This window comes from Streptomyces sp. NPDC025806, assembly GCF_055558275.1.
The window spans coordinates 29,487-85,587 of sequence record NZ_JBVHMU010000001.1 but is presented as its reverse complement, the minus strand read 5'-3'; the positions used below and the strand labels follow the sequence as shown (position 1 = coordinate 85,587).

The 56,101-nt window shown below is 71.6% G+C and carries 53 protein-coding genes (1 of these 53 running past the window's edge); 29 read left to right on the top strand and 24 right to left on the bottom strand.

The genetic code is table 11. The features are described 5' to 3' along the window. The 3 genes from ACZ4E1_RS00370 to ACZ4E1_RS00360 form a co-directional block, all read left to right on the top strand. Nucleotides 1–377, top strand: partial view of a DUF4097 family beta strand repeat-containing protein gene (locus ACZ4E1_RS00370; RefSeq protein WP_467534413.1) — the end only. Its footprint begins 406 nt before the window's first position; the window shows 377 of its 783 coding nt (coding positions 407–783); its start codon lies off the left edge, out of view; its stop codon occupies nt 375–377. A gap of 116 nt (nt 378–493) precedes the next feature. Next, a complete protein-coding gene (locus ACZ4E1_RS00365) occupies nt 494–1,852 on the top strand; it encodes a hypothetical protein (protein ID WP_467534411.1) in 1,359 nt (452 codons plus the stop codon). A gap of 92 nt (nt 1,853–1,944) precedes the next feature. After that, complete coding sequence (locus tag ACZ4E1_RS00360) at nt 1,945–2,457, top strand: DUF4383 domain-containing protein (RefSeq protein ID WP_467534409.1); 513 nt, start codon at nt 1,945–1,947, stop codon at nt 2,455–2,457. A 178-nt stretch (nt 2,458–2,635) separates the two neighbouring features. Here ACZ4E1_RS00360 and ACZ4E1_RS00355 read toward each other — a convergent pair whose 3' ends face one another. The 4 genes from ACZ4E1_RS00355 to ACZ4E1_RS00340 form a co-directional block, all read right to left on the bottom strand. Continuing rightward, nucleotides 2,636–2,854, bottom strand: a complete 219-nt coding sequence (locus ACZ4E1_RS00355) for an FmdB family zinc ribbon protein (RefSeq protein WP_467534407.1) — start codon at nt 2,852–2,854, stop codon at nt 2,636–2,638. A 497-nt stretch (nt 2,855–3,351) separates the two neighbouring features. After that, nucleotides 3,352–4,083 carry an HAD family hydrolase gene (locus ACZ4E1_RS00350; protein WP_467535371.1) on the bottom strand — a complete coding sequence of 244 codons (732 nt, stop codon included), beginning with the start codon at nt 4,081–4,083 and terminating at the stop codon, nt 3,352–3,354. Nucleotides 4,084–4,157: 74 nt separating this feature from the next. After that, nucleotides 4,158–6,638 (bottom strand): phosphoribosyltransferase, encoded by a 2,481-nt coding sequence (locus tag ACZ4E1_RS00345; protein ID WP_467534406.1) that lies wholly within the window; start codon nt 6,636–6,638, stop codon nt 4,158–4,160. After that, complete coding sequence (locus ACZ4E1_RS00340) at nt 6,635–7,810, bottom strand: HpcH/HpaI aldolase/citrate lyase family protein (protein WP_467534405.1); 1,176 nt, start codon at nt 7,808–7,810, stop codon at nt 6,635–6,637. Before ACZ4E1_RS00340 ends, ACZ4E1_RS00345 begins: the two co-directional genes overlap by 4 nt. A 253-nt stretch (nt 7,811–8,063) precedes the next feature. On the opposite strand from ACZ4E1_RS00340, the gene ACZ4E1_RS00335 reads away from it, so the two are divergent. Then, on the top strand, nt 8,064–8,915 hold the full coding sequence (locus tag ACZ4E1_RS00335) for a TerD family protein (protein WP_467534403.1): 852 nt from the start codon (nt 8,064–8,066) through the stop codon (nt 8,913–8,915). Nucleotides 8,916–8,930: 15 nt separating this feature from the next. Here the strand turns inward: ACZ4E1_RS00335 and ACZ4E1_RS00330 are convergent, their stop codons facing one another. From ACZ4E1_RS00330 to ACZ4E1_RS00305, 6 genes are all read right to left on the bottom strand, one after another. After that, on the bottom strand, nt 8,931–9,680 hold the full coding sequence (locus ACZ4E1_RS00330; protein ID WP_467534401.1) for a TerD family protein: 750 nt from the start codon (nt 9,678–9,680) through the stop codon (nt 8,931–8,933). A gap of 106 nt (nt 9,681–9,786) precedes the next feature. Then, nucleotides 9,787–10,926: a DUF475 domain-containing protein gene (locus tag ACZ4E1_RS00325; protein WP_399125962.1), complete on the bottom strand. Its 1,140-nt coding sequence runs from the start codon at nt 10,924–10,926 to the stop codon at nt 9,787–9,789. A 70-nt stretch (nt 10,927–10,996) separates the two neighbouring features. Further along, nucleotides 10,997–11,572 (bottom strand): TerD family protein, encoded by a 576-nt coding sequence (locus tag ACZ4E1_RS00320; protein WP_467534398.1) that lies wholly within the window; start codon nt 11,570–11,572, stop codon nt 10,997–10,999. Between the two features lie 100 nt (nt 11,573–11,672). Further along, entirely contained in the window at nt 11,673–12,248 is a 576-nt protein-coding gene (locus ACZ4E1_RS00315; RefSeq protein ID WP_188339142.1) for a TerD family protein, read from the bottom strand. Nucleotides 12,249–12,390: 142 nt separating this feature from the next. Then, complete coding sequence (locus ACZ4E1_RS00310) at nt 12,391–12,849, bottom strand: peroxiredoxin (protein WP_188339141.1); 459 nt, start codon at nt 12,847–12,849, stop codon at nt 12,391–12,393. A gap of 159 nt (nt 12,850–13,008) precedes the next feature. Beyond that, a complete protein-coding gene (locus ACZ4E1_RS00305) occupies nt 13,009–13,440 on the bottom strand; it encodes a DUF3052 domain-containing protein (RefSeq protein WP_188339140.1) in 432 nt (143 codons plus the stop codon). Nucleotides 13,441–13,793: 353 nt separating this feature from the next. Here ACZ4E1_RS00305 and aceE point away from each other — a divergent pair, with 353 nt between their 5' ends. Then, nucleotides 13,794–16,541 carry a pyruvate dehydrogenase (acetyl-transferring), homodimeric type gene (gene aceE, locus ACZ4E1_RS00300; RefSeq protein WP_467534396.1) on the top strand — a complete coding sequence of 916 codons (2,748 nt, stop codon included), beginning with the start codon at nt 13,794–13,796 and terminating at the stop codon, nt 16,539–16,541. Nucleotides 16,542–16,729: 188 nt separating this feature from the next. On the opposite strand, the gene ACZ4E1_RS00295 is transcribed toward aceE, so the two are convergent. Next, nucleotides 16,730–17,107, bottom strand: coding sequence for a peptidase inhibitor family I36 protein (locus ACZ4E1_RS00295; RefSeq protein ID WP_467534395.1), 378 nt, complete (start codon nt 17,105–17,107; stop codon nt 16,730–16,732). A gap of 144 nt (nt 17,108–17,251) precedes the next feature. Then, nucleotides 17,252–18,868, bottom strand: a complete 1,617-nt coding sequence (locus ACZ4E1_RS00290) for an MFS transporter (protein ID WP_467534394.1) — start codon at nt 18,866–18,868, stop codon at nt 17,252–17,254. A gap of 122 nt (nt 18,869–18,990) precedes the next feature. Between ACZ4E1_RS00290 and ACZ4E1_RS00285 the strand changes: the two genes are divergently transcribed. From ACZ4E1_RS00285 to ACZ4E1_RS00275, 3 genes are all read left to right on the top strand, one after another. Further along, nucleotides 18,991–19,620, top strand: a complete 630-nt coding sequence (locus ACZ4E1_RS00285) for a TetR/AcrR family transcriptional regulator (RefSeq protein WP_467534392.1) — start codon at nt 18,991–18,993, stop codon at nt 19,618–19,620. A gap of 130 nt (nt 19,621–19,750) precedes the next feature. Continuing rightward, nucleotides 19,751–20,938 (top strand): alpha/beta hydrolase, encoded by a 1,188-nt coding sequence (locus ACZ4E1_RS00280; protein ID WP_467534390.1) that lies wholly within the window; start codon nt 19,751–19,753, stop codon nt 20,936–20,938. 91 nt (nt 20,939–21,029) lie between these two features. Next, nucleotides 21,030–21,887, top strand: a complete 858-nt coding sequence (locus tag ACZ4E1_RS00275) for a DUF4429 domain-containing protein (protein ID WP_467535370.1) — start codon at nt 21,030–21,032, stop codon at nt 21,885–21,887. Between the two features lie 6 nt (nt 21,888–21,893). Here the strand turns inward: ACZ4E1_RS00275 and ACZ4E1_RS00270 are convergent, their stop codons facing one another. Beyond that, nucleotides 21,894–22,349, bottom strand: a complete 456-nt coding sequence (locus ACZ4E1_RS00270) for a MerR family transcriptional regulator (RefSeq protein ID WP_467534388.1) — start codon at nt 22,347–22,349, stop codon at nt 21,894–21,896. A 71-nt stretch (nt 22,350–22,420) separates the two neighbouring features. On the opposite strand from ACZ4E1_RS00270, the gene ACZ4E1_RS00265 reads away from it, so the two are divergent. Next, nucleotides 22,421–22,888: a GNAT family N-acetyltransferase gene (locus ACZ4E1_RS00265; RefSeq protein ID WP_467534386.1), complete on the top strand. Its 468-nt coding sequence runs from the start codon at nt 22,421–22,423 to the stop codon at nt 22,886–22,888. A gap of 4 nt (nt 22,889–22,892) precedes the next feature. Further along, nucleotides 22,893–23,708: a serine hydrolase domain-containing protein gene (locus ACZ4E1_RS00260; protein ID WP_467534384.1), complete on the top strand. Its 816-nt coding sequence runs from the start codon at nt 22,893–22,895 to the stop codon at nt 23,706–23,708. A 1-nt stretch (nt 23,709) separates the two neighbouring features. Here ACZ4E1_RS00260 and ACZ4E1_RS00255 read toward each other — a convergent pair whose 3' ends face one another. After that, nucleotides 23,710–24,366: a pirin family protein gene (locus ACZ4E1_RS00255; protein ID WP_467534382.1), complete on the bottom strand. Its 657-nt coding sequence runs from the start codon at nt 24,364–24,366 to the stop codon at nt 23,710–23,712. A gap of 92 nt (nt 24,367–24,458) precedes the next feature. Here ACZ4E1_RS00255 and ACZ4E1_RS00250 point away from each other — a divergent pair, with 92 nt between their 5' ends. From ACZ4E1_RS00250 to ACZ4E1_RS00230, 5 genes are all read left to right on the top strand, one after another. Next, nucleotides 24,459–25,691: a PucR family transcriptional regulator gene (locus ACZ4E1_RS00250; RefSeq protein ID WP_467534381.1), complete on the top strand. Its 1,233-nt coding sequence runs from the start codon at nt 24,459–24,461 to the stop codon at nt 25,689–25,691. A gap of 99 nt (nt 25,692–25,790) precedes the next feature. Then, nucleotides 25,791–26,705 (top strand): ACP S-malonyltransferase, encoded by a 915-nt coding sequence (locus ACZ4E1_RS00245; protein ID WP_467534379.1) that lies wholly within the window; start codon nt 25,791–25,793, stop codon nt 26,703–26,705. Nucleotides 26,706–26,723: 18 nt separating this feature from the next. Further along, nucleotides 26,724–27,755 carry a beta-ketoacyl-ACP synthase 3 gene (locus ACZ4E1_RS00240; RefSeq protein WP_467534377.1) on the top strand — a complete coding sequence of 344 codons (1,032 nt, stop codon included), beginning with the start codon at nt 26,724–26,726 and terminating at the stop codon, nt 27,753–27,755. Nucleotides 27,756–27,829: 74 nt separating this feature from the next. Then, nucleotides 27,830–28,078: an acyl carrier protein gene (locus tag ACZ4E1_RS00235; RefSeq protein ID WP_467534375.1), complete on the top strand. Its 249-nt coding sequence runs from the start codon at nt 27,830–27,832 to the stop codon at nt 28,076–28,078. Between the two features lie 89 nt (nt 28,079–28,167). Beyond that, nucleotides 28,168–29,439: a beta-ketoacyl-[acyl-carrier-protein] synthase family protein gene (locus ACZ4E1_RS00230; protein ID WP_467534373.1), complete on the top strand. Its 1,272-nt coding sequence runs from the start codon at nt 28,168–28,170 to the stop codon at nt 29,437–29,439. Nucleotides 29,440–29,521: 82 nt separating this feature from the next. Here the strand turns inward: ACZ4E1_RS00230 and ACZ4E1_RS00225 are convergent, their stop codons facing one another. Further along, nucleotides 29,522–30,016, bottom strand: coding sequence for a DUF3145 domain-containing protein (locus ACZ4E1_RS00225; RefSeq protein ID WP_467534372.1), 495 nt, complete (start codon nt 30,014–30,016; stop codon nt 29,522–29,524). A gap of 299 nt (nt 30,017–30,315) precedes the next feature. Here ACZ4E1_RS00225 and ACZ4E1_RS00220 point away from each other — a divergent pair, with 299 nt between their 5' ends. Together ACZ4E1_RS00220 and ACZ4E1_RS00215 are read left to right on the top strand one after the other, a co-directional pair. Then, nucleotides 30,316–31,224 carry an SGNH/GDSL hydrolase family protein gene (locus ACZ4E1_RS00220; protein ID WP_467534370.1) on the top strand — a complete coding sequence of 303 codons (909 nt, stop codon included), beginning with the start codon at nt 30,316–30,318 and terminating at the stop codon, nt 31,222–31,224. 30 nt (nt 31,225–31,254) lie between these two features. Further along, nucleotides 31,255–32,268 (top strand): aldose epimerase family protein, encoded by a 1,014-nt coding sequence (locus ACZ4E1_RS00215; protein WP_467534369.1) that lies wholly within the window; start codon nt 31,255–31,257, stop codon nt 32,266–32,268. A 9-nt stretch (nt 32,269–32,277) separates the two neighbouring features. Here ACZ4E1_RS00215 and ACZ4E1_RS00210 read toward each other — a convergent pair whose 3' ends face one another. The 4 genes from ACZ4E1_RS00210 to ACZ4E1_RS00195 all read right to left on the bottom strand — a co-directional run bounded on the left by ACZ4E1_RS00210 (nt 32,278) and on the right by ACZ4E1_RS00195 (nt 35,080). Then, the gene (locus tag ACZ4E1_RS00210) at nt 32,278–32,607 is read right to left on the bottom strand and encodes a YrdB family protein (protein WP_467534367.1); all 330 of its coding nucleotides are present in this window, start codon (nt 32,605–32,607) and stop codon (nt 32,278–32,280) included. After that, on the bottom strand, nt 32,604–33,446 hold the full coding sequence (locus tag ACZ4E1_RS00205) for an EI24 domain-containing protein (RefSeq protein ID WP_467534366.1): 843 nt from the start codon (nt 33,444–33,446) through the stop codon (nt 32,604–32,606). The genes ACZ4E1_RS00210 and ACZ4E1_RS00205 overlap by 4 nt, the downstream gene beginning before the upstream one ends. Nucleotides 33,447–33,496: 50 nt before the next feature. Continuing rightward, complete coding sequence (locus ACZ4E1_RS00200) at nt 33,497–33,919, bottom strand: organic hydroperoxide resistance protein (RefSeq protein ID WP_188339122.1); 423 nt, start codon at nt 33,917–33,919, stop codon at nt 33,497–33,499. A gap of 135 nt (nt 33,920–34,054) precedes the next feature. Then, nucleotides 34,055–35,080 carry an NADP-dependent oxidoreductase gene (locus tag ACZ4E1_RS00195; RefSeq protein ID WP_467534363.1) on the bottom strand — a complete coding sequence of 342 codons (1,026 nt, stop codon included), beginning with the start codon at nt 35,078–35,080 and terminating at the stop codon, nt 34,055–34,057. Nucleotides 35,081–35,199: 119 nt separating this feature from the next. Here ACZ4E1_RS00195 and ACZ4E1_RS00190 point away from each other — a divergent pair, with 119 nt between their 5' ends. Then, on the top strand, nt 35,200–35,637 hold the full coding sequence (locus tag ACZ4E1_RS00190) for a MarR family winged helix-turn-helix transcriptional regulator (RefSeq protein ID WP_467534361.1): 438 nt from the start codon (nt 35,200–35,202) through the stop codon (nt 35,635–35,637). 160 nt (nt 35,638–35,797) lie between these two features. Here ACZ4E1_RS00190 and ACZ4E1_RS00185 read toward each other — a convergent pair whose 3' ends face one another. After that, nucleotides 35,798–36,457, bottom strand: coding sequence for an SCO2400 family protein (locus ACZ4E1_RS00185; RefSeq protein WP_467534360.1), 660 nt, complete (start codon nt 36,455–36,457; stop codon nt 35,798–35,800). Nucleotides 36,458–36,646: 189 nt separating this feature from the next. Here ACZ4E1_RS00185 and ACZ4E1_RS00180 point away from each other — a divergent pair, with 189 nt between their 5' ends. The 7 genes from ACZ4E1_RS00180 to ACZ4E1_RS00150 all read left to right on the top strand — a co-directional run bounded on the left by ACZ4E1_RS00180 (nt 36,647) and on the right by ACZ4E1_RS00150 (nt 45,109). After that, complete coding sequence (locus ACZ4E1_RS00180) at nt 36,647–37,804, top strand: mandelate racemase/muconate lactonizing enzyme family protein (RefSeq protein ID WP_467534358.1); 1,158 nt, start codon at nt 36,647–36,649, stop codon at nt 37,802–37,804. After that, on the top strand, nt 37,801–38,805 hold the full coding sequence (locus ACZ4E1_RS00175; RefSeq protein WP_467534357.1) for a zinc-dependent alcohol dehydrogenase: 1,005 nt from the start codon (nt 37,801–37,803) through the stop codon (nt 38,803–38,805). Before ACZ4E1_RS00180 ends, ACZ4E1_RS00175 begins: the two co-directional genes overlap by 4 nt. Before the next feature lie 127 nt (nt 38,806–38,932). Beyond that, the gene (locus ACZ4E1_RS00170) at nt 38,933–39,889 is read left to right on the top strand and encodes a hypothetical protein (protein ID WP_467534355.1); all 957 of its coding nucleotides are present in this window, start codon (nt 38,933–38,935) and stop codon (nt 39,887–39,889) included. A 60-nt stretch (nt 39,890–39,949) separates the two neighbouring features. Then, the gene (gene chvE / locus ACZ4E1_RS00165) at nt 39,950–41,056 is read left to right on the top strand and encodes a multiple monosaccharide ABC transporter substrate-binding protein (RefSeq protein WP_467534353.1); all 1,107 of its coding nucleotides are present in this window, start codon (nt 39,950–39,952) and stop codon (nt 41,054–41,056) included. Nucleotides 41,057–41,110: 54 nt separating this feature from the next. Continuing rightward, nucleotides 41,111–42,661 (top strand): multiple monosaccharide ABC transporter ATP-binding protein, encoded by a 1,551-nt coding sequence (mmsA, locus tag ACZ4E1_RS00160; RefSeq protein ID WP_467534352.1) that lies wholly within the window; start codon nt 41,111–41,113, stop codon nt 42,659–42,661. Further along, nucleotides 42,658–43,890 carry a multiple monosaccharide ABC transporter permease gene (gene mmsB / locus ACZ4E1_RS00155; RefSeq protein ID WP_467534350.1) on the top strand — a complete coding sequence of 411 codons (1,233 nt, stop codon included), beginning with the start codon at nt 42,658–42,660 and terminating at the stop codon, nt 43,888–43,890. Before mmsA ends, mmsB begins: the two co-directional genes overlap by 4 nt. Before the next feature lie 64 nt (nt 43,891–43,954). Next, entirely contained in the window at nt 43,955–45,109 is a 1,155-nt protein-coding gene (locus ACZ4E1_RS00150) for an aldose epimerase family protein (RefSeq protein WP_467534349.1), read from the top strand. 67 nt (nt 45,110–45,176) lie between these two features. On the opposite strand, the gene ACZ4E1_RS00145 is transcribed toward ACZ4E1_RS00150, so the two are convergent. The 4 genes from ACZ4E1_RS00145 to ACZ4E1_RS00130 form a co-directional block, all read right to left on the bottom strand. Further along, the gene (locus ACZ4E1_RS00145) at nt 45,177–46,022 is read right to left on the bottom strand and encodes an SMP-30/gluconolactonase/LRE family protein (RefSeq protein ID WP_467534348.1); all 846 of its coding nucleotides are present in this window, start codon (nt 46,020–46,022) and stop codon (nt 45,177–45,179) included. Next, nucleotides 46,019–46,792 carry an IclR family transcriptional regulator gene (locus ACZ4E1_RS00140; protein WP_467534347.1) on the bottom strand — a complete coding sequence of 258 codons (774 nt, stop codon included), beginning with the start codon at nt 46,790–46,792 and terminating at the stop codon, nt 46,019–46,021. Before ACZ4E1_RS00140 ends, ACZ4E1_RS00145 begins: the two co-directional genes overlap by 4 nt. Before the next feature lie 114 nt (nt 46,793–46,906). Beyond that, a complete protein-coding gene (locus tag ACZ4E1_RS00135) occupies nt 46,907–48,148 on the bottom strand; it encodes a PucR-like N-terminal domain-containing protein (protein ID WP_467534346.1) in 1,242 nt (413 codons plus the stop codon). Between the two features lie 3 nt (nt 48,149–48,151). Further along, complete coding sequence (locus ACZ4E1_RS00130) at nt 48,152–48,304, bottom strand: DUF2613 family protein (RefSeq protein ID WP_188339108.1); 153 nt, start codon at nt 48,302–48,304, stop codon at nt 48,152–48,154. A 182-nt stretch (nt 48,305–48,486) separates the two neighbouring features. On the opposite strand from ACZ4E1_RS00130, the gene pgfA reads away from it, so the two are divergent. The 4 genes from pgfA to ACZ4E1_RS00110 all read left to right on the top strand — a co-directional run bounded on the left by pgfA (nt 48,487) and on the right by ACZ4E1_RS00110 (nt 55,807). Continuing rightward, nucleotides 48,487–49,545 carry a cell envelope lipid trafficking protein PgfA gene (gene pgfA / locus ACZ4E1_RS00125; protein WP_467534345.1) on the top strand — a complete coding sequence of 353 codons (1,059 nt, stop codon included), beginning with the start codon at nt 48,487–48,489 and terminating at the stop codon, nt 49,543–49,545. A gap of 285 nt (nt 49,546–49,830) precedes the next feature. After that, entirely contained in the window at nt 49,831–50,985 is a 1,155-nt protein-coding gene (locus tag ACZ4E1_RS00120) for a glycosyltransferase family 4 protein (RefSeq protein WP_467534344.1), read from the top strand. After that, complete coding sequence (locus ACZ4E1_RS00115) at nt 50,982–51,719, top strand: class I SAM-dependent methyltransferase (protein ID WP_467534343.1); 738 nt, start codon at nt 50,982–50,984, stop codon at nt 51,717–51,719. Before ACZ4E1_RS00120 ends, ACZ4E1_RS00115 begins: the two co-directional genes overlap by 4 nt. Then, nucleotides 51,716–55,807, top strand: a complete 4,092-nt coding sequence (locus tag ACZ4E1_RS00110) for an alpha-(1->3)-arabinofuranosyltransferase domain-containing protein (RefSeq protein ID WP_467534342.1) — start codon at nt 51,716–51,718, stop codon at nt 55,805–55,807. Before ACZ4E1_RS00115 ends, ACZ4E1_RS00110 begins: the two co-directional genes overlap by 4 nt. Nucleotides 55,808–56,101 lie beyond the last annotated feature (294 nt).

The following is a 56,101-nucleotide window of genomic DNA, read 5'->3' as shown; positions in this document are numbered from 1 at the left end:
GCGCCACCGGCTTCCGGCACGGCCTCGACATCACCGCGCAGGACGGCTCGGTCCGGATCGCGGACAGCGCCGGGCCGCTGCGGGTGCGCACCGACGACGGCTCCGTGAAGGCCACCGGCGTCGACGCCCGCCAGGTGTCCGTGCGCACCCAGGACGGCTCGGCGGACCTGGACCTGCGCACCGTGCCCGACCGGGTCGACGCCGTCAGCGACGACGGATCGGTCGATCTGGCGCTGCCCGGATCGGCCGCCTACCAGGTGAGCTCGCACGCGGACGACGGCTCGGTCCGGGTGTCCGTGCCGCGCGACGCCGACAGCGCGCACCGGGTCACGGTCCGCACCAAGGACGGAAAAGTCACGCTCCGAACCGCGAACTAACCGGGCCGTGTGTTCGTCATTAACCGGTGGGAGAATGAACACCGGTCAAGGCTGGCGACGGGCACGGGAGAGGTCAGAGGTTGGTGACGACGGCGACGACGAAGCGTCCCCGAGGGGTGCGTGGCCTTGTCGTCCGGCGCCCCGTCCCCGCGTCCCCCTGGCGGGACCTCCTCACCCTGACCCTGCTGCCGGTGCCCCTGCTGGCCGCCGCCGTCACCGCGTCGTTCCACGCGGGCGGCACGCGCCGCTGGTTCGGCGGCCGTTCGGAGAGCCAGCGGGCCGAGGCGCAGGCCGCCAAGGACGCGGCCGCCGCGGCGTTCTACGAGCTGGACACCGCCCAGCGCGACCTGCGGATCTCCATCGAGACCATCACGGCGGTCGACGACTCCCCCGCCGCCCGCCGCGCCGTCGCCGACTTCCAGCAGCTCGGCGCCCGCATCGACGAGGCCAGCGGGCGGTACATCACCGCGGTCGACGCGCATGACCTGGACCGGGACGACCTGGAGGCCTCCGTCGCCGCCCGGGCCCGGGGCGAACTGGCGCGGGCGAAGGACGACTTGGTCCAGGTCAAGCGGGACCTCGACCGGTTCGCGCAGGGGCTCGGCCCGCTGCTCGGCAAGGCCGAGACCCAACTGGCCCGGCTCGCGCCCGCCGTGGAGCGCGCCCGCCAGGCCCTGCTCGCGGCGACGAACGCGCTGGACGCGGTCCGGCAGGCCGGGCTCAAGGCCGACGACCTCGCGGCCCGGCTCGCCGCCCTCGGCCCCGAGCTGACGAAGCTCAACCAGGGGGCGGGACAGCACGGCGTGCCCGAGACCCTGGAGCGGGCCGAGCGGGTCGCCCGGGACGCCGAGGCGGTGCGCGCGGAGGCGCAGCGGCTGCCCGAGAAGGCCGCCGAGATCGACCGCAGGCTCGTCTCGCTGCGCACCCGGGCGCAGGCCCTGACCACCCGGGCCGGGCAGGTCGAGCCGATCCTGAGCGAGCTGCGGCGCCGGTTCGCCGCCGCGTGCTGGCAGGACCTCCAGCGCGTCCCGGAGCTCGCCGCGGAGAACGTGAAGCAGGCCGAGACCAAGCTCGCCGAGGCCCGCACGGCCCGCGACGAGCAGCGCTGGCCGGACGCCACGTCCCGGCTCTCCACGGTCCGCGCCCTGCTCAACACGACGGACGAGTCGGTGTCCGCCGCCTCCGACCGGCTGCGGCGGCTGAACGCGGTGGCGAAGGACCCGCAGCAGGAGATCGACCGCACCCGGTTCGCGATCCGGGACGCGCAGCGCCTCGCGATGGCGGGCCGCGCCACGCCCGATCCGCGGCACGCCCGCCCGCTGGACGACTCCGTGGCCCGGCTCGACCGGGCCGTCGCCGGCCTGGAGGGCCGCCACCCCGACTACTGGCACTTCCTGACCGAGACGGAGGCGGTGCGGCAGACCGTCGCCCGCGTCGTCGCCCAGATCCGGGACGACCGCGGCGGGGCCGCCTGACCTGCGCGTCCCCTCGGCCGCCGACGATGTTGGCACTCGCCGTGCGGCGGGCGGATCCTTGGAGTACGTACGCGCGAGGAGGCGAGGCGATCATGGCGGCCACGCAAGTACTCCACCCACGATCCCGGCGGCGCGTCAGGCTGGACGAGCACCTGCCCGTCGATCACCGGCTCAGCCAGGTCTACCGTGCCGGGGCGGGGCTCATGGGTCTCGTCCTGCTGGCCTTCGGCATCCTCGGCCTCATCGACAAGATCGGCTTCTTCGACACGGGCGGTGACACCGTCGCCGGGCTGAACACGAACGGTGCGCTCAGCGTGCTGTCCATCTGTGTCGGCCTGCTGCTGTTCGTCGGCATGGTCGTGGGCGGCAACTTCGCGTCGACCCTGAACATGACGCTGGGCGTCCTGTTCATCCTCAGCGGCTTCGTGAACCTGGCCCTGCTCGACACCGGTGCGAACTTCCTGGCGTTCAAGATGCAGAACGTGCTGTTCAGCTTTGTCGTCGGGCTGCTGCTGATGTTCTTCGGCATGTACGGGCGGGTCAGCGGGGGCCTGCCGCACGACAACCCGTACTGGCAGGCCCGCCATCGGCGCGACGAGCTCTAGGGCGTGTGTCGAAAGTCCCGTCGTCCGCCCGAAGGGCGGGCCCCGCGGTGTCCGGTGCGTGCGATCGCAAGGCGCCGGAGCGTCCTCATAGCGGAGCTATCAGGTCGTTTCGGCAACGCCGCGAGCGTGCGCACCGGACACCGCGGGGCAGGCGGGACTTTCGACACACGCCCTAGGCCTAGCCGCAGCAGCCGCCTCCGCAGCAACCGCCGCCTCCGGATGCGGGCGCGGGGGCTGCGGCGCGGCCGGCGCCGCCGGTCATCGCGACGGTCGACAGGAGCTTGACCGTGTCCGAGTGGCCCGCGGGGCAGCTCGCCGGAGCGGACGACTCAGCCATCGGCCGAGCCATCTCGAACAGCTCCCCACACTCCCGGCACCGGTATTCATAACGAGGCATGCGGACAGCCTACGGCGTTGGGGGGTGCGCTCCTGGTGCCGTCACGTGGGACGGCGCCCCGGCCGCGCGTGCGGTCGGCCGCCTGGGGCGACGCGGGTGGGCAGGGCGGCACCGGCACCCGGGCGCCGGGTACGCACTCGGTCAGCCTCCGCCACAACGCCGTTGGGGCCGACCGCCGTCGCCGACCACCGCGCCGTCGTGCCTGATCGCGCAGTTCCCCGCGCCCCTGAAGGGCACACTCCGTACGCCCCAGGGCCGGGGTTGGTCGCGCCCCGCGACGGAGTCGCTGACGGGTACAGGCCCGCGCCCCCTCGCGGGGCACACCTGCCCCGGCTTGATCGCCCCGCGGCGGAACCGCCGACCCACCCCATCCCGCACCCCGGTGCCGGGCCGACGCCCCCGGAGGGGGCGGGTGGGTGGGAGCGGGGCTCGGGCAACGGGCCGCGCCCGGCGCCGAGTACGGCGATTACGGGGCCGCACCCCGTGCCGGGGTGGGGTCAGAGGGCGTTCAGGAACGCGCGGAGGATCGTCTCGCCCGCCAGGACGCCGCGGTCCGGGAGGGCCGTCACGCCGGGGCCCGTCCAGCCCAGGTCGGCCAGTTCGCCGTGGCCGGGGCGCCAGCCCAGGTCCACCGCGCCGAGCAGATCCGCGTCCAGCAGCGAGTCACCGGCGCCGAGCACCCGACCGGCGCCGACCCGCCGGGCGACCTCCCGTACGGCCGCGCCCTTGGTGAGCGGCTTCGGCACGGCGTACACCTTGCGGCCCTGCAGGGACACGGACCAGCCCAGCTCGTCCGCCCACGCCCCGAGTTCCTTGACCCAGCCCTCGGGCAGCCGCGCCCGGTCCACGACCAGGTACGCGAACAGGTCCTCAGCGACCCGCTCCTTCAGCAGCCACTCCGGATCCGCGGCGGCGACCATCCGCTCCCGCACCTCGCCGAGCGGCGCGCACTCGTCCGCCAGCCGCTCCCCCACGGCCGCCCGCCAGTCCGGGTCGGACACCCCGTCGACCAGCAGATGCCCGCCGTTCGCCGTGATCGCGTACTTCGGTACGGGTCCCGGCAGCCGGATCCGCCCGTACTGCTCCCGCGTCCGCGTCGTCGTCGGGACGAACACGGACCGCCGGCCCAGCTCGACGAGCAGTTGGGCGGCGTCCTCCGTGACGTAGGACAGGGGCTTGCTCTCGTAGACCTCGACGCAGAGCAGGCGCGGGGCCCGTGCGTCGGGCATCGTGAGCCCGAGGGCCCCGGCCGAGTAGATCAACGTACGGTCGAGGTCGCTCGCGACGACAGACACACCCGTGCTCACTTGGCTGCCACCGCCTTGCCGTCCGCGCCCGTCGCCCCGCGCGTGAACCGCGGGTGGATCAACCCGACGCAGCTGTACGGCAGTTCGTCCACGATCTCGACGGGGACGCCGCGCTGCTCCGCGAGGAGGCGGACGTGGTCGAGGTCCGCTCCGGCGTCCGCGCGGGCCAGGATCTTCCACGGCACGCGGCGCAGCAGCACCCGGGTCGTCTCGCCGACGCCGGGCTTGACCAGGTTCACGTCGTGGATGCCGTACTCCTCGCTGATCCGCTCGACGGCGGCCCAGCCCTCCCAGGTGGGCTCCCGGTCGGCCCCGAGGAGCTCCTTGACGGCCACGTCCACCGCGTCCGCAACCTCGTCGAAGCGTCCGGCGACCGTGTCCAGGAAGGCCCCGGAGACATCCGCGTCCGCCAGCTCGCGGTAGAACTTCGCGCCGTGGAAGTCGTCCGGTCCGACGAGGTCCGCGCGCAGCACCGTGCGCGATATCAGCCCGGAGACCGTCGAGTTGAGGCAGGCGGAGGGGATGAGGAAGTCCTCGCGGGTGCCGTAGGTGCGCACGCAGGAGCCGGGGTCGGCGAGCACCGCGATCTCCGGGTCGAAGCCGGCCGCGCCGCCGGACGCCTCGAACTCCCGTATCGCGGCGGCGAGTTCGCGGGTGATGGCGCCCTTGCCGGTCCAGCCGTCGACGAACACGATGTCGCGCGGGTCGTGGTGGGCGGCGAGCCAGCGCAGCGCGTTGGCGTCGATGCCGCGGCCGCGGACGATGGAGACGGCGTAGTGCGGCAGGTCGAGGTCGTGGCGGTGCGCGGCCCAGCGGCGCATGAGCACGCCGACCGGCGTGCCGGCGCGGGCCAGCGAGACGAGGACGGGGCGGCGGCCCGAGCGCTCGGCGAGCACGGTCTCGGTGACGACGCCGACGGCCCGCGCGATCCGCTCGGCGGAGGTGTCGAGCGCGGCGTGGAACAGCTCCTGGTACTGCTCGCTGGGCTGGTACTCGACCGGCAGCGACTCCGCGTAGTGCGCGCCGCCGCTCTGGATGGCCTCCTCGCGCTCCTCGGTGGGCGCCTCCAGGGTCACGTCCGAGAGGTCCTGGAGCAGCCAGCCGACCTCGTCCGGGGCGTACGAGGAGAAGTCGGGGCCGCGCAGCGGCTCGGGCAGGGGCATGGCGGGCCTTTCGGGCGCGTCCGCGCGGGCGGGCACGTAGGAGGGGATGACGACGACCACGACGCGGGCGACGTGCTCGGCGACCCGGTCGAGGAGGCCTCCGGGCGCGCTCAGCTCGGGGGTGTCACCGGCCGAGTCGAGGCAGACGACGGCGGTGTCGAAGCCGCCGCCCGCCACGTTGTACGCGAAGCGGTCGCCGGGGCCGTCGGCCGGGGCGTCGTGCGCGGGGAAGACGAGGCGGGTGCGGATCGCGTAGCCGCGGTCGTCGACGGCGAGGACGGGCGAGCGGGTGGTGGTGGAGTACGCGAGGTCGGCGCCGGTGTCCTCCAGGGCGGTGGCCAGGCGCAGCGGGGCGTACATCAGCTCCTCGTTGCCGAGGACGAGGGTGCGGCCCTCGATGTGCGGGGCGATGCGCGCGGCCATGGCGGGCAGCGCGGCCTCCAGGGCGGTGCGGTGGGCGGGCGTGAAGCCGTGCCGGCCGCCGTCGGGCACACCGGCCGGCCAGCCGAGCCCGGTGACGCGGACGATCTCGCCGCGCTCGGGCCGGGCCGGGGGCGGAGCGGCGCCCTCGTGCTCCTCTACGAGCGCCCGGCCCTTCTCCAGCACTCCGTCGGGCAGGGTGACCGTGCCGCGCGCGGCGACGACGAGGTCGACGCGGGCGCCGATCTCGGCGGCGAACGTGTCGAGGCGGCCCTGGTCGCCGGGCGAGCGCATGTCGACGAGCGCGACGATGACGTAGTGGTCGCGGGCGTGCAGCTCGTGGAGGGCGCGGATCGTGTTCAGCACCGTGTTGCCCGTGGAGAACTCGTCGTCGACGAGGACGAGCGGTCCGTCGCCGGCGAGGAGGGCGGGGTCCTCGGGGAGCAGCAGGTGCGAGGTGGCGTGGGAGTGGGACTCCTCGAAGCCGCCGGCGCGGGCGACGCCCTCGACGGGGCGGCGCGTGGAGTGCAGGTAGGGGGCCAGCTCGATGCCGTCGGCGACGGCGTGGCCGAGGCCGGTCGCGGTCTCCGCGTAGCCGAGCACGACGGCGCGGGCCGCCTGGGCGTCGCCGAGCAGCTCACGGACCCGTACGCCGAGGTCGTGGCCGCAGGCCCGGACCACGGAGGGGCGCTGCGGGACATGCTTCCCCAGCACGTTCGACACGAGCAGATGGGCTCGCTTGGGGTTGCGGCGCAGCGCGAGGCCGAGCAGCTCCGTCAGTCGCCGCTCGCCGTTCAGCTCGACGCCGAGCCGCTCGGCGACCCAGGTACCCGTCCACACCACGTCGTTCTCGTTCCTTCCGTCGTTCTTCCCGGCGTGCTTCGTACGGCTCATGCGGGCAGGCCCGCCGCGAGGAGTTCGACGAAGCCGACGTCCTCGCGGGCCACGCCGAAGGCCTCGGCGCGCTGGAGCGTGCGCTCGGCCCAGGCGCGGTGCGGCTTCACCTCGTTCATCTTGTTCGTGTACGCGGAGCGCATGACGCCGCCGCCGTCGCGCTCGGGGCGCAGGATGTCGCAGGCGTCGCTGTACTCCTCGTGGCTGACCACGGACAGCGCGTGCACGGGCAGGACGTGCGAGGGGTGGATGCAGGTCTTGCCCTGCAGCCCGTTGGCCCGGTCGAGCTCGATCTCGCGCAGCAGGCCGTCCATGTCGTGCTGGATGAGGGCCTGGCGCAGCTCGTCGGCGCGGACCTCCAGGAAGGGGCTGCGGCGCAGCTGCGGCTTGAACATGCGCTCCTGGTGGCGGAAGTACTCCCAGACGGGTCCGGTCACGGTGAAGCCGGTGCCGTCGGAGCGGCCGAGCCGGTTGACCACGTCGCCGATGACGGAGGCCACGATCTGGACGTCGTACGCGGTCATGTCCGGCGGCCGGCGCAGTCCGTACGCGGAGCAGAAGTCGGTGACGCCGAGGCGCAGGGCGAGGACGCGGTCGCGGTACTTGTCGACGGTGCGGGAGATCCCGGCGAGCGTCTCGGTGCGGGTCTCCAGGTGCAGCAGCTCGGGGGACTCCAGGACCGGCATGGCGAAGAGCCGACGGCCGGTGGCCGCCTCGGCGCCGGTCAGGGCCTCCAGGAAGGGGACGCCGCGCTCCTCGGTGAACTTCGGCAGCACGAATCCGGACAGCAGCGCGACGGACGGGCCGAGCCGGTCGGCGAGCGTGGTGATCTGCTCGGGCGTGCGGACCCTGATGAAGAGCAGCGGGGGTTCGGCGGCGCCGTCCGTGACGCGGGTGTGCAGGTCGGCGAACTGGCGGACCAGGTTGTCCTCGGCGCCGGCGACCTCGGCGTCGTCGATCGAGTCCTCCAGGCACAGCACCATGGACACGACCCCGCGCCCGGCCTGCTTGAGCACGTCGTCGGCGAGGCGGGGGCGGGTGGCCGGGCTGTAGAGCGTGGCGCCGAGCGCCGCCGCGAGCAGCCGGGGCGAGGATTGCGCCGAGAAGGCGCGCGGCTCCTCGTGGAACAGCCGGTCCCGCACCTCAGGGGCTATGTGCCCGAAATGACGCATGTGAGTCCCCCGATGATTTCCCGTTGGTGTGATGACTGATGGCAGACATGGAATGCACGGACGGCGCCGAGCGGACAAGAGGTGGCCGGTAATAGTACGTACAAACGTGTGTCAAGGGTTCCCGTGTGCCATGAAATTCAGGTAACCCACGCATGTCGTACACGTCCTTCCGGACAGTGTGTGCAGGGTCGTGCGCAGGCGATGACGGGGCCCCGCATTGTCCGGGCCGGGGCCGGGAGGGCAGGATGACCGCATGACGCACGCGATGCTCAAGGGGGCGAACATCCCGCTCGACGCCACGGCGGTGCGCGCCGTGCTCCGGTGGTCCCCGGGGCAGGACGTGCCGCCGGTGGACGCGTCGGCGCTGCTGCTCGGCCAGGACGGCCGGGTCCGCTCCGACGACGACTTCGTCTTCTACAACCAGCCGCGCCACCCTTCGGGGAAGGTCTGGCGGCTGGGCCAGAAGCGGACCTCCGACGGGATGACGGACACGATCCAGGCTGATCTGGCGGGGATACCCCCGGAGATCTCCCGGGTCCTGCTCACCGCGTCCCCGGACGACGGTGTCAGCTTCGACCAGGTGCCGGGCCTGCGGATGAGCGTGTACGACGCGGGGGCCGGCGAGGGCGCCGAGCCGCTCGCGTACTTCGACATCAGGCCGGAGACGGGCGCCGAGACCGCGCTGATCTGCGCGGAGCTGTACCGGCGGGACGGCGGCTGGCGGCTGCGCGCGGTGGGTGAGGGCTACTCCAGCGGTCTGGTCGGGCTCGCCACCGACTTCGGCATCCTGGTCGACGAGGCCACGGCTCCCGAGCCGGAGCCCGCCCCGCCGGCCTCGGCCACCCCGGTCACCGCCCCGGTGGCGCCGTCGTCCGCCGAGTCCGCGGTCACGGCGCAGGTCCCGCACCAGCCGCCGCCCTCCCCGGCTTTCCCGGTGCCCCCGCAGCAGCCTCCGGGCTACGGGTATCCGCCGGCCCCGGCGACGCAGCCGGCGCCGCCCTCGCAGCCCGCGTACGGCTATCCGCAGCCGGTGGCGGCCTCCGCCGGGGCGCCGGACCCGGCGTTCCGCATGCCGCCGCAGGGCCCCCAGTTCATCGGCCGGTGACCCGGGGCGGGCGCCTCAGGGACGCTCGCCCACCTTGGGCTTGTAGCCCCGGCCCCACTGCAGGCCCCAGCCGTACAGCCGGTCGAGCTCGGACTGGAAGCCGTACACGAACTTCACCTCGCGCCGTACGACGAGGTCGCCCTTGACGTTCTCGATCGAGACGACCGCGCAGGAGCGGGCCTGCGGGGCCCGCTCGTCGAGGCTGATCTCGATGCGCGGCCCGTTGCTCGGGAACAGCGTGACGATGGCGTGGGTACGGTCGAACGCCGGCGTCTGGTCGTAGATGTAGACGAACACCAGCAGGCGTTTGATGGCGTCGCGGTGGTCGAGATTGACGTAGATCGTCTCGCCCGACGCCGAGCCGAACCGGTCGTCGCCGCTGAGTTTCACGTACGGCGGCGCGTTCAGGTCTCCGAAGAAGCCGCCCAGCGGCTGTACGACGCCCTTGTCGCCGTCCTTCAGTTCGTACAGGCAGCCGAGGTCCAGGTCGACGTTGACCATCGACTGGGTGTGCGCCTGGACGACGTCCGGCTTGAACATGCGGGACGGGTGGCGCAGCACGCTGTTCTTCTCGGGCCGGCCGATGTCCGAGGTGCGCATCCGCCAGGAGAGGTTCACGCGCAGGTTGCCGGTCGCGGCGCCCTGCTTGGACAGGGAGACCGCGGGGTGCCGCTTGGTCAGCTCGATCGCGTTGGTCGCCGCGCTGCCCGAGTCGAAGTCGAACTGCGCCGAGCGCCCGCTCCACAACCGGTCCCAGAAGGACATCTCCGCCCCCAGTTTCAGTGGTCCTCCACATGCCGACGGGGCGGCCGCGGAGGACTCGTCCTCGTACGGCCGCCCCGTCCAGAGCGTTCCAGAAATGACCCCCGGGTCAAACCCCGGACGTCACCTCGGCTTTGTCCGGGCTGCCGCCCTCCTCGGCCGCGAGGCGCTTGTTGCGCCGCACGGACGAGAAGAAGGACCAGGCGATCAGGACGACGCCGACGAGGCCGGTGATGACCTCGTTGATCTCGTACTGGATGGTGACGAGCAGGATCACGGCGAGGGCGCCGATCGCGTAGTGCGCGCCGTGCTCCAGGTAGACGTAGTCGTCGAGGGTGCCCTGGCGGACCAGGTAGACCGTGAGCGACCGGACGTACATGGCGCCGATGCCGAGGCCGAGGGCCATCAGCACGATGTCGTTGGTGATGGCGAAGGCGCCGATGACACCGTCGAAGGAGAACGACGCGTCGAGGACCTCGAGGTAGAGGAACATGAAGAACGCGGCCTGTCCGGCCAGCAGCACGGCCGACTTGGGCTTGCCCTCGCGTGCGGCGCGCTCCTCCTCCTCGTGCTCGCGCTCCTCCTCTTCCTCGAGGCGGTTCTCGAAGTAGCCGGAGAGGCCGCCGACGATCAGGTACGTGATGAGGCCGCCGACGCCGGCGAGGAGCACCGTCGCCTGCTTGTCGACGTGGACGCCGCCGTGCTGGTGCGCGTTGAGCGCGACGGTGAGGGAGGCGACGAGCAGGACGATCAGGGCGATGCAGACCGACAGCATGTCGACCTTGCCGAGCTTGGCCAGCGGCCGCTCGATCCAGCGCAGCCACTGGATGTCGCGCTCCTCGAAGATGAAGTCGAGGAAGATCATCAGCAGGAACATGCCACCGAACGAGGCGATCGACGGGTGCGCGTCCGTGACCAGCTGCTGGTAGCGCTCCTTGTCGTCGAAGGCCAGCTGGACCGCGTCGATCGGGCCCAGCTTGGCGCTGATCGCGACGATCACGACGGGGAACACCAGCCGCATGCCGAAGACCGCGATGAGCACACCGACCGTGAGGAAGATCTTCTGCCAGAAGGCGTTCATCTTCTTCAGGACACCGGCGTTGACCACCGCGTTGTCGAAGGACAGAGAGATCTCGAGGACCGCGAGAATCGCGACGACCCCGAACGCCGTCCATCCGTCGTAGAACACCGCCGCGATCAAACCGAGCACGGTGATCGCGAACGACCAGCCGAAGGTTTTCAGAACCACTGACTACCCCATCGTGTGTACGGGTTTCCCCGTGCTGGTTGTACGGGGCTCCCCCGCTCCGCGCACGGCTTTACGAAACATTGACTCCGAAGTCTAGAGCGATGCCCCGCAGCCCGGACGCGTACCCCTGACCGACCGCACGGAACTTCCACTCGCCGCCATAGCGATAGACCTCGCCGAAGATCATCGCCGTCTCCGTGGAAGCGTCCTCGGAAAGGTCGTAGCGCGCCAGTTCCTGACCGTCCGCCTGATTCACCACGCGGATGAACGCATTGCTGACCTGGCCGAAGGTCTGGCCCCTGTTGTCCGCGTCGTGAATGGACACCGGAAAAACGATCTTGTCGCAGCCGGCCGGGACCCGGGAAAGGTCGATGATGATCGACTCGTCGTCGCCCTCGCCCTCACCGGTCAGATTGTCACCGGTGTGCTCGACCGAGCCGTCGGGGCTGGTGAGCTGGTTGTAGAAGATGAACCACTCGTCGCCCATGACGCGGCCGCCGCTGCACATCAGCGCACTGGCGTCCAGGTCGAAGTCGGCTCCCGTGGTGGAACGCGCGTCCCAGCCGAGGCCCACCAGGACCTGGGCCAGATTCGGTGCGGCCTTGGAGAGGGAGACATTGCCCCCCTTGGCGAGCGTGACGCCCATGATCGTGGTCCTCCCCGATGTGGAACGGTGCTGTGGTCGAGCGCGTCCGGCGCCGCACTGCTGGAGTGCGGCGCCGGACGGTGTCTGGTTGGTGGTCCGCTCAGACGTTGACGCCGAAGTCCTGCGCGATACCGCGCAGACCCGAGGCATACCCCTGGCCGACGGCGCGGAACTTCCACTCCGCCCCGTTGCGGTACAGCTCGCCGAAGACCATGGCGGTCTCCGTCGAGGCGTCCTCGGAGAGGTCGTAGCGGGCGATCTCGGCGCCGCCCGTCTGGTTCACGACGCGGATGAACGCGTTGCGCACCTGTCCGAAGGACTGCTGGCGGTTCTCGGCGTCGTAGATCGAGACCGGGAACACGATCTTGTCCACGTCGGCGGGCACGGCCGCGAGGTTGACCTTGACCTGCTCGTCGTCGCCCTCGCCCTCACCGGTCAGGTTGTCACCGGTGTGCTCGACCGAGCCGTCCGCGCTCTTCAGGTTGTTGAAGAACACGAAGTCCTGGTCGTTGCGTACCTTGCCCTCGGCGTTCGTCAGAATGGCGCTGGCGTCGAGGTCGAAGTCCGTACCCGTCGTGGTACGGACGTCCCAACCGAGGCCCACGACGACCGCTGTGAGGCCCGGAGCCTCCTTGCTCAGCGATACGTTGCCGCCCTTGCTGAGGCTGACTCCCACGAGTCCTCCCTGTGGTCTGAGGGGCGGGGAGCCCCCGTAGTACGTCTGGCATCGGATCAACGTCTGGATCCTAGTGAGGGGTTCCCGTACCCCGCGAGAGTTCCCGCAGGGTGTCGCCCCCTCGACCGCGCTCGGGTGCGGCTCAGAGCGCGTCGATCGCCCGGACGTACTCGTTCAGGTCACGGGCGTCGGGCAGCGCGTTGACGACGGTCCACTGGACGACGCCCTCCTTGTCGATGATGAAGGTGCCGCGCACCGCGCAGCCCTTCTCCTCGTCGAAGACGCCGTAGGCGCGGGAGGCCTCGCCGTGCGGCCAGAAGTCGCTGAGCAGCGGGTACTCCAGGCCCTCCTGCTCGGCGAAGACCCGCAGGGAGAACGGGGAGTCGTTGGAGACGGCGAGCAGCTGCACGTCGTCGTTGACGAACTTGGGCAGCTCGTCGCGCAGGGCGCAGAGCTCGCCGGTGCAGACCCCGGTGAAGGCGAACGGGTAGAAGAGCAGCACCACGTTCTTCTCGCCCCGGAAGTCCGAGAGCTTCACGGTCTCGCCGTGCTGGTTCTTGAGCTCGAAGTCCGGAGCCTTGGTGCCGACGGCGATCGCCATGGTGAAGCTTCCTCTCGGTGGGGCTGTTCGGGTGGGTTCAGCGTAGTTGGCGTGGGGTTCGGTGCGTGGCGCGGGCTCCGGGAACGGGTGAGGCCCCCGGGGGCGCGGCGGTGCGCGCCCCCGGGGGCCTTCTCTTCTGGTCCCGTTCTCCGGGACGGTTCAGCGCTTCTTGGCGGCCGCCTTCGGCGTGGCCAGCCGGCTGCCGGTCCAGTCCTTGCCGGCGCTGACGCTCTTGGCGGCGGTGAGGCCGGCGGTGGTGGCGGCCTCCCCGATCTCGCTGGGCTCGACGTAGCCGTCACGGCCCGTCTTCGGCGTCAGGAGCAGGATGGAGCCGCCCTCCTCCATGTACGCGATGGCATCCACCAGCGCATCGGTAAGGTCCCCGTCGTCCTCACGGAACCAGAGCACCACGGCGTCAGCCACGTCGTCGTAGTCCTCGTCGACGAGCTCGGAGCCGATGACTTCCTCGATGCTCTCGCGGAGCTCCTGATCGACGTCGTCGTCGTAGCCGATCTCCTGGACCACCTGGTCGGGCTGGAAACCGAGCCTTTCGGCAAGGTTCTTCTCCGCGTGGTCCGCGGTCGCGCTCACGGATTGCCTCCTGATCATGTTTACGAAAGTTCTTTGGTTGTCCGGGTGTCCCCAGAGCCTCGCGCACGCGCGAAGCGTTGGCCGTAGTCCACACGTGCGCGACGGATCGCGCAAGTACCCGGCCGCCGAGACCGCCTAAACGGTGACGTTCCGGGCGGTCTCACCCCAACCTCAGTCAAGGATCCCCGCCGGTTCGTGATCTATGCCACACCAGCTTGAGCGTATCGTCGTGATTTGTTCGCGGCACCGCGAATACCTCGCGGTAGAGATGACGATTCGGTTTCCAAGGTCCACGATGGACTCGGCGCAAACCGACAGTGGAACAGTGGCATCACCGACAGTGAGGGAACAGCGTGGCTTCCGGATCCGATCGCAACCCGATCATCATTGGCGGTCTTCCCAGCCAGGTCCCGGACTTCGATCCAGAAGAGACCCAGGAGTGGCTCGACTCCCTGGACGCCGCGGTCGACGAACGCGGCCGGGAGCGGGCGCGGTACCTGATGCTCCGGCTGATCGAGCGGGCCCGCGAGAAGCGCGTGGCCGTGCCCGAGATGCGCAGCACGGACTACATCAACACGATCGCGACCAAGGACGAGCCCTACTTCCCCGGCAACGAGGAGATCGAGCGCAAGGTCCTCAACGCGACGCGGTGGAACGCCGCGGTGATGGTGTCCCGCGCGCAGCGCCCGGGGGTGGGCGTCGGCGGCCACATCGCCACCTTCGCGTCCTCGGCCTCCCTGTACGACGTGGGCTTCAACCACTTCTTCCGCGGCAAGGACGAGGGCGACGGCGGCGACCAGGTCTTCTTCCAGGGGCACGCCTCGCCCGGCATCTACGCCCGCGCCTACCTCCTGGACCGGCTCACCGAGGACCAGCTCGACGGCTTCCGCCAGGAGCACTCGAAGGCGCCCAACGGCCTTTCCTCGTACCCGCACCCGCGCCTGATGCCGGACTTCTGGGAGTTCCCGACCGTCTCGATGGGCCTCGGCCCGCTCGGCGCGATCTTCCAGGCCCGGATGAACCGTTACATGGAGGCGCGCGGCATCGCCGACACCTCCAAGTCCCACGTGTGGGCCTTCCTCGGCGACGGCGAGATGGACGAGCCGGAGTCGCTCGGCCAGTTGTCCATCGCGGCCCGCGAGGGGCTCGACAACCTGACCTTCGTCGTCAACTGCAACCTGCAGCGTCTCGACGGCCCGGTGCGCGGCAACGGCAAGATCATCCAGGAGCTGGAGTCGCAGTTCCGCGGCGCCGGATGGAACGTCATCAAGCTGGTCTGGGACCGCAGTTGGGACCCGCTGCTGGCGCAGGACCGCGACGGCACGCTGGTCAACCGGCTCAACACGACGCCGGACGGCCAGTTCCAGACGTACGCCACCGAGACCGGCGCGTACATCCGCGAGCACTTCTTCGGTGACGACCACCGGCTGCGCGCCATGGTCCAGAACATGAGCGACAAGGAGATCCTGCACCTGGGGCGCGGCGGTCACGACCACCGGAAGATCTTCGCCGCGATGACGGCCGCGAAGGAGCACAAGGGGCAGCCGACGGTCATCCTGGCGCAGACCGTCAAGGGCTGGACGCTCGGCCCGAACTTCGAGGGCCGCAACGCGACGCACCAGATGAAGAAGCTCACGGTCGACGACCTGAAGGGCTTCCGCGACCGGCTGCACCTGCCGATCACCGACAAGCAGCTGGAGGACGGCCTGCCGCCGTACTACCACCCGGGCCGCAAGTCGGAGGAGATCCAGTACATGCACGACCGCCGGCAGTCGCTCGGCGGGTACGTGCCGACGCGTGTCGTGCGGGCGAAGCCGCTCCAGCTGCCGGACGACAAGACGTACGCGAACGTGAAGAAGGGCTCGGGCCAGCAGTCCATCGCGACGACCATGGCCTTCGTCCGGCTCCTCAAGGACCTGATGCGGGACAAGGAGATCGGCAAGCGGTTCGTACTGATCGCGCCCGACGAGTACCGCACGTTCGGCATGGACGCGTTCTTCCCGAGCGCGAAGATCTACAACCCGCTCGGGCAGCAGTACGAGTCCGTGGACCGCGAACTGCTGCTCGCGTACAAGGAGTCGCCGACCGGGCAGATGCTGCACGACGGCATCTCGGAGGCGGGCTGCACGGCCTCGCTGATCGCGGCGGGCTCGGCCTACGCGACGCACGGCGAGCCGCTGATCCCGGTCTACGTCTTCTACTCGATGTTCGGCTTCCAGCGCACCGGCGACCAGTTCTGGCAGATGGCCGACCAGCTGTCCCGCGGCTTCGTGCTCGGCGCGACGGCCGGCCGCACCACGCTGACCGGTGAGGGCCTCCAGCACGCGGACGGCCACTCCCAGCTGCTCGCCTCGACCAACCCGGCGTGCGTCGCCTACGACCCGGCGTACGGGTACGAGATCGCGCACATCGTCCAGGACGGTCTGCGCCGCATGTACGGGCCGACGGCCGACGGGAAGCCGGGCGAGGACGTCTTCTACTACCTCACCGTCTACAACGAGCCGATCCAGCAGCCCGCCGAGCCGGACGACGTGGACGTCGAGGGCATCCTCAAGGGCATCCACCGGATCAGCGTCGGCTCCGCCGGCACGATCCCGGCGCAGATCATGGCGTCCGGTGTCGGCGTGCCGTGGGCCCTGGAGGCGCAGCGGATCCTCGCCGAGGAGTGGAACGTGCGGGCCGACGTCTGGTCCGCGACCTCCTGGAACGAGCTGCGGCGCGAGGCCGTCGAGGTGGAGCGGCACAACCTGCTGCACCCGGAGGAGGAGCAGCGCGTCCCGTACGTCACCCAGAAGCTGTCCGGGGCGCAGGGGCCGTTCGTCGCGGTCTCGGACTGGATGCGGTCGGTGCCGGACCAGATCTCGCGCTGGGTGCCGGGCACGTACCAGTCCCTGGGTGCGGACGGGTTCGGGTTCGCCGACACCCGGGGGGCGGCGCGGCGGTACTTCCACATCGACGCGCAGTCCGTCGTCGTGGCGGTGCTCACGGAGCTGGCGCGGGACGGGAAGGTCGACCGGTCTGTTCTGAAGCAGGCGATCGACCGGTATCAGCTGCTGGACGTGGCGGCGGCCGATCCCGGTTCGGCGGGCGGCGACGCGTAGTCCGTTGCCGGGGGCGGGTGCGTGGGGGCTGGTCGCGCGGTTCCCCGCGCCCCTGGAGGTGCGGACTTCGTCCGCTACCTCCATAGGGGCGGTGCCTCATCGAGGAAATGCCGCCCGAAGGGCGTGCATTTCAGGGGCGCGGGGAACTGCGCGACCAGCCCCCACCGGCCGTCAGGTGACCACGAACCTCAGTTCTCCCAGATTTTGAAAGCCCGTACTCGGTACGGGCTTTCGGGCTCGTACGTGCCGGTGCCGGGGTAGGTCTGGAACTCGCCCGTCTCGGCGCACTCGGCGGACTGGTACGTGGTCACGGGGCGCCCCGTGCGGTTGGCGACGGAGGCCGCGCTGACGCCCGCCGGCAGCGCGGTGCAGCTCTCGATGTCGGTGCCGGACAGTTCGTAGACGTGCCGGGCGCCCTTGAAGTCCTGCTTCGCCCAGAGGCAGAGCTCGCCCTTGGCGCAGGCGCCGAGCGTGGGCGGGGCCGCCGCCGTGGCGAGGCGGGGTGTGAGGGCTGTCGCGGCGAGGGCGAGGGCCGAGACGGTCAGCGCGGTCGTGGATGTACGCATGGGTGAACCCCCGTGGTGTGTCGATCGGTTGCCGGGCCGACTCTGGCGGCCTTGATCGACTTCGGGGAAGGGGCCGGCCCGGTGCGTCACCCGGATAAGCGAAAGCCCCCAGGGAGAACCCTGGGGGCTTGACGCGGGGCGCGGTCAGATGTGGGCCGCGCCGGCGCCCGCCTCGGCGTTCTCGCCGCGCTTGGTGAGCAGGGCGACCAGCACCGCGAAGGCGGCGACCGCGGCGGCCACCAGGCAGGCCAGGCCCATCCCGGACATGAACGTGTCGTGCGCGACCTGGGTGATCTGCGCGGCGACCGGCGCCGGGGTGCCCGGCGGGACCGGGGCGACGCCGACCTGGACCGCCTCGGCGACCTGGTCGAGCTGGGCGGGCGCGAGCTCGGGGAGCTTGGCCGCCGCCCAGTTGCCCGGGAGATCGGTGTCGACCTTGGAGGCCATGACGGCGCCGAGGACGGCCGTGCCGAGGCTGCCGCCGATCTGCATCGCGGCCTGCTGGAGTCCGCCGGCGACGCCGGACAGTTCCATCGGCGCGTTGCCCACGATGACCTCGGTGGCGCCGACCATGACCGGGGCGAGGCCGAGGCCGAGCAGGGCGAACCAGACGGACATGACACCGCTGCCGGTGCCCGGCTCCAGCGTCGACATGCCGTACATGGCGATCGCGGTGAGCGCCATGCCGCCGGCGAGCGGGATGCGCGGGCCGGCCTTGGTGATGAGGGCGCCGGCCAGCGGGGAGCCGACGATCATCATGCCGGTGAGCGGCAGCAGGTGCAGGCCGCTGTCGATCGGGCTCATCCCGTGCACGTTCTGGAGGTAGAACGTCACGAAGAACAGGCCGCCCATGAAGGCGATGGCCATGAGGACCATCAGGACCACACCGGCGGACAGGGCCACCGAGCGGAACAGGCCGAGCGGGATGAGCGGCTCGGAGACGAAGTTCTCCCACACCGCGAACAGCAGGAAGCACAGCGCGGAACCGGCGATGAACGCCCAGGTCAGACCGTCGCCCCAGCCCCAGGTCGGGGCCTTGATGAGGGCCCAGACGAGGCAGAACATCGCGCCGGAGAGCAGCAGGATGCCGAGGATGTCGAAGGAGCGCGGCGCGTTCTGCGCGCGGTGGTCGAGCAGGATGAACAGGCCGAGGACGAGGGCGATGGCGCCGACCGGCACGTTGATGAAGAACACCGACTGCCAGCTGACGTGCTCGACGAGCGCACCGCCGAGGACCGGGCCGCCCGCGGTGGAGGCGCCGATGACCATGCCCCAGACGCCGATCGCCATGTTCAGCTTCTCGGCCGGGAACGTGGCGCGCAGCAGGCCGAGCGCGGCGGGCATGAGGAGCGCGCCGAACAGGCCCTGGAAGACGCGGAACGTGATGACGAACGCGATGCTGTCGGACAGCCCGATGGCGCCGGACGCGGCGGCGAAGCCGACCACGCCGATGAGGAAGGTCTGCCGGTGGCCGAAGCGGTCGCCGAGCTTGCCCGCGGTGATCAGGGTGACCGCGAGGGCGAGGAAGTAGCCGTTGGTGATCCACTGGACATCGGCGAAGCTCGCGTCGAGCTTGTCCTTGATGACCGGGTTGGCGATGGCGACGATGGTGCCGTCGAGGGCGACCATCATGACGCCGATCGCGACGGCGAACAGCGTCAGCCAGGGATGCCCCCGCAGCCCCCTGGCCGGTGCGGGGTCCGGCGCCGCGGCGGGTTCCGGTATCCGGTCCGCCTTGTCGATGGTGATCCGACTAGTCATGCCGGACACGCTAGTGACAGCCTCTGACAGTTGACAAAGCATTTCACAAGTCGGTAACTGTCAGCTCGCTCACACTATGCTGAACTGCGAGAACAGCCGGAGAGACGACCAGGGCGGCCGGATTGAACCTGCGTGAACGCAAGAAGGCGCGCACCCGGGACGCACTGCTGCGCGCCGCCCTTGAGCTGTACACGACCCAGGGGTACGAGCGGACGACCGTCGACGAGATCGCCGAGGCCTGCGAGGTCTCCCAGCGCACCTTCTTCCGCTACTTCGCGAACAAGGAGGAGGCCGCCTTCGCCGTCCAGGAGATGGTGGAGTCGCGCTACGTCGCCGCCCTGCGCGAACGACCCGCGCAGGAGGGCCCCTTGGAGGCCCTGCGCGGCACGGTCCTCGGCACCTGGGACGACCTGAACCGCTCGATCGCGGAGGTCATCCCGGTCGAACTGCACATGCGCGCCTACCGGATGATCGAGTCGACGCCCGCCCTGCTCGCCGCGCATCTGCGCCGCTCCGTCGAGCTGGAGGAGGAGGTGGCGCGGGTGATCGCCGAGCGCGAGGGCCTCGACGTCGACGCCGATCCCCGGCCGCGCGTGGCGGTGGCCGCGTTCAGCGGCGTGATGCGGCTCACCGGGCGACTGTGGGGCGCCGGCGAGGACATGAGCGTGGAGGCGATCAGGGCGCTCACCGAGTCCTGTCTCGACCAGCTGGGTCCCGCCCTCGGCGCGCGATGGCGCGGTGACGACGCGTGACACGGACCGCCTACGCAGGGTGAGGCCCTGACAGCAACTACGCCCGGTTTTACCCAAATACACCCCCGGAAACGTGATCTGCCTCACCCGCTGCACGGAGTGCGACCCGCTTCTCCTAGGGTGTCCCGCAGTGACTTCCTTCGACTCCTCCCCCCAACTCAACGTCTGGCGCGCACTGCTCGCTCTGGCCGTCGTGTTCATCATGCTGGCGACCACCGGCTGGACGGCGGTGCGTCACCACCGGGGAGCCGACTCCCCGCTGCGGACCGCGCTCTCCTCCTGGGAACACGGCCGGCTGAACGGACACGCCCTGCCCGCGCCCGACGGCTCCCCCACCCTCCTCGCGCACTTCTTCGCCGCGCTCACCCCCCACCAGCGCGGCCTGCTCGCCGACCGCTATCCCCTCGCGGTCGGCAACATGAACGGCGCGCCCGTCTCCCTGCGCTACCGCGCCAACCGGATCGCGCTCGACAAGGCGCGCGAGGTCGAACGCGGCCGCATCCACGACAACCGCCTGTCCGCGGTCGGTCACGCCGACGCCAAGGAGCGCATGAAGCGCTTCGCGCTGCTGTCCCGGCCCGACCGCAAGATCCTCGCCTTCGACCCCATGGGCAACGGCCGGGTCGCCGAGGTCTTCGGCGACCTCGACACGGCCCGCCGGGTCTCCGTCGTCGTGCCCGGCGTCGACACGACGGTGCTGACGTTCCAGCGCACCGCCCGCAAGTACTCCGCCCCCGTCGGCATGGCCCGCTCGCTGTACGCGGCCGAGCACAAGGCCGATCCCGCGGCCCGGACCGCGGTCATCGCCTGGGCCGACTACACGGCCCCGGCCGGGCTCGGTGTCGACGCCGCGACCTCGATGCGGGCGGACGACGGGGCGGTGCGGCTCAACGCGATGCTGCGCGGGCTGCCCGGGAGCGCGCCGGTCGCCCTGTACTGCCACAGCTACGGCTCCGTCGTCTGCGGGGTCGCCGCGCGCGACCTGCCCTCGCGGGTCAGCGACATCGCGGTGGCCGGCAGCCCCGGGATGCGGGCCGCGCACGCCTCGGGGCTCGGCACCAAGGCCCGCGTCTGGGCCACCCGCGACAAGGACGACTGGATCGCGGACGTCCCGAACATGGAGTTCGGCGGCCTCGGCCACGGCGCCGACCCCGTCGCGTCCGGCTTCGGCGCGCGGGTCTTCGCGGCCGGTGACGCCCAGGGGCACACCGGTTACTTCGTGCCCGGCACGGAGAGCCTGCGGAACTTCGCCGAGATCGGGACTGGCGCGTACCGATCGGTGAGCTGTGCCGACGGGAATCAGGGCTGCCGGAAGTGATTTTCCGGTGCCGGCACCTTCCGACGCGCGTAGAGAGCGGTGGAACAGTGGTCCGACGCGACAGGCGACGGAGGGACGCGTGCCGCATACGATGAGCCGCATGGGTGACGTACTGGCCGGATTTCATGCCGCCTGGGAGTTCGCGTCCGACTCCGTGCTCATCCGCTTCGAACGGGGGATCCGCACGCCGAGGCTGCTCCAGGCACTCGGCGAGCGCCGTATCCCGCTGGAAGCGATCACGGGGGTGACGCTGACGCCGGGCAAGCGCGGCACCGTCGTGCTGCAGGCGGTGCCACGACCGGGTGCCGACCCGCTGATGGACGCGGCGGCCGGGCAGCTCAAGGAGGGGTGCGACCCCTATCGCCTCGTGCTGCCCGCGGAGCGGGAGACGCTCGCCGAGTACTACGCGGACGAGCTGCGGGCGCGGCTCCTCGACGACGGGTCGGCCGCAGCCGACTTCCTGGTCGACCCGCCGAAGGCGCCGCTCCACTTCAAGGCGTACGACGGCAAGGCCACCTTCGACGGTGCGGCGGTGTCGTTCCGCTGGTTCTGGACGGGCGCGTCCTCCGCGAAGTGGAAGGCCGGCGACAAGACCTTCCCGGTCAGCGAGCTGAGCGGGGTCGAGTGGCGCTCCCCCGAGCTGTTCGAGGGGCATCTGCGGCTCGTGCCGCGGGACGCGGGGATCGACGAGCGGCCCGGGCAGGCCGACCAGGACCCGGCCGCGGTCGTCTTCGGGCTCGGGTACGGGCCGGTGCACGAGTCGCTGCCGTTCGCCGCGTCCGTGCTGGCCGCCGTCCGCTCGGCGAGCCCGTCCGGGGCGCCGCCCGCCCGGCGCGACCCGGCGGACATCGCCGACCGGATCCGTCATCTGGGCGAGCTGCACCAGGCGGGCCTTGTCACCGACGCCGAGTTCTCCTCGAAGAAGGCGGAGCTCCTCGCGGAGCTGTGAGCGGCGTCAGGCCTTCTGGTCCCTCCCGTACAGGTCGATCTTGAAGTCGAGGACGTCGAGGGTGTCCCGGAGCTCGGCGATCCGGTTCAGCACGTCCCGGCGGGTCGACTCCAGCAGCTCCCGGCGCTCGTCGAAGGTGTGCTCGCCGAGCCGCACGAGCTCCGCGTACCGGACCATGCGGGCCACCGGCATCCCCGTGAGCCGCAGCTTGCCGACGAAGGCGAGCCAGTCCAGGTCACGGTTGCTGTAGCGGCGCTGTCCGGTGTGCGAGCGGTCGACGTCGGGCAGCAGTCCGATCCGCTCGTACCAGCGCAGGGTGTGCGCGGTCAGTCCCGTACAGGCGACGACCTCGCTGATGGTGTAGCGGTCCTGGCCGTCGGGCCGCGGGTGCCCCTCCGGCGCCGAGGCGCAGACGTCGACCTTGGTCTGGGTGGATACGGGCGTGGTCTCCATCACCGTCATGGCCCCACGCTAGAACCTTCGAGCGCACTCCAGGCAAGCATCCGGGAACACACGCCGATACCGTGCCGGTCATGTCTCTCGTCCGCCGTGCCGTCCCCGAGGACGCCGAAGAACTCGTCCGGCTCCGCAAGGTCATGCTCGACGCCATGAGCCCGAGCCACGACGTGGACTGGCAGCCGGCCGCCGTCGCCACCCTGCGCCGTCAACTCGCCTCCACCGAAGGGGAACTGGCGGCGTTCGTCGTGGACGCCCCGGACGGCTCCGGGACGCTCGCCGCCTGCGCGGCGGGCAGCGTGCACCAGGGCCTGGGCGGCCCCGGGAACCCCGCGGGCCTCTCCGGTCACGTCTTCAACGTCTGCACGGATCCCGGGCACCGCCGCCGCGGCTACTCCCGTCACTGCCTGGAGGCGCTGCTCGGCTGGTACCGGGAGCGTGGCGTGCCCCGGATCGACCTGTTCGCGACCGCGTCCGGCGAGCCGCTGTACGCCTCCCTGGGCTTCGAGCGGACCCCCGCTCCTGCCATGCGGCTCACGCTTTAGGCTCGTGGGCATGCAGAGCCTCGCCTTGATCGAGAACTGGCCGGTGCCCACCGCCGCCGCGGCCGTCGTACGTGCCGACGGAACCGTCCTGGGCAGCCACGGGCCGACGGAGCACCGGTTTCCGCTGGCCTCGGTGACCAAGCCGCTCGCCGCCTACGCCGCCCTCGTCGCGTACGAGGAGGGGGCCGTGGAGCTGGACGAGCCGGCCGGGCCCGAGGGGGCGACCGTGCGGCATCTGCTCGCGCACACCAGCGGGCTCGCCTTCGACGAGCACCGGGTGACCTCGGCGCCGGGCACCCGGCGGCTGTACTCGAACGCCGGGTTCGAGGTGCTCGGGGACCACATCGCGAAGGCGACCGAGATCCCGTTCGCGGACTATCTGCGGCAGGCCGTGTTCGAGCCGCTGGGGATGAACGACAGCTCGCTGGAGGGGTCGCCCGCCAAGGACGGCGTCTCGACCGTGGCCGACCTCGTGCGCTTCGCCGCCGAGGTGCAGGCGCCGCGCCTGCTCGACCCGCGCACCGTCGCCGAGGCGATGACCGTCCAGTACCCGGGCACGAAGGGTGTCCTGCCGGGGTACGGGCACCAGAACCCCAACGACTGGGGGCTCGGGTTCGAGATCCGGGACCACAAGTCGCCGCACTGGACGGGCGGTTCGTCCTCGCCGCGCACCTTCGGCCACTTCGGCCAGTCCGGCACGTTCCTGTGGGTCGACCCGGTGGCGGGCGCGGCGTGCGTCGCCCTGACGGACCGCGCGTTCGGCCCGTGGGCGGCCGAGGTGTGGCCCCCCTTCACGGACGCGGTGCTCGCCGAGCTCTGACCTAGGTCATCTCCCAGACCAGCAGTTGCGCCGGTGTCGTCGCCAGTGCCTCCGGGCCGTTCTCGTCGGTGAGGCGCGCGGCGTCGCCCGGGGCCAACTCCGCGTCCCCGAGCATCACTTCGCCGTCCACCACGTGGACGTAGACGTACGGGGCCGCGGGCAGCCGGGTCCGCTCGCCCGCGGCCAGGCGGCGCACGTGCAGCAGCGCGCCCGCCTCCGGCACGTCGTACGGGGTGGAGTCGGCGATGCCGCGCACCACCTCGTAGCGGGGCTCGCCGCCGGGGTCGCGGGGCGCCAGCCACATCTGGAGGAAGGTGAGCGGCGCGCTGGTCGAGTCGTTGCGCTCGACGTGCCGGACGCCGCCGCCGGAGCTGAGGTGCTGCACGTCGCCGGGCCGCACGACCGTCTCGTGGCCCGCCGAGTCGCGGTGGGTGAGCTCGCCGCGCACCACCCAGGTGACGATCTCGGTGTGGCTGTGCGGGTGCTCGGAGAAGCCGGCGCCGGGTCCGAGCCGCTCCTCGTTGCAGGCCAGGATCGCGCCGAAGCGCAGGTTGTCCGGGTCGTAGTGCGGGCCGAAGGAGAACGCGTGGCGGGACTCGATTCCGGCCTCGGGCTCGCCTCCCGGATAGCGCTCGCCCGCCCTGCGTATGTCTCTCACGCCTCCACGGTAGCCCGGCGCCCGCGCCCCGTACCGAAGTCCGGCAGGACCCTCCACGCCGCCGGGCCGCCCTGATAAGGCAGTCTTGTCCCGTGCCCCAATCGGAATCAGCGCAGCCCTCATCGAACGAACCGGCGGACCGTCACCCGGAAGCCCCTGCGGCGCCTCACTCGCACGAGGCGACCCTGAAGCGTCTGGAGAGGTCGTCCGGAGCGCTCGCCGCGCAGGCGATCACGCGCATGGACGAGATGCTGCCCTGGTACCGGGCCATGCCGCCGGAGAACCGGTCGTGGATCGGTCTGGTCGCCCAGGCCGGCATCGCCGCGTTCACCGAGTGGTTCCGGCACCCGGACGCCCCGCAGGCCATCTCGACCGACGTGTTCGGCACGGCGCCGCGCGAGCTGACCCGGGCGATCACCCTGCGCCAGACCGTGGAGATGGTGCGCACCACCATCGAGGTCATGGAGTCGGCCATCGACGAGGTGGCCGCGCCGGGCGACGAGAGCGTGCTGCGCGAGGCGCTGCTCGTCTACGCGCGCGAGATCGCGTTCGCGACCGCCCAGGTGTACGCGCAGGCGGCGGAGGCCCGGGGCGCGTGGGACGCGCGCCTGGAGTCCCTCGTGGTGAACGCGGTGCTGTCCGGCGAGGCCGACGAGGGCGCCGTCAGCCGCGCCGCGGCGCTCGGCTGGAACTCCCCCGAGCACGTGTGCGTCATCCTCGGCACCGCCCCCGACGGGGACAGCGAGCTGACCGTGGAGGCGATCCGGCGGGCCTCTCGGCACGCGAAGCTGCAGGTCCTGACCGGGGTGCTCGGTGACCGCCTCGTCGTCATCGCGGGCGGCAGCGACAATCCGCTGGCCGTGGCCAAGTCGCTGATCGGCCCGTTCGCGGCCGGCGCGGTGGTCGCCGGGCCCGTGGTGCCCGACCTGCTGGCGGCCACCCGGTCCGCGCAGGCCGCGGCCGCCGGCCTCAAGGCGTGCGGGGCCTGGCAGGACGCGCCGAGGCCGGTCCTCGCGGACGATCTGCTGCCGGAGCGCGCGATCGCCGGAGACCCGGCGGCCCGCGAGCAACTGGTGGAGGAGATCTACAGACCGCTGGAGGAGGCCGGCTCTGCGCTCCTGGAGACGCTCAGCGTCTATCTGGAACAGGCGAGCAGTCTGGAGGGCGCGGCGCGGATGCTGTTCGTGCACCCCAACACCGTTCGCTACCGGCTCCGACGTGTGACCGACGTCACCGGATGGTCGCCTTCTGACGTCCGCTCGGCGTTCACCCTGCGCATCGCGCTGATTCTCGGACGGCTCGCCGACGCCGAACCGCAGTCGTAGTCAGGCATTGCCGTTTGTCGGGGGTCTACAATTCCCCCTTCGGTTCTTCGTCCCTGTCCCCACGGGCGGCCCGACCCGTCCCCAAGAGAGAGTGTGAGAGTGCTCGTACTCGTCGCTCCCGGCCAAGGCGCTCAGACGCCCGGCTTCCTGACTCCCTGGCTCGACCTCCCCGGCGCGGCCGACCGCGTCGCGGCCTGGTCCGACGCCATCGGACTCGACCTCGCCCACTACGGCACGCAGGCCGACGCGGACGCGATCCGCGACACGGCCGTCGCCCAGCCGCTGCTCGTCGCGGCCGGAATCCTCTCGGCGTCCGCGCTCGGTGACATCACCCCGGGCGCCGTCGCCGGTCACAGCGTCGGTGAGTTCACCGCCGCCGCGTTCGCCGGTGTCCTCGACGACACGGCCGCGCTGCAGCTCGTGCGCTCGCGCGGTCTGGCGATGGCCGAGGCCGCCGCGATCACCGAGACGGGCATGTCGGCGCTGCTCGGCGGCGACCCCGAGGTGACCGTCCCGCATCTGGAGAAGCTGGGCCTGACCGCGGCGAACGTGAACGGCGCGGGCCAGATCGTGGCCGCCGGCACGCTGGAGCAGCTGGCCGCGCTCGCCGAGGACAAGCCCGAGGGTGTGCGCCGCGTGGTGCCGCTGAAGGTGGCCGGCGCGTTCCACACCGAGCACATGGCTCCGGCCGTGGCGACGCTGGAGGAGGCCGCCAAGGCGCTGGCCCCGGCCGACCCCGCGGTCACGTACGTGTCGAACAAGGACGGCAAGGCCGTCGCGACCGGCGCCGAGGTCGTGTCCCGGCTCGTCGGCCAGGTCGCGAACCCGGTCCGCTGGGACCTGTGCATGGAGACGTTCCAGGAGCTCGGCGTCACGGCGCTGATCGAGGTGTGCCCCGGCGGCACGCTCACCGGCATCGCCAAGCGCGCCCTGCCCGGCGTGCAGACCCTCGCCCTGAAGACCCCCGACGACCTCGACGCGGCCCGCGCCCTGATCGCCGACGTCACGGCCTGAGAAGGAGATCCGAGCAGCATGGCGAAGATCAAGCCCAGCAAGGGCGCTCCGTACGCGCGGATCCTCGGCGTCGGCGGCTACCGCCCGACGCGGGTCGTGCCCAACGAGGTGATCCTCGAGAAGATCGACTCGTCCGACGAGTGGATCCGTTCGCGCTCCGGCATCTCCACGCGCCACTGGGCGAACGACGAAGAGACCGTCTCGATGATGTCCGTCGAGGCGTCCGGCAAGGCCATCGCCGACGCGGGCATCCGGCCCGAGCAGATCGGCGCCGTGGTCGTGTCGACGGTCTCGCACTTCGCGCAGACCCCGGCCATCGCGACGGAGATCGCGGACAAGCTGGGCACGCAGAAGGCCGCCGCGTTCGACATCTCCGCGGGCTGTGCCGGTTTCGGCTACGGCCTGACCCTGGCCAAGGGCATGATCGTCGAGGGCTCGGCGGAGTACGTCCTCGTCATCGGCGTGGAGCGGCTCTCCGACCTGACCGACCTGGAGGACCGTGCGACGGCCTTCCTGTTCGGTGACGGCGCCGGCGCCGTGATCGTCGGCCCCGCCGAGGAGCCCGCGATCGGCCCGACCGTGTGGGGCTCCGAGGGCGACAAGGCCGCCACGATCAAGCAGACGATGCCGTGGGACAAGTTCCGCGTCGGCGATGTCGCGCAGCTGCCCCTCGACGCGTCGGGCAACGTCAAGTTCCCTGCGATCACGCAGGAGGGCCAGGCGGTCTTCCGCTGGGCCGTGTTCGAGATGGCGAAGGTCGCCCAGCAGGCGCTGGACGCGGCCGGAATCACCCCGGACGACCTGGATGTCTTCATTCCTCACCAGGCCAACGAGCGGATCATCGACTCGATGGTGAAGACTCTCAAGCTGCCGGAGCACGTCACGGTCGCCCGCGACGTGCGCACCACCGGCAACACCTCGGCCGCCTCGATCCCGCTCGCTATGGAGCGGCTCCTGGCGACCGGCGAGGCGAAGAGCGGCGACACCGCGCTCGTCATCGGCTTCGGGGCGGGTCTCGTGTACGCCGCCACGGTCGTTACCCTCCCCTAGGTGTCCCGTACCGGATCATCAGGTCCGGACGGCACACCGCCCCACCTCTGGATACACACCGAAGGAGCGCCATCATGGCCGCCACTCAGGAAGAGATCGTCGCGGGTCTCGCCGAGATCGTGAACGAGATCGCCGGCATCCCCACCGAGGACGTCCAGCTGGACAAGTCCTTCACCGACGACCTGGACGTCGACTCGCTGTCCATGGTCGAGGTCGTCGTCGCCGCCGAAGAGCGCTTCGACGTCAAGATCCCGGACGACGACGTCAAGAACCTCAAGACCGTCGGCGACGCCACGCAGTACATCCTCGACCACCAGGCCTGAGCCACCAGCTCAAGACCCTGAGGTCGGTCGCTCCGCCACCCGGCGGTGGCGCCGCTGAATCCCTCGTATCCGTTGGAGAAAGAATTCCTGTGAGCTCGACCAATCGCACCGTGGTCGTCACCGGTATCGGCGCAACCACACCGCTGGGTGGCGACGCGACGTCCACCTGGGAGGGCCTGGTCGCCGGACGTTCCGGCGTCAAGCCCCTCGAACAGGAGTGGGCCGCCGAGCAGGCGGTCCGTATCGCGGCTCCGGTCGCCGTGGACCCGAGCGAGGTCATTCCTCGCCCGCAGGCCCGCAAGCTGGATCGTTCCGCCCAGTTCGCTCTGATCGCCGCCAAGGAGGCGTGGGCCGACGCCGGCTTCACCGCCAAGGCCGGCGAGGACGAGAGTGTGGACCCCGACCGTCTGGGCGCCGTCATCGCGTCCGGCATCGGCGGCGTGACCACGCTCCTCGACCAGTACGACGTGCTGAAGGAGAAGGGCGTCCGCCGCGTCTCCCCGCACACCGTTCCGATGCTGATGCCCAACGGCCCGTCGGCCAACGTGGGCCTGGCCGTGAACGCCCGCGCGGGTGTCCACACGCCGGTCTCCGCCTGCGCCTCGGGCGCCGAGGCCATCGGCTACGGCATCGAGATGATCCGCACCGGCCGCGCCGACGTCGTCGTCTGCGGTGGCACGGAGGCGGCCATCCACCCGCTCCCCATCGCCGCGTTCGGCAACATGATGGCGATGTCGAAGAACAACGACGACCCGCAGGGTGCCTCGCGCCCCTACGACACCGCCCGGGACGGCTTCGTCCTCGGTGAGGGTGCCGGCGTCATCGTCCTGGAGTCCGCCGAGCACGCCGCCGCGCGGGGCGCCCGCGTCTACGCGGAGGCGGTCGGCCAGGGCATCTCCGCCGACAGCCACGACATCGTGCAGCCGGAGCCGGAGGGCCGCGGCATCGCGCAGGCCCTGCAGAACCTGCTGGACAACTCCGACCTGGACCCGGCCGAGATCGTGCACGTGAACGCGCACGCGACCTCGACGCCGGCCGGTGACGTGGCCGAGCTGAAGGCGCTGCGCAAGGTCTTCGGCGACGACACGGACCACTTCGCGGTCTCCGCGACGAAGTCGATGACCGGGCACCTGCTCGGTGGCGCCGGCGGCATCGAGTCCGTCGCGTCGATCCTCGCCCTGTACCACCGGGTGGCTCCGCCGACGATCAACGTGGAGAACCTGGACCCCGAGGCCGAGGCCGCCGCGGACATCGTCCGCGGGGAGGCGCGCAAGCTGCCGGTCGAGGGCCGGATCGCCGCGCTGAACGACTCGTTCGGCTTCGGCGGACACAACGTGGTGCTGGCCTTCAGGTCCGTCTGATCCGCCTGACCTGCCGTTCAGCTGTGCAGAGGGCCCGCCGGGAATCGATCCCGGCGGGCCCTCTTCGCGTCTGTACGACCGCCTACACGACCTGGTGGAGCCATCTCACCGGGGCGCCCTCGCCCGCGTAGCGGAAGGTTTCCAGTTCGTCGTCCCAGGGCTTGCCGAGGAGGCGGGCGACCTCGGACTCCAGGTCGGTCTCGCCGCGCTGGGAGCGGGTCAGGGCGGCGCGCAGACGGTCCTCCGGGATCAGGATGTCGCCGTGCACCCCGGTGACCGCGTGGAAGATGCCGAGCTCGGGCGTGGCGCTGTAGCGCTCGCCCTCGGCCGCCGCGCAGGGCTCGGCCGTGACCTCGAAGCGCAGCAGTTGCCAGCCGCGCAGCGCGGAGGCCAGTTGGGCGGCGGTGCCGGCCTCGCCCCGCCAGGAGAACTCGGATCTCCAGGTGCCGGGCGCCGCGGGCTGTCTGATCCAGTCGAGACTGACGCGCGCACCGAGCACGCCCGCGACCGCCCACTCGACATGCGGGCACAGCGCGCGTGGCGCGGAGTGCACGTAGAGAACTCCACGTGTCGTCACCGGGACCTCCCGTGTCGACCGGATCGAAAAGACTCCGACAAAAAGGGGCAAATTTAACGTGTTGTAATTTAGCGGAACCGGTACAGCGAGATCTCACCAGGTCGACCGGGGATCCCGGGGCGAGGCTATCGCGGAGCGGTGCAAGGAGTGTGTCGTACTGTCGGTCCCGGGACACACAAACTCCGACCTTTCACCCGGCGGGGCGCAACCCAGGCCCCGCGTACGGCGTCAGACGGGGCGGCAGGGTGTGCGGACGGCGGACGAAGCTTGACGACGGCGATTGACGGAGAGGACCACGGATGCGGACGCGGAGTCACCGGGCGGTGGCCGGTGTGGTGGCGGGCGTCCTCGGTCTCTCGGCGTTGACGGCCTGTTCGGGCACGACCGACACCTCGCAGGGCGCGCGCGGCACCCGCTCCTCGCCGTCCCCCTCCCCCACTCCGGACTGGGACACGAGCCCGGAGTCGGTCGCCGCGGTGGGCGATTCGATCACGCGCGGCTTCGACGCGTGCAGCGTGCTCTCGGACTGCCCCGAGGTGTCGTGGGCGACGGGTTCGGACGCGCAGGTGCGCAGTCTGGCCGTACGGCTCCTGGGCACGAGCCGGGCGCAGACGCACAGTTGGAACTACGCGCGGACCGGCGCCCGGATGGAGGACCTGCCGGCGCAGATGGCGCGGGCCGGGGCCCGCACGCCGGAGCTGGTGACGGTGATGGCGGGGTCCAACGACGCGTGCCGGCCGACCGCCACGTCGATGACGCCGGTCAGCACGTTCCGGGACGACTTCGAGAAGTCGCTGCGGCGGCTGCGCGAGGCGGCGCCGAAGGCGCAGGTCTACGTGATGAGCGTGCCGGACCTGAAGCGGCTGTGGTCCGAGGGGCGGGCCAGCGACCTGGGCAAGCAGGTGTGGAAGCTCGGGATCTGTTCGTCGATGCTGGCCGACCCGGACGCCCTGGACGCGGTCGCGGGGGCCCGGCGGGACCGGGTGCAGGAGCGCGTGATCGCGTACAACAAGGTGCTCGAGGACGTGTGCGCGCGGGACGAGCGGTGCCGGTACGACGGCGGCGCGGTCTTCGACTACCGGTTCGGGCAGCGGCAGTTGAGCCACTGGGACTGGTTCCATCCGAGCCGGGACGGACAGGCGCGGCTCGCGGCGCTCGCGTATCGCGGGGTGACGGCGAAGGAGCCGGTGCGGGAACCCGAGGCGTGAGGGCGCGGGGCCCGGCGTAGGGTCCCGATCATGCGCAGCGAACTTTTCGGCACACTTTCCGACACCGATGAACTTCTCTCGTCCGATGTCCATCGCTGGACGCTCGAACGGGACGGGGTGCGGGTGCGCGTCCTGACGTACGGCGGGATCGTGCAATCGGTGGAGGTGCCCGACCGGGCGGGTGTGCCGGCCGACGTGGTGCTCGGGTTCCCGGACCTGGACGGGTATCTGACGCACACGGGGCCGTACTTCGGGGCGCTGGTCGGCCGGTACGCGAACCGGATCGCCGGGGCTCGCTTCACACTCGACGGGCACACGTACCCGCTCGCGCGGAACAACGGGCCCAACTCCCTGCACGGCGGCGAGCGCGGCTTCGACCGGCACGTGTGGGCGGCGGAGCAGGCCGGTCCGTACGCGGTGCGGCTGAGTCGGGTGTCACCGGACGGCGAGGAGGGCTTCCCGGGGCGCTTGAAGGTCTCGGCGACGTACGCGCTGGAGCCGGGCGGGGCGTTGAGCATCGCGTACGAGGCGGTCACCGACGCGCCGACGGTGGTGAACCTGACCAACCACACGTACTGGAACCTGGGCGGCACGGACGAGAAGGCGGGGAGCGCGGCCGGGCACGCGGTGCGGATCGACGGCGGGCGGGTGACCGTGGCGGACGGCGATCTCGTGCCGACCGGTGAGCTGCTCGACGTCACCGGGACCCGCTTCGACTTCCGCGCGGCGCGGGCGGCCGGGCCCGGGTACGACCACAACTACGTGCTGGACAAGGGCGTCACGGCCGAAGCGGTGGAGGTCGCCGGGCTGCACGACCCGGTGTCGGGGCGGACGCTGAGCGTCGCGACGACGGAGCCGGGGCTGCAGCTCTACACGGCCGATCACTTCGACGCGGCCCTGCCGTTCGCACCCGGTGCCGGGATCGCGCTGGAGACCCAGCACTTCCCCGACTCGCCCAACCGGCCGGAGTTCCCGTCGACGGTGCTGCGCCCCGGCGAGGTGTTCCGGTCGCGGACGGTCTACGCGTTCGGCACCGACGCCTGATCTTCTTCTCTACTGGTCCCAGGTGGCGGCCAGGGCCTTGCTCAGGGCGCAGACGGCGGCGAACAGGGCCGCCCAGACGTAGGCGCCGGACAGGGCGAGGGCGGCGACTCCGGCCCCGAACCAGGCCAGTTCGAAGGCGACGCGGGCGCCGCCGCGGGTCTTCCAGCGGGCCTTCGGGGAGCCGAGGAGGGACCAGGTGGTGATCATCACCGCCAGGCCGAGGAGGCCGTAGAGCCAGGCCAGGGGGGACGCGACGTCCCGGGTGAAGCCGTAGGCGCCGACGGCGCCGAGGGAGATCAGTTCTATGGCGAAGAGGACGGCGAGGTTCGCGGTCTTCATCGCGGGGTGCCGCCGTCGGTGGTGTACGGGTTCGCCGCCGGGTGCGGGTGCTGGTGCGGGTTCGTCGCGGCGGGGCGCACTCCCGGCGTCGCGCTCTCGTCGGGCGGGGATTCGAGATCCCGGACCATCAGGGTCGCTCCGGCCACCGCTCCCGGCATCAGGAAGACCGCCACGAACGGGACCAGGAAGGCCACCGCCAGCGGCGTGCCGAAGCCCCAGACCAGGGACTTGCGGGAGCGCAACAGGGCGAGGCGGTCGCGGAGTTGGACCTCGCGGCGCTGGAGGGCCACCGCCGTCAGTTCCTCCGTCAGGAAGAAGCCCGTGACGAAGAAGCCGATGACGGGGACGACCGTCTGGCCGACGAAGGGCAGGAAGCCGCAGGCGAAGAGGAGGACGCCCCACAGGCCCGCGCGGAGCAGGACCCGGAGGCTGTCGCGCGCCGAGATCCACAGCTCACGCCAGAGCGGCAGGCCGGACTCGGGGGCGTGGCCGCCCTCGGCGAGGTCGACCTGCTCGGACAGGGACTCGTAGAAGGGCTGGCCGATCAGGAGCGTGACCGCGGTGAAGGTCAGCACCGACAGGAGCAGCGCGAGGGCGAAGAGGACGACGGTGAGGAAGCCGCGGAAGAGGCCGAGCCACGGCGAGGACCAGTCGTCGGCGAACGGGGTGGCCCACCCGACGAAGTCGGCGCCCCAGACGGCGAGGCAGACGAGCGCGGCGGCGTACAGGACCAGGGTGATCAGACCGGGCAGCAGGCTCCAGCCGTACTGCTTGCCGTGCTGGGCAACCCATCGTTGCCCCTTCATCAGATAGCCGAAGCCCGCCCCGAGATCACGCATGGCGCACACCTTACGGGACGGGTCCGACGGCCTCTGCGGGCCTGTCAGGCTCAGACGGAGAGCGTGACCGTGATGTTGCCGCGGGTCGCCTTGGAGTACGGGCAGACCTGGTGGGCCTTCTCGACGAGGTCCTTGGCGGTGGCCGCGTCCACGTTCGGGATCGACGCCTTGATGTCGACGATGATGCCGAAGCCCTCGTCGTTCTTGCCGATGCCGACGTGGGCGGTGACGGTCGAGCCGGACACGTCGGCGTTCTCCTGGCGGGCGACGACGGCGAGGGCGCCCTGGAAGCAGGCGCTGTAGCCGGCAGCGAAGAGCTGCTCCGGGTTGGTGCCCTCGCCCGAGCCGCCCTGCTCCTTCGGCGGGTTCACGACGACGTCGAGCTTGCCGTCGTCGGTGGCGACGCGGCCGTCGCGGCCGTTCTCGGCGGTGGCTACGGCGGTGTAGACGACGTCGGACTGCGTGATGGCCATGCCCGTACTCCCTCGATCAATCCATTAAGCGGAAAGTCAGATCCGTATTACGGAAAGAGAGTAGCGAATGGCGCGCAGAACGAAAGTGGCCCCCGTCACAGACGGGGGCCACAGTGCGTACCGGGGGCGCGAAGGTCAGAGCTTGACGATCATCTTGCCGGTGTTGTCGCCGCGGAGGACGCCCATGAACGCCTCCAGGTTGTTCTCGATGCCGTCGACGAAGGTCTCGCGGTACTTGAGCTCGCCGGAGCGGATCCAGGCGCCGACCTCCTGCACGAACTGCGGCTGCAGGTCGTAGTGGTCGCCGACGAGGAAGCCCTCGATGCGGCCGCGGGTCTGGATCAGGCGGGAGAGGTTGCGCGGGCCGGGGGCGGGCTCCGTGCTGTTGTACACGGAGATCGCGCCGCAGATGGCGATGCGGCCGTCGCGGTTCAGACGGCTGATGGCGGCCTCCAGGTGGTCGCCGCCGACGTTGTCGAAGTACGTGTCGATCCCGTCGGGAGCCGCCTCCTTCAGGAGGGTGTGGACCTCGCCCGTCTTGTAGTTGAAGGCCGCGTCGAAGCCGTACTCCTCCAGGAGCAGCTTGACCTTCTCGTCGGAGCCGGCCGAGCCGATGACGCGCGAGGCGCCCTTGAGCTTGGCGATCTGGCCGACCTGGCTGCCGACCGCGCCCGCCGCGCCGGACACGAAGACGCTGTCGCCCTCCTTGAAGGAGAGGGTGCGCAGCAGGCCCGCGTAGGCGGTGAGACCGGTCATGCCGAGGACGCCGAGGTAGGTGGACAGCGGCGCGGCGTCCGGGTCGACCTTGACGGCCTGCTTGGCGTCGAAGGTCGCGTACTCGCGCCAGCCGAAGAAGTGCAGGACGTGGTCGCCGACCGCGACGCCCTCGTCGTTCGAGGCGATGACGACGCCGACCGCGCCACCCTGCATGGCCTTGCCCAGCTCGTACGGGGCGACGTACGACTTCGCGGCGCTCATCCGGCCGCGCATGTACGGGTCGACCGAGAGGTACAGGTTCTTGACCAGGACCTGGCCGGCGGCGGGCGCCTCGACCGGGGCCTCGCGCAGCTCGAAGTCCTCGGGCTTCGGCCAGCCCACGGGGCGGCTGATCAGGGCCCACTCGCGGCCGGTGGCGGGAATCTGAGGGGTGTCGGCGGACATGCGCTGATCCTTCGCGGCTGGGGGTACGGCTCGGACGGACGGCCCGAATGTTTCACTACCTGAAACAACCATGCGTCTGAATATTTCAGTATGTCAAGTATCTGGGTACCCTGGAGAGCATGACCGCCACCCGTTCGCGCCGCACCGACCCGCTCACGCTCGAAGTCGTCGAGCTGATCGGGGCCGTCGTCGCGCGCTACCACCAGGAGTACGAGGAGGCCGCCGCACGGCACCGCCTCACGGGGGCGCAGGCACGGGTCCTCGGGCTGCTCTCGCTCGACCCGCTGCCGATGCGGCAGATCGCCCATCGCCTGAAGTGCGAGCCGTCGAACATCACGGGGATCGTGGACCGGCTGGAGACCCGGGGTCTGGTGGAGCGGCAGCCGTCGCCCGGGGACCGGCGGGTGAAGGTGGCCGCGCCGACCGAGGAGGGCGTGCGGGTGGCACGGAGCCTGCGGGACTCCCTGGACTTCGCCCGGGAGCCGCTGGCCGGGCTGTCGCACGAGGAGCGGCTCGTGTTCCGGGACATGCTGCGCCGGATGACCGGCACGGCCTGAGCGGCCGGACGCGAAGCCTGACGGCTGGCCCGGGTACGCCGGGAGCCGTCAGGTGCATCGCCCGGGTACGCCGGGAGCCGACGGACGCAAAGCCTGACGACTCACCCAGGTGCGCCGGCAGCCGCCAGAGGCACCACCCGGCAGCGTGTGCCGGCAGTCGTCAGGTGCACCACCACAGGAAGCGGTCGCAGGTCTCGGTCGGTGCTGGGGCCGGGGCCGGTGGTGTGGGTGTGGGGCGTGGGGCGGTCGTTGTCGGCCGGGAGGTCGAGGGGGCCTGCGGCGGTGTGCTCGCGGCGGGGGTGTCCGCGCCGTCCGGGCTCGCACTCTCCTTCTTCTCCGGCTCCTTCGACGGGGACTTCTCGGCGTCGGCGGCGTCGCGGGTCGCGCTCGGGGACGGGGAGGCCGTCGGGCTGCCGGTGTACGAGGCGGGCGGCGTCGACCCCTGGCTCGGCTCGGCGGAAGGCGTCGCGGCGGTGCCGGTCTCGTCCGCGCCGGTGACGTCGGGGGCGGCCTGCGTGTCGGCCGGCGCCCCGGAGTCGGCGAGTTCGGCGACGCCGAGTCCGCCCGCCGCGAGGGCGAGGCCCGCCGCCACGAGCAGGACGCGACGGCGCCTGCGCCGCTGGGTCCGGGCCCGGGTGGAGCGGCGCCGCCGGCCGCGCGGGCGGACCGGCGAGTCCTCGGGCTCCGGCGCGGTCTCCTCGACCGCCTCCTCCGCGGCGAGCGCCTCGGCGTAGGCGCGCACGGCCTCGGCGGGCGTGCCGCAACCGGGGCAGGTCACAGCGCCGTTGAGGTGGCGTCGGCAGGGGTGGCAGTAGTCCATGACGTAGGGAGGCTAGGCGCCACGCGGTGAGGCAGGACGACGACCTTGTGAATCTTCTGTGCGGAAGATGCCCTTCCGTCACGAGCCGATCCACGCAGACCCATTGACACCCCCACAGGGCCGTCCTTACTGTCACGCCACGATTTCGAACGCGTGACGAAATATCGAACATCACTGGGGGCAATCGCCTTGCGCATCACGGGAATCAGCACACATGTGGTCGGCACGCCGTGGCGGAACCTGACCTACGTCCAGGTGCACACCGACGAGGGCGTCACGGGTGTCGGCGAGACCCGGATGCTGGGCCGCACGGACGCGCTGGTCGGCTATCTGAAGGAGGCCGAGGCCAACCACATCCTGGGCTCCGACCCGTTCGCGATCGAGGACCTCGTCCGCCGGATGAAGTACGGGGACTACGGGCGGGCCGGGGAGATCGTGATGTCCGGCATCGCGGTGATCGAGATGGCCTGCTGGGACATCAAGGGCAAGGCGCTCGGCGTCCCGGTCTGGCAGCTGCTCGGCGGGAAGGTCACCGACCGGGTGAAGGCCTACGCGAACGGCTGGTACACGACGGAGCGGACCCCCGAGGCGTACCACGACGCGGCGAAGCGGGTCATGGAGCGCGGATACCGGGCGCTGAAGATCGACCCGTTCGGGACCGGGCACTTCGAGCTGGGCCACGAGGAGTCGCTGTACGCGGTCGGGCTCATCGAGGCCGTGCGGGACGCCATCGGTCCCGACGCCGAGCTGATGCTGGAGATGCACGGCCGCTTCTCCCCCGCGACCGCGATCCGGCTCGCCCGGGACCTCGCGCCCTTCAAGCCGGCGTGGCTGGAGGAGCCGGTGCCGCCGGAGAACCTGAAGGCGCTGGAGAAGGTCGCGGCGAAGGTGGAGATCCCGGTGGCGACGGGCGAGCGGATCCACGACCGGATCGAGTTCCGCGAGCTGTTCGAGAACCAGGCGGCGGACATCCTGCAGCCCGACGTCGGCCACATCGGCGGCATCTGGGAGACCCGGAAGCTGGCCGCCACCGCCGAGACCCACTACATGCTGGTCGCGCCGCACAACGTGGGCGGTCCGGTACTGACCGCCGCCTCGCTCCAAGTGGGCTTCACGACACCGAACTTCAAGATCCTGGAGCACTTCAACGACTTCGCGGACGCCGGGATCAAGCACGTCGTCAAGGGCGCACCGGAGGTCGTGGACGGCTACTTCGAGCTGTCGCACGCACCCGGGCTCGGTGTGGAGTTCGACGTGGACGCGGCGGCCGAGTTCCCGCAGCAGCAGGCCCGGTTCGACCTGTGGGCCGAGGGCTGGGAGAAGCGCGACCCGAAGGGCAGCGCGTGAGTCACGCCGTCGTCGTCGAGGAGCCGGGCCGCCACCGGCTGGTCCCGCACGCGCCCGCCGCGCCCGGACCCGGCGAGGCGCGGGTGCGGGTGCACGCGGTGGGCGTGTGCGGCAGCGACCGCGAGCTCTTCCAGGGCAACCGGCCCGCGGAGTACGTGCGGTACCCGGTGACGCCGGGGCACGAGTGGTCCGGGGTCGTGGAGGCCGTGGGCGAGGGGGTGCCGCGGGCGCTCGTAGGGCGCGGCGCCGTCGGCGAGGGATTCCGGAACTGCCAGGTCTGCGAGCGGTGCCACGCCGGGGACACGACGCTGTGCACCGCCGGGTACGAGGAGACGGGCTTCACCCTCCCCGGGGCGATGGCCGCGACGCTGACGCTGCCGGCCCGGCTGCTCCACGTGCTGCCCGACGACGCCGACCTGACCGCCGCGGCGCTTCTGGAACCGGCGGCGTGCGTCGCCGCCGCCGCGCTGAGGGCCGGCGCCGCGCCGGGCGCGCGCGTCGCCGTCGTGGGGGCGGGGACCCTCGGACTGCTGGCCGTGCAGATCCTCGCGGCGGGCTCGCCCTCGGACCTGCTCGTCGTCGGCGTGGACCGTGAACGGGAAGGCCTGGCGCGGGAGTTCGGCGCCACGGACTTCCGGCTGCGCGACGAGCCGCTGCCGGACGACCGCGACGTCGTGATCGAGGCGGCCGGGTCCGCCTCGGCCGCCCGCACCGCGGCCTCGCTGCTGCGGCGCGGCGGACGGCTCGTGCTCACCGGGATCCCGGCGCCGGGCGCGGAGGGCCTCGACCCGACGGATCTGGTCGTACGGCAGCTGGAGGTGCGCACCGTGTTCGGCGCGACGCCGGCCGCCTGGGCCCACGCGGTCCGCCTGTTCGCGGCGGGCCTGCTCCGGCCCCGCCCTCTGGTGACCCATGAACTCCCCCTGGACGGCTTCGAGGAGGCGATGAAGCTGGCCGCCTCCGGCGATCCGAAGGTGGGCAAGGTGCTGCTGCGCCCCTAGGGCTCCGTGCGCCTGGGCTTCAGACCCCGCCCGGGACCCGTCTGAGGCCCGGAGCCCGCCCAATGATCCGAACCGCGTTCGAAATACCGAACAACGGAGACACCGAACCACTCGAGAAGGGCCCCGCGTGACCGACACACCCCGCCGCCCCGGCGAACCCGCACTGTCCGCCCTGGGCCTGCACGCCCCACCCGCCGACCCCGGCGACACCAGCCCCCACACCTTCCCCGACGGCGGCACCTGGCGCGTCGAAATACCGTCCGTGGAAGGCCCGGAGGCCCTCGCCGCCGTACTGGCCGAGTCGGCCCGCCTGGACGTGCCCGTGCACCGCGTCAGCCAGGGCAGCGGCGTCTGGATGCTGCGGGACACCGAGATCACCGAGATGGTCGACGCGACCGCCGCACGCGGCATCGAGCTCTGCCTGTTCACCGGCCCCCGCGGCACCTGGGACACCGGCGCCTCGGTGCGCACGGACTCGGGCGGCGCCGGGCTGCGCTCCCGGGGCCACGACGCCGTCGCCGGATGCGTCGAGGACGCCGTCCGGGCCACGGAACTGGGCGTCAAGTGCCTCCTCGTCGCCGACGAGGGCGTGCTGTGGACCCTGCACCGGGCGCGCACCACGGGCGTCATCCCCGCCGACACCACGCTCAAGGTCTCCGCGCTCATCGGCCCCGTGAACCCGGCCGCGTACGCCGTCTACGAGCGGCTCGGCGCCGACTCCCTCAATGTGCCGAGCGATCTGACCCTGGCCCATCTGACCGAGATCCGCCGGGTCTCGGCCGCCCCGATGGACATGTACGTGGAGGCCCCGGACGACCTCGGCGGGTACGTCCGGATGTACGAGATCGCCGAACTGGTGCGCCGCGGCGCCCCGTTGTACCTGAAGTTCGGCCTCGCCAAGGCGCCGTCGATCTACCCGTACGGCGCCCATCTGCGGGACGTCACGCTGGCCACCGCCCGGGAGCGGGTGCGGCGCGGCCGGCTCGCGCTCGACCTGCTCGAACGGCACGGCGCCGGGGGCGGCATGTCGCCGCTGGGCACCCGGCTGCCCGGCGCCCTCCGCCGGTTCGAAATGGCTTCCTGACGCTCCCCACCCCGCGCTCAGCCCGACCGAATCCGTACCCCGACCCCAAGGATGATGACCATGGCACACCGCCGAGCCGCATTCGCCGCGACCGCCGCAGGAGCGGCCCTCGCCCTCACTCTCACCGCCTGCGGGCAGAGCGGCGAGGGCGGCAGCGAGGAGAAGGCGGGCGGCGCCGAGGGCGGCACGATCGGCATCGCGATGCCGACCAAGTCCTCCGAGCGCTGGATCACCGACGGCAAGAACGTCGAGAAGGACCTCAAGGCGAAGGGGTACAAGACCAAGCTCGTCTTCGGCGAGGACGACCCCGACCAGCAGGTCTCGCAGATCGAGAACCTCATCACGCAGGGCGTCAAGGCCCTGATCGTCGCGGCGATCGACAACAAGTCCCTCGGGAACGTGCTGCAGCAGGCCGCCGACGCGAAGATTCCCGTCATCTCCTACGACCGCCTCATCCTCGGCACCAAGAACGTCGACTACTACGCCTCGTTCGACAACGCGAAGGTCGGCGAGCTCCAGGCGAACTACATCGTCGACCGGCTGGGCCTGAAGAAGGGCAAGGGCCCCTTCAACATCGAGCTGTTCGCCGGGTCGAACGACGACAACAACACGCGGTACTTCTTCAGCGGCGCGATGAGCGTGCTCCAGCCGTACATCGACGACAAGAAGCTCGTCGTCCGCTCCGGCCAGACCGCGCTGAACAAGGTCACCACGCTGCGCTGGGACGGCGCGACCGCGCAGAAGCGCATGGACGACATCCTCACCAAGTCGTACAAGAGCGCCAAGGTCGACGCGGTCCTGTCCCCGTACGACGGCATCTCGATCGGCATCCTGTCGGCGCTGAAGTCCGACAACTACGGCTCCTCGGCGAAGCCGCTCCCGGTGATCACGGGGCAGGACGCCGAGCTGGCGTCCGTGAAGTCGATCATCGCCGGGCAGCAGACGATGACCGTCTACAAGGACCTCCGCAAGCTCGCCGAGGTCGCCACGACCATGGTGGACGACGCCCTCAAGGGCAAGAAGCCCGAGGTCAACGACACCAAGTCGTACGACAACGGCACGAAGGTCGTCCCGGCCTATCTGCTCCAGCCGGTGAGCGTGGACAAGGCGAACTACAAGTCGGTGCTGGTGGACGGCGGTTACTACACCGAGGGCCAGCTCAAGTAGCGCCCGGCCGGACCCACCGACCGCCCCACCCCACTCTCACCGGAAGGCAGGACCATGGCGGGACCCGTCCTGGAAATGCGCTCGATCGTCAAGACCTTTCCCGGCGTCAAGGCGCTGTCGGACGTCAGCCTGACCGTCCGCCGGGGCGAGGTCCACGCCGTCTGCGGGGAGAACGGCGCCGGCAAGTCGACCCTGATGAAGGTCCTCTCCGGCGTCCACCCGCACGGCACGTACGGGGGCGAGATCCTCTTCGACGGAGAGGTCTGCCGCTTCAAGGACATCCGCGCGAGCGAGCAGCACGGCGTCGTCATCATCCACCAGGAGCTGGCGCTCGTGCCGTTCCTCTCCCTCGCCGAGAACATCTTCCTCGGCAACGAGCACGCGCGGCGCGGGCTCGTCGACTGGCGCGAGACGCTGCGGCACGCGAGCGCGCTGCTGCGGCGGGTCGGCCTCGACGACCACCCGGAGACCCGGGTGTGCGACATCGGGGTCGGCAAGCAGCAGCTCGTGGAGATCGCCAAGGCGCTCTCCAAGGAGGTGAAGCTGCTCATTCTCGACGAGCCGACGGCGGCGCTCAACGACGAGGACAGCGGCAAACTCCTGGATCTCATCCTGGAGTTGAAGCAGCAGGCCATCACCTCGATCATCATCTCGCACAAGCTGGGCGAGATCCGCAAGGTCGCCGACTCGGTGACGATCATCCGCGACGGCCGGTCCATAGAGACGCTGGACGTCAAGGACCCGGGGACGACCGAGGACCGGATCATCTCGGGCATGGTCGGGCGCGACCTCGACCACCGCTTCCCCGAACGCACCCCGCATCAGCCCGAGGAGGGGGTCGCGCCCGCTCTGGAGATCCGCGACTGGACCGTGCACCACCCGATCGACCAGCAGCGCAAGGTCGTCGACGGCGTGTCGGTCCAGGTGCGGCGCGGGGAGATCGTCGGGATCGCGGGGCTGATGGGCGCGGGCCGCACCGAGCTCGCGATGAGCGTGTTCGGCCGCTCGTACGGGCGGCACGCGAGCGGCACGGTCCTCAAGAACGGCCGGGAGATCCGTACGAAGACGGTCGCGGAGGCGATCGGGCACGGGATCGCCTACGTCACCGAGGACCGCAAGCACTACGGCCTCAACCTCATCGACACGATCAACCGGAACATCTCGCTGACCGCGCTCGGCAAGGTGGCCCGGCGCGGGATCGTCGACGAGCACGACGAGCGGCAGGTCGCCGAGGGGTACCGCACGTCGATGAACATCAAGGCGCCCACCGTGTTCGAGCCGGTCGGCAAGCTGTCGGGCGGCAACCAGCAGAAGGTCGTCCTCAGCAAGTGGATCTTCGCGGGGCCCGACGTGCTGATCCTCGACGAGCCGACCCGCGGCATCGACGTCGGCGCCAAGTACGAGATCTACACGGTCATCGACCGGTTGGCCGCCGAGGGCAGGGCGGTCGTCTTCATCTCCTCCGAACTGCCCGAACTGCTCGGCATGTGCGACCGGATCTACACCATGGCCGCCGGGCGGCTGACCGGTGAGTTCGCGCGGGCCGAGGCCACGCAGGAAGTGCTGATGCGCCAGATGACGAAGGACAAAGAGGTAACGCGATGAGCACCGAAGTGACCGACAAGAGCCCGGCGGCGGCGCCGCCGGGGGCCTCGGCCGGCGGGCTGCTGCCTCTCGTGCTCGACGGCCTGCGCCGCAACATGCGCCAGTACGGCATGCTGATCGCGCTCGGCCTGATCATCGCGCTTTTCGCCGTGTGGACCGACGGGGACCTGCTGCTGCCGCGCAACGTCTCCAACCTGGTCCTCCAGAACAGCTACATCCTGATCCTCGCGATCGGCATGATGCTGGTGATCATCGCGGGCCACATCGACCTGTCGGTCGGCTCGCTCACCGCGTTCACCGGCGCGTTCGCGGCCGTGCTCACGGTGCAGCACGGCGTGTCCTGGCCGCTCGCGCTCGTGCTGTGCCTGATGGTCGGCGCGGTGGCCGGAGCGCTGCAAGGGTTCCTCATCGCCCAACTCGGCATCCCCTCCTTCATCGTGACGCTCGCGGGCATGCTGCTCTTCCGCGGGCTCACCGAGATCCTGCTGAAGGGGCAGACGCTCGGACCGTTCCCCGACGGTCTGCAGAAGATGGGCAACGGGTTCCTGCCGGAGACCGGCCCGGAGACCAACTACCACAACATCACCCTGCTGCTCGGGCTCGCCCTCATCGTGTTCGCGGTGCTCCAGGAGGTCCGCGACCGCCGGCGGGAGCAGGAGTTCTCGCTCCAGGTGCTGCCGCGCAACATCTTCCTGCTGAAGCTGGTCGCGATCGTCGCGGCGATCCTCGTCGTCACGCTGCTGCTCGCCAGCTACAAGGGCGCGCCGATCGTGCTGCTCATCCTGGGCGCGCTGATCGTCGGCTACGGCTACGTGATGCGCAACGCCGTGTTCGGCCGGCACATCTACGCGATCGGCGGCAACCTGCCCGCCGCGAAACTGTCCGGTGTGAAGGACAAGAAGGTCACCTTCCTGGTCTTCCTGAACATGGGCGTCCTCGCGGCGCTGGCCGGTCTGGTGGTCGCGGCCCGGCTGAACGCGGCGTCGCCGAAGGCGGGTCTGAACTTCGAACTCGAGGCCATCGCCTCCTCGTTCATCGGCGGCGCGTCGATGAGCGGCGGCGTCGGCACGGTCCTCGGCGCGATCATCGGCGGTCTGGTCCTCGGCGTGCTGAACAACGGCATGAACCTGCTGAGCGTCGGCACCGACTGGCAGCAGGTCATCAAGGGGCTCGCCCTGCTGGCGGCGGTCGGTTTCGACGTGTGGAACAAGCGCCGGTCGGGCGCGTAGGCCCTCCCTCACCTACGCCCTCACGTACGCCCTCACGTTTTCTCACGAGAAAAGGGAGTCACAGATGGAACCGAGCAGACGAACGGTCATCGCGTCGGCCGCGGCGGCCGGTGTGGCCGCCACGACCCTGGGCGGCACGGCGCACGCCTCTTCCGTCCCGGGGCGCAAGCCGGTGCGGGAGGAGTTCGGCAGGCTCGCCGACGGGACGCGGATCGACCGCTGGTCCCTGGAGAACGGCGGGACCCGTCTCAAGGTCCTGTCCTACGGGGGCATCGTCCAGTCCCTCGAACTCCCGGACCGGCACGGCCGGTACGCGAACGTGTCCCTCGGCTACGACCACATCGAGGGGTACGTCACCGGGACCACCTTCTTCGGCGCCACGATCGGACGCTACGGCAACCGCATCGCGAAGGGCCGGTTCACACTCGACGGCAGGGCGTACCAGCTGTCCGTGAACGACGGGGACAACTCCCTGCACGGCGGCGCCAAAGGCTTCAACACCCGGGTCTGGGACGTGGACGGCTTCGTGTCCGGCTCCGACGTGGGTCTGCGCCTCCACTACACGTCGCCCGACGGCGAGATGGGCTACCCGGGCACGCTGCGGGTGCGGGTCACGTACACGCTGACCGCGCGCGGCGACTGGCGCATCGACTACGCGGCGGTGACGGACAAGGCGACCGTCGTCAACCTCACCAACCACACCTACTACAACCTCGCGGGCGAGGGCAGCGGCGGCATCCACGACCACGAACTCACCCTGGACGCCTACCGGTTCACGCCCACCGACTCCGGACTCATCCCGACCGGTGAGCTGGCGAAGGTCGCGGGCACACCCTTCGACTTCCGCCGCGCCAAGCCGATCGGCCGGGACATCCGCACCGCGCACCCGCAGCTGGTCACCGCGAAGGGCTTCGACCACAACTGGGTCCTGGACAAGGGCGTCACGGACCGGCCGGTCCCCTTCGCGACGCTGCGCGACCCGAGCTCCGGCCGCACCCTGAAGATCGCCACCGACCAGCCGGGCGTGCAGTTCTACTCCGGCAACTTCCTCGACGGCACCCTAACCGGCCCCTCCGGCCGGACCTACCGGCAGAGCGACGGGCTCTGCCTGGAGACCCAGCACTTCCCGGACTCCCCGAACCAGCCGGCGTTCCCCTCCACGGTGCTGCGGCCCGGTGAGACGTACCGGAGCACGACGGTGCACTCGTTCAACGCTTGAGCCCTGCCTCACGATCCTCCGGCCCCGCCCCGTGTCCACCACGGGCGGGGCCGGTTGCGTCAACGAACTACCGTGCCCCGTAAGCGGGTTGCGGAAGGCCCTGCCCGGCGTCCGGGAGCACGAGGAGGGAGCCCTCCAGGGGGGCCGGCGCGTCGAGTCCGACGCGGGCCGTGGTCACGTACAGGTCGGTCAGGCCGGGGCCGCCGAACGCGCAGGACGTGGGACGGCGGACCGGGAGCGGGATCACGCGGTCGAGGGTGCCGGACGGGGTGTAGCGGTGGAGGGCGCCCCCGTCCCACAGGGCGACCCAGACGCAGCCGTCGGCGTCGACGGTGAGCCCGTCGGGAAAGCCCGCGCCTTCCTGGATCCGCGCGAACTCCCGTCGCTCACCCAAGTGTTCACCGTGCACGTCGAAGACGTCGACGCGGCGGGTCGGGGAGTCCACGTAGTACATGAGGCGACCGTCGGGGCTCCAGCCCGTGCCGTTGGAGACGGCGACGTCGGTGAGGATCTCGGTGGTCGTGCCGTCGGGGGCGACACGGATCAGACTGCCGCCGCCAGGGGCCTCGTCGTAGCGCATGGAGCCGGCCCAGAGCGCGCCGTCGGGGGCGACGGCCGCGTCGTTGCCGCGCCGGCCCGGCACCGGGTCCCGGTGCAGCCAGGAGAAGACACCCTCGGGGGACCAACTCCCCACCCCGTCCCGGAGGTTGAGCACGAGACCGCCGTCGGTGCGGGGTTTGGCGGCGCCCACGTGCTGCTCGGTGGTGCGGACCGTGCGGCGGCCGGTGGCGGGCTCGTAGGTGTGGACGCGGGAGCCGAGGATGTCGACCCAGATCAGCCGATCACCCGACGGGTCCCAGGCCGGCCCCTCCCCCAGCTCGGCGTGGGCTGCGACGGCCTGCTCGGCCCTCACGGCCGGCCCCGGTGCCCGAGCCGCTCCGACAGGTCGGCGGCGCCCTTCACGACCAGCTCGGCGAGCTCGGCCTCGCGCGCCTCGCTCCAGCGGACCATGGGTACGGAGATGGAGAGCGCGGCGACGACCCGGTTGGTGCGGTCGCGCACGGGCGCGGCGACGCAGGACACGTCCGGGTTGGACTCGCGGCTCTCGAGGGCCACCCCGCGCTCGCGGATCGCGGCGAGGTGGGTGCGCAGGACAGTCGGGTCGGTGATCGAGTTCTCGGTCATGCCGGTCAGCTCGGCGTCGTCCGGGATGCGGGCGTCGAGCTCCCGCTCGGGCAGCGAGGCGAGCAGCATCTTGCCGACGGAGGTGCAGTGGGCGGGCAGCCGGCGGCCGGCGGCGGAGACCATGCGCACGGCGTGCGTGGAGTCGACCTTGGCGATGTAGATGACGTCGGTGTCCTCGAGGATCGCGACGTGGACCGTCTCGTCGCAGGTCTCGGCGACGGCGCGGGCCACCTCCCGCCCTTCGGCGGCGAGGTCGAGCTGCTCCGCGTAGCGGCTGCCGAGCTGGTAGGGCCGCACGCCCAGCCGGTAGCGGCCGGGCTGACCGGGCTCCTGCACGATGTACTGCCGGGCGGCGAGCGTGGAGACCAGCTCGTGCACGGTGGTGCGGGGCAGTTGCAGCTTGCGGACGATGTCGGGGGCGGTCAGCGTGCCGTCCCCGTCGAGGAAGAGCTCGAGGATGTCCAGAGCCCGGGTCACGGCCGGCACGAGGCGTCCCATCACCGACCCCCTCCCTTGTTCGAAATTTCAACCATCATTCGGCATCGCGAACACAGGGTACGTACAGGCTCTCCTCGGGGGCAATGGATCGCTCGCACCGGTCCCGCGCGGGGACTACGGCGGACCGAGTTCTCCTCGTAAGCGGCGGGCCCTCAGGACCAGTTCGAGTTCGAAGCGGCGGTCCGGGTCGTCGACCTCGTCGCCCCACAGTTCGCGGATCTGGCGCAGGCGGTAGCGGACGGTCTGGGGGTGGACGCCGAGGCGGGCGGCTACCTCGGGGGCGCCGCCTCTCGTCTCCAGCCAGGCGAGGAGGGTCTCGGCGAGGCGGCGGGAGTGGGCGGGGCCGCAGTGGGTGAGGGGGGCGAGGGCGCGGCGGGCGAGGTCGTCGACGAGTTCCTCGGGCTGGAGGAGGACGAGGGCCTGGGTGTGCTCGGTGCAGCGCAGGACCTCGGTGGCGGGGAGCAGTCCGCGTTCCATGAGGGCGACGGCGGACTCGGCCCAGCGCAGCGACTTCGCGGCGTCGGCCGGGGCGACGGGCGGGCCGATGGCGCCGGACCAGCCGGCGAGGGCGCGGCGCAGCAGGTCGGGGCGGCCGGCGGCGTCGGGGTCGGGGACGACGAGCCGGGGCCGTTCGGTCTCCATGTCGAGGAGGACGTCGGGGCCGACGGCGGGGGCGACCGCGTCGCGTGCCGGGCGCAGCAGGACGCCGACGGCGACCTGCTCGGGGACGGGCCAGCCGATGCGGGCGGCGCGTTCGGTGAGGGCCTTGACGGGGTCGGGCGGCGCGACGGCGTGCCCGTCGAGCAGCAGGTCCATGAGTTTGCGCTGCTGACGCAGGCGTTCTCCGGCCTGCCGGGCGGCGGCCTCGGCGTAGCCGCGGACGGACTGGTCGACGAGGCTGTCGAGGTACTCGTAGCCGGACTCGGCGAGTTCGTACATGGCGGGGGGCGGGATGCGCAGGCGCTGGCCGATGTCGGCGAGGCGGCGCCAGGCGAGTTTGACGCCGAGCCGGTACATGGCCTGGAGGGCGTCGAGGCTCTGCCCGTGCAGACTCTGACCGCGTCCGAACTCCTGGAACATGGAGGGGAGTTGGTCCACGTCCTCCGAGTCGCCGAGGGCGCCGGAGACGGTGGCGAGGTGGCGGACGAAACCCTCGATGGCGCGCCGGATGCCGACGAGCGCCATGGGTTCGCCCGACGCGTCGATGACGAGGGGTAACTGGGGGAACTCGTGGCGGATCTCCCGCAGGATGTCCTCGGCGAGCCGCGGCGCCTCCTCCAGGGAGAGCGCCGAGAACTGCCGCACCTGCGGGCGCGGCACATCGCACCAGGCGGAGCGGGCGGTGGTCGTGGGCACGGGTCAGCGCCCCGATCCGGGTGTCTCATAGGTGAGCAGCGGGGTGTTGGGCTGCTCGGGGGTGGCGTCGATCAGCGCGAGCACGCCGAAGGCCGCGGCGACGGCGAGGGCCGCACCGGCGGCCACGGACAGCGCCGCGGCAAGCAGTCGGTTCATCGCAGGGTCAGCCTCTCGTCCAAGATCTCGGAGTTCTGAGGTCGGTCCCCACCCTGTGTGTTCCGGCAAGTCCCCAGTGTTGTCAGGTGATTGACACTGCGTCAAGAGCCGGTCTACGGTTCCCGGCCCATGACCGGCCGACCACGGCCATGCCGTGGCGCCCTACCCCCCAGGAGCGCCCCATGAGTCGCAGCGCCTCGCATGCCTCCCCGACCTCGACCCGGGCCGCGTCCCGGACGTTTCCGCTGGTGGCCCTAGGTGTGGGCACATTCCTTCTGGTGCTCGCCGGGCTGCTCGCGTGGTACGTCGAACCGCGCGCCGAACGCACTCCGCTGAACACCGACACCACCACGGTGTTCACCGGAACCGGCAGCTATTTCGACACCGGAAAGATCAGGACCGTGCACGGCAAACGGATCACGATCACCCGCCAGGTGCGCGGCGACGTCGCGGACGGCGAGCGCGGCGGGACGGCGGTGTGGGACGTGACGACCTCGGTCGACACGGACGCCTCGCTGCCGGCCGCGGATCCGCACGACGCGCTCCAGTGGACCCAGGAACGCTGGGTCACGGACCGGAGGACGAACCTCCCGGTGCACTGCTGCGGCGAGAGCCCCGCCTTCAGGGGCGAGGCCTACCTGAAGTTCCCGTTCCGGGTGGAGCGGCGGACGTACACCTGGTGGGACAACACGCTGGGCGCGACGATCCCGCTCCGCTTCCGCGGCACGACGACGGTCCAGGGCTACGATGGCTACCGGTTCACCGGCACCGTCGCCCCGGCCAGGACGGGCTCCCGCCTGGTCCCCGGAAAGCTCGTCGGGCAGCCGAAGCGCGGCCAGGTCCTCGCCGAGGAGTGGTACGCCAACCACGGCGTCGAGCTGGTCGTCGACCGGCGCACGGGCCGTGTCCTGTACGCGTCGATCGGCCCGCGCAAGACGCTGCGCGCACCGGGCACGGACCGGGACGCGGCGGTGCTCCTGGACAGCCGGAAGATCGCCTTCACCCCCGCGACGCAGCGCGCGCAGGTGGCGCTGGCGCGGGACGACAACGACCGGCTGACGCTGCTCGGCACGACGGTCCCGCTGGTCGCGGGCGGCGCGGGGATCCTGTTCCTGGCCGCCGGCGCGGTGCTCCTCGCGGTGCGGGGCGGGCGGGGCGCGGGGGGCCGGGGGCGGCCCGAGGGGCTTCGGCGCCCTGATCCCGATACGTCCCCGACGGCCCTGGAAACGTCCACGATGTGACGGTACGTCAGACGAGGAAAGCCCGAAAGTTGTCACGCGGGTGAGTAGCCGCGGCGAACGCCGCGGCGAAAACTGTGCCACCCCACCCCGTGCACAGTCCCCGCACAGCCCCGGCACAGTACCCACCGGTACGGACCAGTACCGATCCGCGTACGGAACCAGACCGCTCCCGGTACGGACCCAGCACGCAGCCCGTACCCACCGGTCGCGGCGCCCGACCAGCGCCGCGCACCTCTCGCAAGTGCCCCCACAGAGCTCCGCACCCCGAGACGAGTTGGAGCAAGGATGCCCCAGCACGTGCCGTCCCCCCTGCGCGTCGCGTCCCCACCGGGCGCGCAGCACCCTCCGGCCGCACCGCCCGCACCACGCCGGATCGTGTTCCTCGCCCACCGCGACCTCGGCAATCCGAACGCGGGCGGCTCCGAACTGCTCATCGACCGGCTCGCCGACGGGCTCACCCGTGGGGGCCACGAGGTGACCCTGCTGTGCGGCGGCCCCGCCGCACAGCGCGACTACCGGGTCGTCTCCGCGGGCGGCCAGACCGCCCACTATCTGCGCGCCCGCTCGGCGTTCGCCCGTCAGGTCGGCGCCTGCGACCTGCTCGTCGAGGTCTGCAACGGCATGCCCTACCTGGCGCCGCTGTGGCACGACGGGCCCACGCTCTGCCTCGTGAACCACGTGCACACCGACCTGTGGCGGATGCGGCTGCGCGGCCCGCTCGCGCCCGCCGCCCACCTGGGCCGCAGGCTGGAGCACTGGGCCCTGTCCGGGGTCGCCCAGCGCCGCAACCTGCTCGTCGCGGTCTCGCCCTCGACGGCGCAGGCCCTGCACGGGATCGGCGTCGACCCGGCGCGGATCCGTCTCGTCCCCAACGGGGTCGAGGAGCCGGGCCCGCGCGCCGACCGCTCCCCCGAGCCGTTGTTCCTCGCGATGGGCCGGCTCGTGGAGTACAAGCGGATCGACATGCTCCTGCGCCTGTGGGAGCGGGTCCGGCCGGTGACCGGCGGCCGGCTCGTCATCGTCGGCGACGGACCCGAGGCCCCGAGGCTGCGCGAACTCGCGGGCCCCGGCGTCGAGTTCGCCGGTCACGTCTCCGAGGCCGACAAGCACCGGCTGCTGTGCGAGGCGTGGATGCTGCTGCATCCCTCGGCCGTCGAGGGGTGGGGCCTGGTGATCACCGAGGCCGCGGCGCGCGGCACGCCCGCCGTCGGTTTCGACGTGCCCGGGGTGCGCGACTCCGTCGAGGACGGGGTGACCGGGCTGCTCGCCCACGGCCCGTCCTCGTTCGCCGCCGCCTGGTGCACGCTCGCCCTGTCCGCCCGGCGCCGCGAACTGATGGGCAAGGCCGCCGAGGAGCGGGCCGCCGGCTACCGCTGGGCGCACTCCGTCCGCCGCTTCCAGTCGGTCGCGGCGGAGGCGGTGCGGGGCTGGGCGCCATGACGGGGACGGGATTCAGGGATCCGTCGCCGCGCCGCTCGCTCGCCCTGTTCAAGGCGTTCATGGGCGAGCAGCGCGACCCGGAGGCCTGCTACCGGCTGCTCGCCCGGGACGCCGCCGACCAGGTCGAGGCGTACGGGAAGGTCGCGGGCAAGGTCGTCGTGGACGTGGGCGGCGGCAGCGGGCACTTCACGCGGGAGTTCCGGGCGCGCGGCGCCCAGGGCGTCCTGTTCGAGCCGGACACCCGGGAGCTCGGCGACGCGCCGCCGAGCTCCACCGTGGTCGCCGACGGCTATCTGCTGCCGCTGCCCGACGGCTGCGCCGACGTGACGTTCACGTCGAACGTCCTGGAGCACGTCGCCGACCGCGACACGTTCCTGAGCGAGCTGGTCCGGGTCACCCGGCCCGGCGGCCTCGTCTACGTCTCGTTCACCAACTGGCTGTCCCCGTGGGGCGGTCACGAGTGGGCGCCCTGGCATTACCTGGGCGCGGGCCGGGCCCAGGAGCGCTACCGGCGGCGCACCGGCCGACCGCCCAAGCACACCCTCGGCGAGAACCTCTTCCCGCACCACGTCGGGTCCACTCTGCGCCATGTGCGGGCCCGCGACGACGTCTCGGTCCTCAGCGCGCGCTCGCGCTACTGGCCGTTCCTCACCGAGACGGTGACGCGGGTGCCGGGCCTGCGCGAGTTCGCCACGTGGAACCTTCTCCTCATCCTCAGGCGGTGTCCCCCATGACCACCATGGTCCAGGCCCCACCGGCCGCTCCGGCGTCCCCCGAGCCCGAACCGGGCCCGCGGGCGCGCCGCTGGCTGCTGACCTTCTGGGCCGTGCTGTTCGTCGCGTTCTGCGCGGTGCACCCGGGCCGGGCCACGTTCGAGACGAAGCTCGGCGTGGCCCAGGACCCGTGGCAGTTCCTCGCGGACCTCGGGCAGCTGTGGCACGACCGGGCGGGCTTCGGCGGCATCGCCGACCAGTACATCGGCTACGCCTTCCCGATGCTGCCGTACTACGGCCTGACCGACCTGCTGCACGTCCCGGTGTGGCTGGCGGAACGGCTGTGGATGTCGATCGTGGTGAGCGTCGCCTTCTGGGGCGCGCTGCGGCTCGCGGAGCGGCTCCGCGTCGGCGGCCCGCGCAGCCGGCTGCTGGGCGCGACGGCGTACGCGCTGTGGCCGACGTTCACCATCGTCGTCGGGTCGACGTCGGCGGCGGCGCTGCCCGGCGCGTTCCTGCCCTGGGTGCTGCTGCCGCTCGCGAACCCGCGCACGTCGGCGCGGGTCTCGGCGGTGCGGTCCGCGCTGCTGATCCCGTTCATGGGCGGCGTCAACGCGGCGTCGACGCTCGCCTCGCTGCTGCCCGTGGGCCTGTATCTGCTGTCCCGGCCGGGCGGGCCGCGCAAGCGGCGCCAGATCGCCTGGTGGATCCCGGGCGTCGTGCTGGCCACGGCCTGGTGGATCGTGCCGCTGCTCCTGCTCGGGGCGCACGGCGAGAACTTCCTTCCCTACGTGGAAAGTTCACGGACCACGACCGATCCGATGGCGGCGACGGAGGTGCTGCGCGGCGCCGGGAACTGGGTCGCGTACCTGCATCTCGGCGAGGCCTGGCTGCCCGCGGGCTGGACCGTGGCGACGGCCGCGGTCGCCGTCGTCGGCTCGGCGCTCGCCGCGGGCCTCGGCCTCGCGGGCCTGGCCCGGCGCGATCTGCCCGAGCGGCGCTGGCTGCTGCTCACCGTTCTCGCCGCGCTGCTGATCACCCTCGCCGGGTACGGCGGGGCGCTCGGCGCCCCCTTCGCGGGCACCGTGCAGGGCTGGCTGGACGGCGGGCTCGCGCCGTTCCGCAACATCTACAAGTTCCAGACCGGGCTCGCCCTCGCGCTCGCGCTCGGCCTCACCCATCTCGTGGGCGTGGCCGCCGATCCGCGCGGCGCCCGGCCGCTGAAGGTGCGCCGGTACGCGCCGCTGCTCGCGGCCGTCCTGGTGCTGCCGGGCCTCGCCTGGCCCTACCTGAACGGCTCGATCCTCCAGCCGGGCTCCTTCCAGAAGCTGCCCACGTACTGGCAGGCGACCGCCGACTGGCTGCACAAGTACTCCCCCGACTCGCGCGCCCTGGTCGTGCCCGCGACCGCGCACGGCGTCTACACCTGGGGCTCCCCCATCGACCAGCCGCTCGACGTGCTCGCCGAGTCCCGGTGGGCGCAGCGCGACTACGTGCCGTTCGGCACCGCCGGCAACCGGCGTGCCCTCGACGCCGTCGAGCAGGCCCTCATGTCGGGCGGCCGGGTCCCGGGCCTCCAGGACTTCGTCTCCCGGTCGGGCCTGCACTACGTCGTCGTCCGCAACGATCTGGACCCCGACCAGTTCGGCTACGTGCCGACCGCGACCGTGAAGCGCACGCTGACCGAGTCCGGCTTCCACCGCGTCACCGGCTTCGGACCCGTCGTCACCGGCGGGCGCATCGCCGAGAACACCCCGATCGCCATCGAGGGCCTGTACCCGCGCCAGCGCTCCGTCGAGATCTACGCGCCCGACGACAAGGCCCGACGGCCGGGCCAGGCAGGCCTGTTGCCGGTGCGGAACACGGCCGAGGTCAGCGGGGGTCCCGAGGCGCTGCTGCGGCTGTCCGCCGATCCGGAGTTCCGCGACCGGCCCGCCGTGCTCACCGGGGACAACCATCCGGGGATCGGCGACCCGGCGCTGCGGATCGCGGCCGACGGGCTGCGCCGCGCCGACACGCGCTTCGGCCTGGTCAACACCAACACCTCGTACCCGTACACGCCGACGGAGCGCAACAGCCCGAAGGCGGCGGAGAACCCGGGCGAGGAGCCGAAACAGATCCTGCCGACGCGGGGCGTCGAGCGGCAGACCACGGCCCGGATCGAGGGGGCCCGCGCGGTCAGCGCGTCCTCCAGCGGCAACTGGCTGCTGCACCTGCCCCAGTTCGACCCCGTGAACGCCTTCGACGGCGATCCCGACACCGCCTGGGCCGAGGGCGCCCCCGACTCGGCGCGCGGCCAATGGCTGCGTATCGACTTCTCCGGGCCCACCGACGTCCCCGGCCGGCTGAGGCTCACGCCGCTGCCGCAGGACGGGGTGCGGGCCGCGCCCACCCGGATCCGGATCGAGACCGACCGGGGCAGCACGACCGCCGAGATCCAGCCGGACGGCACCCGGCAGACCGTGAACGCGCCTGCGGGTGAGGCCCGTTGGCTGCGGATAACGATCCTGGAGACGCAGCGCGCCAAGCCGGGGCTCACCGGCGCCGGGTTCCGTGACATCGACGTGCCCGGGGTGCGGGCGCACCGCGCGCTGCGGCTGCCCGCGGACTCGGCGGGCGCCGACCGGTTTAGTTTCCACCGTGCGGTGAGCGGCGGCGGGCTCACACTCACCGACACCGAACCGGCCCTGAACCGGGTGTTCACCAGCTCCGGCTCCGGCCGCTACACGTTCAAGGCGACCGCGACCCCCACCGCGGGCGACGCCCTCGACCAGCTCCTCTACGACGTGGCGCCCAGCCAGAAGCGGAAGATCACCGCGACCGCCGACTCCACGGCCGCGCTCGGCACGAACACCTCCGCGCGCAATCTCACCGACGGGGATCTGACCACGGCCTGGATCGCGGGCGACCGCCCCACGATCCACCTCCGCTGGCCGGACAAGCAGCCCGTGTCCTCGCTCGTCCTGGCCCCGGCGGGCGGCCTGTCCACCCGGCCCGAACAGATCGAGATCAGCAGCCCCGACGGGGCGGCGATCGCGGGCGTCGACGTCAACGGCATGGCCCGCTTCGACACCATCACCACGGACCGGCTCGACATCACGATCACGAAGACGGCGCCGCTGACGGTCCACAACCCGGTCGCCGACGAGGACATGCAGCTGCCGGTGGGTCTGACCGAGGCGTACCTCCCCGGTCTCGACCGGTACCGGCTCCAACAGCCGGACCCCGCATGGCAGTTCAGGCTGCCGTGCGGCAAGGGACCTTCGGTGACCGTCGACGGCGTTGGCCACCGCACCTCCGTACGCGGCACGGTCGCCGACCTCACGGAGCGCCGCCCCGTGGACGTCACCCTGTGCGGCCCGCTCGACCTGCCGGCCGGCGAGCACACGCTCACCGCGAGCGGCAAGGGCGCCCTGACCGTCACGGACCTCACCCTGACCCGCGCGGACACGTCCACGACCGCCGAGACCGCCACCCGCGGCATGACCGTACGGGACTGGCTCGGCGACCGGCGCAGTGTGCGGGTCGAAGCGGGCCCGGCTGCGTACCTGACCACGTACGAGAACGCTAACGACGGCTGGCAGGCCACCCTGAACGGCAAGAAGCTCACGCCGCTGCGGCTCGACGGCTGGCAGCAGGCGTGGCTGGTCCCGCAGGGGGCGAGCGGCACGGTGGAGCTGTCCTACGCGCCGGCGACGACCTACCAGGCGGGCCTGTTCGCGGGCGCCGCGGGCATCGCCGTCCTGATCGGCCTGGCCCTGTGGCGCCGTCGCGCTCCCGACTCCCCACCGCCGTCACCGACTCCTCCAGCACCGGGCTGGATCCTCGGCACCCTCGCCCTGACCCTGGTGGCCGTGGTGATCGCGGGCCCCTGGGCGGCCCTGGTCCCGCCCCTGGCCCTCCTGGCCCGCCGGCGCCACACGCTCCTGGTCCCACTGGCGTTCCTGGCGATGGCGGCGGCGGGAGTGATCGCAGCAACAGGTTCAGGCGAACCGGTCCGAGCGGGCGCGGGCCCATTCAGCGCGGCCGCCCAACTCCTGGCGCTGATAGCAGTGTTCGCGGCCCTGGTGACAACAGGCACCGAATCGGACAGGGAGACCCACCGGTGACCCAAGCAACGGGGCGCGCCCAGCCGCCCCCTGAGGCGCACGAAGTGCGCCGTCAGGGGCGCGGGGCTGTACCCGATCAGCGACTCCGTCGCGGGGCGCGACGAGCGGGCCCCTGGGGGCGCACGAAGTGTGCCCTTCAGGGGCGCGGGGCTGTGTCCGATCAGCGACTCCGTCGCGGGGCGCGACCAGCGGGCCCCCGGGGGCGCACGAAGTGTGCCCTTCAGGGGCGCGGGGCCGTGTCCGATCAGCGACTCCGTCGCGGGGCGCGACCAGCGGGCCCCTGGGGGCGCACGA

Bases quoted from the DNA above. Each gene is read 5' to 3' on its own strand.
- ACZ4E1_RS00345 (WP_467534406.1), bottom strand. From the start codon at position 6,638: ATGAGCCGTACGAAGCACGCCGGGAAGAACGACGGAAGGAACGAGAAC.
- ACZ4E1_RS00195 (WP_467534363.1), bottom strand. From the start codon at position 35,080: ATGTCCGCCGACACCCCTCAGATTCCCGCCACCGGCCGCGAGTGGGCC.
- ACZ4E1_RS00190 (WP_467534361.1), top strand. From the start codon at position 35,200: ATGACCGCCACCCGTTCGCGCCGCACCGACCCGCTCACGCTCGAAGTC.
- ACZ4E1_RS00220 (WP_467534370.1), top strand. From the start codon at position 30,316: ATGCGGACGCGGAGTCACCGGGCGGTGGCCGGTGTGGTGGCGGGCGTC.
- ACZ4E1_RS00115 (WP_467534343.1), top strand. From the start codon at position 50,982: ATGACGGGGACGGGATTCAGGGATCCGTCGCCGCGCCGCTCGCTCGCC.
- ACZ4E1_RS00205 (WP_467534366.1), bottom strand. From the start codon at position 33,446: ATGCGTGATCTCGGGGCGGGCTTCGGCTATCTGATGAAGGGGCAACGA.
- ACZ4E1_RS00235 (WP_467534375.1), top strand. From the start codon at position 27,830: ATGGCCGCCACTCAGGAAGAGATCGTCGCGGGTCTCGCCGAGATCGTG.
- ACZ4E1_RS00310 (WP_188339141.1), bottom strand. From the start codon at position 12,849: ATGGCGATCGCCGTCGGCACCAAGGCTCCGGACTTCGAGCTCAAGAAC.
- ACZ4E1_RS00210 (WP_467534367.1), bottom strand. From the start codon at position 32,607: ATGAAGACCGCGAACCTCGCCGTCCTCTTCGCCATAGAACTGATCTCC.
- ACZ4E1_RS00265 (WP_467534386.1), top strand. From the start codon at position 22,421: ATGTCTCTCGTCCGCCGTGCCGTCCCCGAGGACGCCGAAGAACTCGTC.
- ACZ4E1_RS00200 (WP_188339122.1), bottom strand. From the start codon at position 33,919: ATGGCCATCACGCAGTCCGACGTCGTCTACACCGCCGTAGCCACCGCC.
- ACZ4E1_RS00240 (WP_467534377.1), top strand. From the start codon at position 26,724: ATGGCGAAGATCAAGCCCAGCAAGGGCGCTCCGTACGCGCGGATCCTC.
- ACZ4E1_RS00215 (WP_467534369.1), top strand. From the start codon at position 31,255: ATGCGCAGCGAACTTTTCGGCACACTTTCCGACACCGATGAACTTCTC.
- ACZ4E1_RS00350 (WP_467535371.1), bottom strand. From the start codon at position 4,083: ATGCCCGACGCACGGGCCCCGCGCCTGCTCTGCGTCGAGGTCTACGAG.
- ACZ4E1_RS00110 (WP_467534342.1), top strand. From the start codon at position 51,716: ATGACCACCATGGTCCAGGCCCCACCGGCCGCTCCGGCGTCCCCCGAG.
- ACZ4E1_RS00330 (WP_467534401.1), bottom strand. From the start codon at position 9,680: ATGTCCTTCTGGGACCGGTTGTGGAGCGGGCGCTCGGCGCAGTTCGAC.
- ACZ4E1_RS00355 (WP_467534407.1), bottom strand. From the start codon at position 2,854: ATGCCTCGTTATGAATACCGGTGCCGGGAGTGTGGGGAGCTGTTCGAG.
- chvE (WP_467534353.1), top strand. From the start codon at position 39,950: ATGGCACACCGCCGAGCCGCATTCGCCGCGACCGCCGCAGGAGCGGCC.
- ACZ4E1_RS00335 (WP_467534403.1), top strand. From the start codon at position 8,064: ATGACGCACGCGATGCTCAAGGGGGCGAACATCCCGCTCGACGCCACG.
- ACZ4E1_RS00130 (WP_188339108.1), bottom strand. From the start codon at position 48,304: ATGAACCGACTGCTTGCCGCGGCGCTGTCCGTGGCCGCCGGTGCGGCC.
- ACZ4E1_RS00275 (WP_467535370.1), top strand. From the start codon at position 21,030: ATGAGCCGCATGGGTGACGTACTGGCCGGATTTCATGCCGCCTGGGAG.
- ACZ4E1_RS00340 (WP_467534405.1), bottom strand. From the start codon at position 7,810: ATGCGTCATTTCGGGCACATAGCCCCTGAGGTGCGGGACCGGCTGTTC.
- ACZ4E1_RS00360 (WP_467534409.1), top strand. From the start codon at position 1,945: ATGGCGGCCACGCAAGTACTCCACCCACGATCCCGGCGGCGCGTCAGG.
- ACZ4E1_RS00140 (WP_467534347.1), bottom strand. From the start codon at position 46,792: ATGGGACGCCTCGTGCCGGCCGTGACCCGGGCTCTGGACATCCTCGAG.
- ACZ4E1_RS00295 (WP_467534395.1), bottom strand. From the start codon at position 17,107: ATGCGTACATCCACGACCGCGCTGACCGTCTCGGCCCTCGCCCTCGCC.
- ACZ4E1_RS00290 (WP_467534394.1), bottom strand. From the start codon at position 18,868: ATGACTAGTCGGATCACCATCGACAAGGCGGACCGGATACCGGAACCC.
- ACZ4E1_RS00185 (WP_467534360.1), bottom strand. From the start codon at position 36,457: ATGGACTACTGCCACCCCTGCCGACGCCACCTCAACGGCGCTGTGACC.
- pgfA (WP_467534345.1), top strand. From the start codon at position 48,487: ATGAGTCGCAGCGCCTCGCATGCCTCCCCGACCTCGACCCGGGCCGCG.
- ACZ4E1_RS00150 (WP_467534349.1), top strand. From the start codon at position 43,955: ATGGAACCGAGCAGACGAACGGTCATCGCGTCGGCCGCGGCGGCCGGT.
- ACZ4E1_RS00320 (WP_467534398.1), bottom strand. From the start codon at position 11,572: ATGGGCGTCACGCTCGCCAAGGGGGGCAATGTCTCCCTCTCCAAGGCC.
- mmsA (WP_467534352.1), top strand. From the start codon at position 41,111: ATGGCGGGACCCGTCCTGGAAATGCGCTCGATCGTCAAGACCTTTCCC.
- ACZ4E1_RS00120 (WP_467534344.1), top strand. From the start codon at position 49,831: ATGCCCCAGCACGTGCCGTCCCCCCTGCGCGTCGCGTCCCCACCGGGC.
- mmsB (WP_467534350.1), top strand. From the start codon at position 42,658: ATGAGCACCGAAGTGACCGACAAGAGCCCGGCGGCGGCGCCGCCGGGG.
- ACZ4E1_RS00270 (WP_467534388.1), bottom strand. From the start codon at position 22,349: ATGACGGTGATGGAGACCACGCCCGTATCCACCCAGACCAAGGTCGAC.